The sequence below is a fragment of the Pseudomonas sp. NPDC087803 genome (assembly GCF_044742995.1).
Classification (GTDB): Bacteria; Pseudomonadota; Gammaproteobacteria; order Pseudomonadales; family Pseudomonadaceae; genus Aquipseudomonas.
Genome location: NZ_JBIUVO010000013.1, coordinates 57672 through 101380, shown reverse-complemented (window position 1 = coordinate 101380; position 43709 = coordinate 57672). Strand labels below are relative to the sequence as shown.

Below are 43709 nucleotides of genomic sequence, written 5' to 3'. Positions count from 1 at the left end.
ACCCCCAACAAGCGCGCCCCCGCCCCGCCCCTGCAGGCCTCCACCCACACCCACGGCCGCAGAGACCGGGCAGTCCACCACTAGCAACCCACAGAATGCATGCGTGCCTTAGCTGAGTTCATCATGCGCGGCCGCATGCAGGCCACTCTCGTAGTGGCCGGGTGTGCAACATTGCCGTTGTTGTATTGGTTGGGCGCTGCCGCCGGGAGCCTGGTGCTTCTGCGGCGCGGACTGAAGGACGCCCTTGGCGTCCTGTCCCTGGGGCTGCTGCCGGCTTTGATCTGGTGGCTGTATGCCGATGATCCACGGGCACTTCTGGTGCTGCTGGGGTCTTCGGGGCTGGCGTTGGTGTTGCGCGCCAGCGAATCCTGGGTCCGTACGCTGCTGGTCAGCGTAGTGATGGGGGTGGTGTTTTCAGTGGTGCTCGGGGCAGCGTTTGCGGCCCAGATCGAGATGCTCGCGCAGGCCTTGATAAAGGTCATGCCGGCGCTTCTTGGTGATACCTACAAGCAATTGTCGGTGGATGAGCAAGCGCGTTTCGCGTCCCTGATTGCACCAGTCCTGACCGGACTGATTGCGGCTTTGTTGCAGATCGTCAGCGTGCTGAGCCTGATTGTCGGGCGTCATTGGCAGGCGTTGTTGTACAACCCGGGTGGTTTTGGTCGCGAGTTTCGCGCCATCCGGATCCCGCTGGGGCCGGCGATGTTGCTGCTGGCGTTGATGCTTCTGGGCCCGAATCTCGGTGCACAGATGGCCATGTTGACGCCGTTGTGCAGTGTACCGCTGGTGTTCGCCGGACTCGCCCTGATTCACGGGCTGGTCGGGCAGAAGCGACTGGCCGGTTTCTGGCTGGTGGGGTTGTACGTGACGCTGTTGCTGTTCATGCAGCTGCTCTATCCGTTGCTCGTGGTTCTGGCCATTGTCGACAGCCTGATTGATTTTCGCGGTCGTCACGTGTCGAAAGACACCGATAACGCGAACGGTGAAGGTTAAAAGTTAAGAGGATTTCCACATGCAACTGATCCTTCTGGAAAAAATCGCCAACCTGGGCAACCTGGGCGACAAAGTAAACGTTAAGGCCGGTTACGGCCGTAACTACCTGCTGCCTTTCGGCAAAGCTACCGCTGCGACCGCTGCCAACCTGGCTGCGTTCGAAGAGCGTCGTGCTGAGCTGGAAAAAGCTGCCGCAGACCGTAAAGCATCGGCTGAAAGCCGTGCTGCCCAACTGGCCGAGCTGGAAGTGACCATCACTGCCACCGCTGGCGACGAAGGCAAGCTGTTCGGTTCGATCGGTACTCACGACATCGCTGACGCACTGACCGCTTCCGGCGTTGAAGTGCAGAAGAGCGAAGTTCGTCTGCCGAACGGCACCATCCGCAACGTGGGTGAATTCGACGTGGCTGTGCACCTGCACGCCGAAGTTGAAGCCACCGTACGCGTTGTCGTGGTAGCAGCTTAAGCAATACTTGTCGGCTGGCACCCTTGGGTGCTTGCCGGTAACATCGGGCACGATCCTGTTTACAGGTCGTGCCCTTTGTCTTTCTGGTAATCCCGTTTTCAAACCTGACTCCAAGTGGCCATGAACGAAATCACCGCTCCCGAGCAATACGATCTGCAAACCGCCGCGCTGAAAGTGCCGCCGCATTCCATCGAGGCCGAACAGGCCGTACTCGGTGGTCTGATGCTGGACAACAACGCCTGGGAACGCGTGCTCGATCAAGTCTCCGACGGCGATTTCTACCGACATGACCACCGTCTGATCTTCCGTGCGATCGCCAAACTGGCCGATCAGAACATGCCGATCGACGTCGTGACCCTTGCCGAGCAACTGGACAAGGAAGGTCAGACGTCCCAGGTCGGCGGCCTCGGTTACCTCGGCGAACTGGCGAAAAACACGCCGTCCGTCGCCAACATCAAGGCCTATGCGCAGATCGTTCGCCAGCGCGCGACGTTGCGCCAGCTGATCGGCATCAGTACCGAAATCGCCGACGCCGCGTTCAACCCCGAAGGCCGTACCGCCGAAGAGATCCTTGACGAGGCCGAACGGCAGATCTTCCAGATTGCCGAGGCGCGGCCGAAGACCGGCGGCCCGGTGGGGGTCAACGAACTGTTGACCAAGGCCATCGACCGCATCGACACCCTGTTCAACACCGCCGACGCGATCACCGGTCTGTCCACCGGTTATACCGACCTCGACGAGAAGACCAGCGGGCTGCAGCCGTCCGACCTGATCATCGTCGCCGGCCGTCCGTCGATGGGTAAGACCACCTTCGCGATGAACCTGGTGGAAAACGCCGTATTGCGCAGCGACAAGGCGGTGCTGGTGTACTCCCTCGAGATGCCAGGCGAATCGCTGATCATGCGTATGCTCTCGTCTCTGGGCCGTATCGACCAGACCAAGGTGCGTTCCGGCCAGCTCGAAGACGACGACTGGCCGCGCCTGACCTCGGCGGTCAATCTGCTCAATGACCGCAAACTGTTCATCGACGATACCGCCGGCATCAGCCCGTCGGAAATGCGTGCGCGGACCCGGCGTCTGGTGCGCGAGCACGGCGACGTCGGCCTGATCATGATCGACTACCTGCAGCTGATGCAGATCCCGGGTTCCAGCGGTGACAACCGGACCAACGAGATTTCCGAGATTTCCCGATCCCTGAAAGCCCTGGCCAAGGAATTCAACTGCCCGGTGGTGGCGCTGTCGCAGCTCAACCGTTCCCTGGAACAACGCCCCAACAAGCGTCCGGTGAACTCCGACTTGCGGGAATCCGGAGCGATCGAGCAGGACGCCGACGTCATCATGTTCGTGTACCGGGACGAGGTGTATCACCCGGAAACCGAGCACAAGGGCATCGCCGAAATCATCATCGGCAAGCAGCGGAACGGCCCGATCGGCTTTATCCGCCTGGCCTTTATCGGTAAGTACACCCGCTTCGAAAACCTCGCGCCGGGCAGTTACAACTTCGACGACGACGAGTAAATGCTTCATCGTTTGAACTGACGCCTTCGCGAGCAAGCCCGCTCCCACACTTGGAATGCATTCAAATGTGGGAGCGGGCTTGCTCGCGAATGGGCATGGCACAATTTCCGACCACAGCCGTCGGAATTGGTCAAAATTTGTGCTATATTCCGCGCCCGCGAAATTCAATGAAAGCCAACACCGGTTATCGACATGCAAGCAGCCAAGCCGTTATTTGACTATCCGAAGTACTGGGCTGAATGTTTCGGGCCAGCGCCATTCCTGCCGATGAGCAGGGAGGAGATGGATCAGCTCGGCTGGGATTCGTGCGACATCATCATCGTCACCGGTGATGCCTACGTCGATCACCCCTCGTTCGGCATGGCGATCATCGGCCGGCTGCTGGAGTCCCAGGGCTTCCGCGTCGGGATCATTGCCCAGCCGAACTGGCAGTCCAAAGACGACTTCATGAAGCTCGGCGAGCCGAACCTGTTCTTCGGCGTCGCGGCCGGCAACATGGACTCGATGATCAACCGCTACACCGCGGACAAGAAAATCCGTTCCGACGACGCCTACACCCCGGGTGGCATGGCGGGCAAACGTCCGGATCGCGCGAGCCTGGTCTACAGCCAGCGCTGCAAGGAAGCCTACAAGCATGTGCCGATCGTCCTCGGCGGCATCGAAGCTTCGCTGCGCCGCATCGCCCACTACGATTACTGGCAGGATCGTGTACGCAACTCGATCCTGATCGACGCCAGCGCCGACATTCTGCTGTACGGCAACGCCGAGCGCGCCATCGTCGAAGTGGCCCAGCGTCTGTCCTACGGGCACAAGATCGAAGACATCACCGACGTGCGCGGCACCGCGTTCATCCGTCGTGACACGCCGCAGGGCTGGTACGAAGTCGATTCCACGCGCATCGACCGTCCGGGCAAGGTCGACAAGATCATCAACCCGTACGTCAACACCCAGGACACCCAGGCTTGCGCCATCGAGCAAGAGAAGGGGCCGGTGGATGATCCCGAGGAAGCCAAGGTCGTACAGATTCTGGCCAGCCCGCGCATGACCCGCGACAAGACCGTGATCCGCCTGCCGTCGATGGAAAAGGTGCGTAACGACCCGGTCCTGTACGCCCACGCCAACCGCGTGCTGCACCTGGAAACCAACCCGGGCAACGCCCGTGCGCTGGTGCAGAAGCATGGCGAGATCGACGTCTGGTTCAACCCGCCGCCGATTCCGATGACCACCGAAGAAATGGACTACGTGTTCGGCATGCCTTACGCACGGGTTCCGCACCCGGCGTACGGCAAGGAGAAGATCCCGGCCTACGACATGATCCGTTTCTCGGTGAACATCATGCGTGGCTGCTTCGGCGGCTGCACCTTCTGCTCGATCACCGAGCACGAAGGGCGGATCATCCAGAACCGTTCCGAAGAGTCGATCATTCGCGAAATCGAAGAGATCCGCGACAAGGTTCCGGGTTTCACCGGCGTCATCTCCGACCTCGGCGGCCCGACCGCGAACATGTACCGCATCGCCTGCAAGAGCCCGGAAATCGAATCCGCATGCCGCAAGCCGTCCTGCGTGTTCCCCGGCATCTGCCCGAACCTGAACACCGACCACTCGTCGCTGATTCAGCTGTACCGCAGCGCCCGTGCCTTGCCGGGTGTGAAGAAGATTTTGATCGCCTCCGGCCTGCGTTACGACCTTGCGGTCGAGTCGCCGGAGTACGTCAAAGAGCTGGTGACCCACCACGTCGGTGGCTACCTGAAGATCGCCCCGGAGCACACCGAGGAAGGTCCGCTCAACCAGATGATGAAACCGGGCATTGGCAGCTATGACAAGTTCAAGCGCATGTTCGAGAAGTACACCAAGGAAGCAGGCAAAGAGCAGTACCTGATCCCGTACTTCATCGCCGCGCACCCGGGTACCACTGACGAAGACATGATGAACCTGGCGCTGTGGCTCAAGGGCAATGGTTTCCGTGCCGACCAGGTGCAGGCGTTCTACCCGTCGCCGATGGCCACCGCTACCGCGATGTACCACTCGGGCAAGAACCCGCTGCGCAAGGTCACCTACAAGAGCGACGGTGTGACCATCGTCAAGAGCGAAGAGCAGCGTCGTCTGCACAAGGCGTTCTTGCGTTATCACGACCCGAAAGGCTGGCCGATGCTGCGTGAGGCGCTGATCCGCATGGGCCGTGGTGATCTCATCGGTCCGGGCAAGGATCAGTTGATTCCGCTGCATCAACCGGCCACCGACAGCTACCAGAGCGCCCGTCGCAAGAACTCGACGCCGGCCGGTAGCCACAAGGTCGCGAAAGAGAAAACCACCAAGATTCTCACCCAGCACAACGGCCTGCCGCCGCGTGCCAGCGACGGTGGCAATCCTTGGGACAAGCGTGAACAGGCCAAGGCTGCGGCATTCGCCCGCAACCAGCAGGCGGCCAAGGAACGCAAGGAAGCGGCCAAGGGCAAGGGACCGAAGCCGGCTCGCAAGCCAGTCGTACCGCGCTAAATCGCTTTTTGCTTCAACAGAACGCCAACCTTCGGGTTGGCGTTTTGCATTTCAGGTGTCAGGAAATTTGCTGAAGTCACTGCCCTCATCGCTGGCAAGCCAGCTCCCACAGGTTTATCTGTCGCTCACAAAACTGTGGCCACCGAGGAACCTTGTGGGAGCTGGCTTGCCAGCGATGGGGCCAGATCAATCACCTCATCAATCACTGCCCGCCACATTTAGGCGCAACTTCCTCGATCCATTTCCCCGCATCGCCCGATTTTGGTGCTGTACTGCCCTGAGCATTCCGGGAAAGCGCCCAAGCCCCTGCATGGCATAAGTCTTGCGCGCTTTCGAATACGCTTAGGCTCGCAGGAGGCACGCCGTGTCGATTCATGTCGCATTGCATCACGTCACGCATTACCGCTACGACCGCGCTGTCGAACTCGGCCCGCAGATCGTTCGCCTGCGCCCGGCCGCTCACAGCCGCACGCGGATTCTCTCGTATGCGCTGAAGGTCTCGCCCGAGCAGCATTTCATCAACTGGCAGCAAGACCCGCAGGGCAACTACCTCGCGCGTCTGGTGTTCCCGGAGAAAACCGACGAGTTGCGCATCGAAGTTGACCTGCTGGCCGAGATGGCGGTGTTCAACCCGTTCGACTTCTTCCTCGAACCCTACGCCGAGAAAATTCCCTTCACTTACGCCGCCGATGAGCGCAAGGAGCTGGCGCCGTACCTCGAAACCCTGCCGCTGACCCCGGCGTTCAAAGCCTATCTGGACGCCATCGACCGCACGCCGCAGCCCGCCGTGGATTTCCTGGTGATGCTCAACCAGCGTCTGAGCGAAGACATCCGCTATCTGATACGCATGGAACCGGGTGTGCAAACCCCGGAACACACCCTCGAACATGCCTCCGGCTCCTGTCGCGACTCGGCGTGGCTGCTGGTGCAACTGCTGCGCAATCTCGGGCTGGCCGCGCGGTTCGTTTCCGGTTATCTGATTCAACTGACCGCCGACGTGAAGAGCCTCGACGGTCCGTCCGGTACCGAAGTGGACTTCACCGACCTGCACGCCTGGTGCGAGGTGTACTTGCCCGGCGCTGGCTGGATCGGTCTGGATGCCACGTCCGGGCTGTTCGCCGGTGAAGGGCATATCCCGCTGGCCTGCAGTCCCGATCCGTCCTCGGCGGCGCCGATCAGTGGCCTGGTCGAGCCGTGCGAATGCCAGTTCAGCCACGAAATGTCGGTGGAGCGGGTCTGGGAAGCGCCTCGGGTGACCAAGCCCTACACCGATGAGCAGTGGCTGGCGATTCAGGCGCTGGGCCGGCAGATCGACGCCGATCTGTTGGCCGCAGATGTGCGCCTGACCATGGGCGGCGAGCCGACCTTCGTCTCCATCGACGATCCGGACGGCGCCGAGTGGAACACCGCCGCGCTGGGCCCGGACAAGCGCCGCCTGTCCGCCGAACTGTTCCAGCGCATGCGCCAGCACTATGCGCCGAAAGGCCTGGTGCATTTCGGTCAGGGCAAGTGGTATCCCGGCGAGCCATTGCCGCGCTGGTCGCTCAACTGCTATTGGCGCCGCGACGGCGTGCCGATCTGGCACAACAACGCGCTGATCGCCGATGAGCAACAGGACTACGGCGCCAATGGCGAACTGGCCGGGCGTTTTCTGGCGAGTGTTGCCGAACGCCTGAAACTGCCCGCACGCTTCGTGTTTCCGGCCTACGAAGACCATTTCCATTACCTCTGGCGTGAGGGCGCATTGCCGAGCAACGTCAGCGCTGAAGACTCGCGTCTTGAAGAACCGCTGGAGCGTGCGCGTCTGCGCAAAGTCTTCGCTCAGGGCCTGGATAAAGTGATCGGCCAAGTGCTGCCGCTGGCTCGCACTGCCAAGGGGGATCAATGGCAGAGCGGGCGCTGGTATCTACGCGACGAGCATTGCCGACTGGTGCCAGGGGATTCGCCGCTGGGTTATCGCCTGCCGCTCGCCTCGCAGCCGTGGGTGAAAGCCGCCGAGTACCCGTTCATTCATCCCAACGATCCGAATCAGGATTTCCCCGAGCTGCCGGATACCACGCAGCTCAACAGCCATGCCGAACCCGCAGCAGCCGTCGAACGTGCGCCGAAAATCGACGAGTCCGCCGACTGGCTGACCCGCACCGCATTCTGTGCCGAGGCGCGCGAAGGGCGTCTGTATCTGTTCATGCCGCCGCTGGAGCGGGTCGAGGACTATCTGGAGCTGGTGGCGGCCATCGAAGCCACCGCCGAAGAGCTGCATTGCCCGGTGCTGCTGGAAGGTTACGAGCCGCCGAGTGATCCGCGCCTGAGCAATTTCCGCATCACCCCGGATCCGGGCGTGATCGAGGTCAACGTGCAACCATCGGCGACCTGGGACGAACTGGTCGAGCGCACCGAGTTTCTTTATGAACAGGCGCGACAGACGCGGCTGACCACCGAGAAATTCATGATCGACGGGCGCCACACCGGCACTGGCGGCGGCAACCATTTCGTCCTCGGTGGCGCGACCCCGGCGGACTCACCGTTCCTGCGTCGCCCGGATCTGCTACGCAGCCTGATCAGCTACTGGCACAACCATCCGTCGCTGTCCTACCTGTTTTCCGGCTTGTTCATCGGCCCGACCTCGCAGGCGCCGCGTGTCGATGAAGCGCGCAATGACGCCCTGTACGAATTGGAAATCGCCTTCGCGCAGATGCCTGAACCGGGCGAAGCGTGTGCGCCGTGGCTGGTGGATCGCCTGCTGCGCAATCTGCTGATCGACGTCACCGGCAACACTCACCGCGCCGAGTTCTGCATCGACAAACTGTATTCGCCGGATGGCGCCACCGGACGTCTCGGCCTGCTGGAGCTGCGCGCCTTCGAGATGCCGCCGCATGCGCGGATGAGTCTGGCTCAGCAGTTGTTGCTGCGCGCGCTGGTTGCACGTTTCTGGCGTGAGCCGTATGCGCCGGCGAAGCTGGCGCGCTGGGGCACCGAGCTGCACGACCGCTTCATGCTGCCGCATTTTATCGAGCAGGATTTTGCCGACGTCATCGTCGAACTGAACAACGCCGGTTATCCATTGCGCGCCGAGTGGTTCGCTGCGCATCTGCAGTTCCGTTTTCCCAAGGTCGGTGATTACGCGGTCAGTGGCATCGAGATGGAACTGCGTCAGGCGCTGGAGCCTTGGCATGTGCTGGGCGAGGAGGGCACGGCGGGCGGCACGGTGCGTTATGTCGACTCGTCGCTGGAGCGTTTGCAGATCAAACTCAGCGGTCTGCCCCCGCAGCGTTATCTGCTGACCTGCAACGGCATTCCGCTGCCGCTGCAACCGACCGGGCGTATTGGTGAGTTCGTCGCCGGCGTGCGCTTTCGGGCCTGGCAACCGGCCAATTGTCTGCACCCGACCATTCCGGTGCACGCGCCGTTGGTGTTCGATTTACTCGATACCTGGATGCAGCGTTCGCTGGGCGGTTGTCAGTACCACGTGGCGCATCCGGGCGGGCGCAATTACGAGACCTTGCCGGTCAATGCCAATGAGGCGGAGAGCCGGCGCATGGCGCGGTTTTTCCGCATCGGACACACACCGGGGAAACTTCCGATACCGAACCTGACAATCTATGACGAGCTGCCGATGACACTCGATTTACGACGTTTCTAAGTCCTGCACGACATGCGGATTTTTCGTATATCCGCACGTCATGTGCCTGCGTTAGTCTGACCGTTCCCTGCTGTCTGCCGAGCTTTCCATGCCTGACCTGCTAGACCGCTACCCGCTGACCGCGGGCACTTATCACGAACTGCTGAATGACAGCGGGGAAGTGCGCCCGCACTGGCGGCGGCTGTTCGATCAATTGCAGCGCAGCACCCCGGCGCAACTGCTGCAGCGGCAGGCGTTGCTGGCCCGGCAGATTCAGGAAAACGGCGTGACCTACAACGTCTATGCCGATCCCAAGGGCGCTGACCGCCCGTGGGAGCTGGACCTGCTGCCGCACGTGATTGCTGCTGATGAGTGGCAGCAACTGTCGGCGGGGATTGCCCAGCGTGCCCGCCTGCTCAACGCGGTACTGGCCGATCTGTACGGGCCGCAGCGGCTGATCAGCGAAGGACTGTTACCCGCGGAGCTGGTGTTCGGCCACAACAATTTTCTCTGGCCCTGTCAGGGCATCGCGCTACAGGAAGATGCCTTTCTGCATCTGTACGCCGTGGACCTGGCGCGCACGCCGGACGGGCGCTGGTGGGTCACCGCTGATCGTACCCAGGCACCCTCGGGCGCGGGTTATGCGTTGGAAAACCGCACCATCGTTTCGCGGGCGTTTCCCGAGTTGTACCGCGATCTGAAAGTGCAGCACCTGGCCGGATTCTTCCGCACCCTGCAGGAAACCCTCGCGCGTCAGGCGCCGTGTGCCGACGACGCGCCGCTGGTGGTGCTGCTGACGCCGGGGCGCTTCAACGAAAGCTACTTCGAACACCTTTATCTGGCGCGCCAGCTCGGTTACCCGCTGGTGGAGGGCGGCGACCTCACCGTGCGCGATGCCACGGTGTACCTGAAAACCCTCAGCGGTCTGCGCCGGGTGCACGCGATCATGCGCCGGCTCGACGATGACTTCTGCGATCCGCTGGAGCTGCGCACCGATTCGGCACTCGGTGTGCCCGGCTTGCTGGAAGCGGTGCGTCAGGGCCGGGTGCTGGTGGCCAACGCGTTGGGCAGCGGCGTGCTGGAGTCGCCGGGATTGCTCGGATTTTTGCCGAAGATCAATCAGTACCTGTTCGGCGAAGAACTGCTGCTGCCGTCCATCGCCACCTGGTGGTGCGGCGAGGCGCCGGTGCTGGCGCAGGCGTTGGAAAAGCTTCCCGAGCTGCTGATCAAACCGGCATTCCCCTCGCAAAGCTTCGCGCCGGTATTCGGCCGCGATCTGAGTGAACAACAGCGCCAGGCACTCGCCGAGCGCATGCAGGCGCGGCCTTACGCGTATGTCGCGCAAGAGTTGGCGCAGCTGTCCCAGGCGCCGATCTGGCAGGCCGAAGACGGCCACCTGCAACCGCGAGCGATCGGCATGCGCGTGTACGCGGTGGCCAGTGGCGACGGTTATCGCGTATTGCCCGGGGGGCTGACCCGGGTCGCCGCCGAGGCCGATGCCGAAGTGGTGTCGATGCAGCGCGGTGGCGCGAGCAAGGACACCTGGGTGCTGGGCGAGCGTGCGCCGAGTGGCGAACAATGGAAAACCCAGCGCAACGTCGGCGTGCACGATCTGGTGCGCCGCGATCCTTATCTGCCGTCGCGGGTGGTGGAGAACCTGTTCTGGTTCGGCCGTTACTGCGAGCGCTGCGACGACAGTGCGCGACTGCTGCGGATCATGCTCGCGCGGTATGTCGATGGCGATGATCCGCAAGCGTTGCAGGCCGCTGTGGAGCTGGGCGAGCGTCTGATGTTGCTGCCGGAGGAGGGTGAGTTGCCGGAGCGGCTGCTGGCGGCGCTGCTCGGCGAGGACTGGTCGTTCAGTCTGCGCTCCAACCTGCAGCGCTTGCAGTGGGCGGCCTCGCAGGTGCGCGGCAAGCTTTCGCGGGAGAACTGGCAGGCCTTGGTCGAGTTGCAGCGCGAGGCAATGGAGCTGGACACCGAGGAGCCGGACTTCGGCGAGTTGCTGGATTTCCTCAACCGACTGGTGATGTCGCTGGCGGCGCTCTCGGGTTTCGCGCTCGACGACATGACCCGCGACGAAGGCTGGCGCTTTCTGATGATCGGCCGGCGGATCGAACGCTTGCAGTTTCTCAGCCGCAGTCTGGCCGCATTTCTGCGCGGCGCCGGGGCGTTCGATCAGGCCGGGCTGGAATGGCTGCTGGAACTGGGCAACAGCAGCATCACCTACCGTTCGCGGTACCTGGCGGTGGCGCAGTTGATTCCGGTGCTCGACCTGTTGCTGCTGGATGAGCAGAACCCGCACGCGGTGCTGTTCCAGTTGAAACTGGTGACCCGTACGCTCAAACGCCTGAATGATGATTTCGGTGTGCCTCGCGAGACCGGGTTGCCGCAATTGGTCGAGCGTCTGGCGCGGTTCGATCTGGGGTGTCTGGAAAACCCGCTGTTCGGGGAGAACAGCGTGCGTGCCGCGCTCGATGGACTGGCGGATCTGCTGCAAGAGATTGCCGAGGCCAGCGGGCAAGTATCGGATCGTCTGGCGCTGCGCCACTTTGCCCATGTCGACGATGTCAGCCAGCGTACGGTGTCCGTCTGATGAGCGCGCACTACCAGATCTTTCACGACACCTGTTACCACTACGACAGCCCGGTTTCGCTGGCACAGCAACTGGCGCACCTGTGGCCGCGTGAGTGCACATGGCAGCGCTGCACCGCACAGCAATTGCTGATCAGCCCGCAGCCGACCACGCGGCGGGATGAACTGGATGTGTTCGGCAATCCGCTGACCCGGCTGGCGTTCGAGCGTCCGCATGATGAGTTGCAGGTCAACGCGCGGCTCACGGTTGAGGTGCTGGCGCGGCCGCGAGCGGATTTCAATCTGTCCCCGGCGTGGGAGCAGACGCGCAACGCGCTGAGCTACAGCAGCCAGCCGTTGTCCGCCGAGACGCTGGAGGCGTGTCGCTATCGGTTTCAGTCACCCTACGTGCATTTGAAACGCAGCTTCGTCGAATTTTCCGAAAGCTGTTTTCCGCCGGGCAAGCCCTTGTTGTTGGGCGTGCAGGCCTTGATGCAGAAAATTTTCAGCGAATTCACCTTCGATGCCGAGGCCACGCAAGTGGCGACGCCGCTGGTCGAGGTGCTGGAGCGCCGACGCGGCGTGTGTCAGGACTTCGCCCACCTGATGCTTGCCTGCGTGCGTTCACGGGGGCTGGCGGCGCGTTACATCAGTGGTTATCTGTTGACCCAGCCACCGCCGGGGCAGCCACGGCTGATCGGCGCCGACGCGTCGCATGCGTGGGTCTCGGTGTTTTGTCCGGTGCTGGGCTGGGTGGATTTCGATCCGACCAACAACGTGCAGCCGGCGCTGGAGCACATCACCCTGGCGTGGGGCCGGGATTTTTCCGATGTGTCGCCGTTGCGCGGGGTGATTCTGGGGGGCGGTTCACATGATCCGGAAGTGCGGGTCACGGTGATGCCATTGGAATAAGGAAAATCGAGTGTGGGGAGCTTTTGTGGCGAGGGGATTCATCCCCGATCGGCTGCGAAGCAGTCGCAAAACAATTTGGGGCCGCTTCGCGACCCATCGGGGATGAATCCCCTCACCACAGATCGCTCCCGCAGGGAGCGAATCAGCAATCAGCTCAGGCGTCAGGCGCCTGGTCTTTCGGTGCATCAACAACATCATCATCGTTGTCGGTCGCCACTTCACCGTCAGGGTTCTGTGCCGCTTCTTCAGCCAACTGTTTCTTGCGCTGAAGCTTTTCCTCTTTCTTCTTTTCCTTTTCCAGGTCTCGTTGACGTTTGGCGAAGGAGTAATTGGGTTTGGCCATGGGCGATCCTCTGGGGTCGAAGGTGAGGTTGAGCGGCGCGTATTCTGCCCTGTATCGGTGCCCGGCGGTTAGCCGGGTTTTTGGTCGACCCACTTGGGCGTGACGGTCGGCTTCCAGTTATCCAGGGCGTCGAGCAGCGTTTGGGCTGATTCGCTCACTTGCAGCATGTCACGGTGTGGGGCGCGAACGAAGCCTTCGCCGACGATATGGTCAAGAAAAGCGGTGAGTTTGCTGTAAAAACCGTTCACCTCAAGCAGCCCCAGCGGCTTGCCGTGGTAGCCGAGCTGGCCCCAGGTCCAGACTTCGAACAGCTCTTCCAGCGTGCCGAGACCGCCGGGCAATGCAATGAACGCATCGCTCAGCTCGGCCATGCGGGCCTTGCGCGCGTGCATGCCATCGACGACTTCGAGGCGGGTCAGGCTTTTGTGGCCGATCTCCTTGTCCATCAGGCTTTGCGGAATGATCCCGATCACTTCGCCGCCGGCAGCCAGTGCGGCGTCCGCCACCAGGCCCATCAGGCCCACGGCGCCACCGCCATACACCAGCGTCAGCTGGCGCTCGGCGAGAGCCCGGCCAAGGGCTTGGGCGGCTTCGGTGTAAGCCGGATCGGTGCCGGCGTTGGCACCGCAAAAAACACAAACGGATTTGAGAGACATGCCTTCCTCCTGGGTCAATCCGTCACAGGGTAATGGCTGGCACGCCTCGATCCAAGGGCTAAGCTTCGCGTTCTGGCGATTCAAAGGTACCGCTGGCGCCACAGGCGTAGGCGGCGAGCAAACTGCACAACAGACCGTTAAAGAACATGACAGGCACTCCGTTTCAGTAGATGCGCCGATCATAGGCCCGGCCATGGATTCTGGCCGGTAGATTGTTTCGATGAGTGTCATAGCCTGAAAGTTGTATACAATTTTTGACTCAAGTCATAGGAACTTGCGAAGATTTCAGGCAGTCTTTCCACCATTAGTGTTTTTGTTAACCCTGCCTTGGAGATTCACCATGTTTTCCAAAGTTGTTGCGGTATCCCTGCTGGCGCTGGCCAGCAGCCAATTGATGGCTGCCGAGTGCAAAACCACCGTTGATTCCACCGACCAGATGTCCTTCAACACCAAGGAGATCGTGATCGACAAGAGCTGCAAGACCTTCACCGTCGAACTGACTCACTCCGGCAGCCTGCCGAAGAACGTCATGGGCCATAACCTGGTGGTCAGCAAAACCGCTGACATGCAGCCGATCGCCACCGACGGCCTGGCCGCTGGCATCGACAAGAACTACCTGAAAGACGGCGACGAGCGCGTTATCGCTCACACCAAGATCATCGGCGCCGGCGAGAAAGACACGCTGACCATTGATGTATCGAAGCTGACTGCCGGTACCGATTACGGCTTCTTCTGCTCGTTCCCGGGCCACATCTCGATGATGAAAGGCACCATTGCTGTGAAGTAAGCAGGCTCACCGCGTTATCGTTCTTCGCGAGCAAGCCCGCTCCCACAGGGTTTGTGTCGGTCACACATTTTGTGAACAACCGGGACACTGTGGGAGCGGGCTTGCCCGCGAAGAGGCCATCAGCATCGACAGATGAACTGGCCAAAGAAAAGCCCGCTGAGGATCGCTCCTCAGCGGGCTTTTTCATTGAGTCGCTGATCAAGGCGCAAACGGCATCACACGCTTGTGATGGGTCTTGTTATAGGTGCTGACGATGATGTCGAACGCTTCCTGACGCACAGGCTCGCCGTGCAGGAAGGCGTCGATCTCGGCGTAGGTCACGCCGTGGGAGGCTTCGTCCGGTTTGCCCGGCGACAGGTCTTCCAGATCCGCGGTCGGCACTTTTTCCACCAGCGATTCCGGTGCGCCGAAGCTGCGGGCAATCGCCCGGACCTGGTTTTTCACCAGGCCGCTGAGCGGGGCCAGGTCGCAGGCGCCGTCACCGAACTTGGTGAAGAAACCCATCACCGCTTCCGCCGCATGGTCGGTGCCGATCACCAGCCCGTGCGCCGCGCCGGCGATGGTGTACTGGGCGACCATGCGCATCCGCGCCTTGGTGTTGCCGAGCACGAAATCCACCGACACCGCGTGTTTGCCTTCGAACGCCGCGACTTCACTGGCCAGCGATTTGACCGCCGGGCCGATGTTCACGGTGTGGCGTTCGTCCGGGGCGATGAAATCCACCGAAGCCTGGGCGTCGTGTTCATCGAACTGGGTTTCGTACGGCAGGCGCACGGCGATGAACTTGTAGGCGTCGTCGCCGGTGCGCTCGCGCAGTTCACGCATGGCGCGCTGAGCCAGCAGGCCGGCGGTCAGCGAGTCGACGCCGCCACTGATGCCCAACACCAGGGTCTTGAGGCCGGAATTGACCAGGCAATCCTGGATAAAGGTGATGCGCCGGGCGACTTCCGCTTCGAGGGCCTGATGCCCGGCGAATGGCGGTTGCACCTTGAGCTGTTCAGCAATCTCACGCTGTACGGCTTGCATGAATTCACTCCTTGCTAGATAGACTGGAATCGGCAGGAACCTGGAACACATGTCGCAAATAGGCGACGAAATTCGGGTCTTTGCAGTGGGTCTTGCCGGGCTCGTCGGAGATCTTCGCCACCGGCTGGCCGTTGCAGGCGGTCATTTTAAGCACGATGCTCATCGGTTCGACACCCGGAATATCACACGTCAGGTTGGTGCCGATGCCAAAGCTGACGTTGATCCGCCCGTGCAGCGCGCGGAAGATCTCCAGCGACTTCGGCAGGGTCAGGCTGTCGGAGAACACCAGGGTCTTGCTCATCGGGTCGATGCCGAGCTTGTGGTAGTGGGCGATGCATTTTTCGCCCCACTGCACCGGATCCCCTGAATCGTGGCGCAGACCGTCGAAGAGCTTGGCGAAGAACAGGTCAAAGTCGCCGAGGAAGGCGTCGGTGGTGATGCAATCGGTGAGCGCAATCCCCAGCAGGCCACGGTATTCGCGCACCCAGCAATCGAGGGCGGCGATCTGGCTGTCGATCAAGCGTGGGCCGAGTTGTTGGTGGGCCATGATCCATTCATGGGCCATGGTGCCCAGCGGTTTCATGTCCAGCTCGCGGGACAGGTGCACGTTGCTGGTGCCGACAAAGCGCCCGGGGAAATCGTGCTTGAGCACGTTGACCACTTCTTCCTGCACACGGTACGAAAAGCGCCGGCGGGTGCCGAAGTCGGCGACCTGCAATTGCGCCAGTTCGTCGGCCGAGGCGTTGGCGCTGAGCCAGTCGAACTTGCGATACAGCTGTTCCCGCGCCTGCACCAGTTCGATTTCCCGGTAGCGATAGCGGTTGCGCACTTCGCTGACGATCGCCAGCAGCGGCACTTCGTAGAGGATCACATGCAGCCACGGGCCGCGCAGACGAATGAACAACTCGCCGTTCTCGATGCCGGTGTGCAGGTAGCGCAGGTTGAAGCGGAACAGGCCGAGAAACCGCAGGAAGTCCGGTTTGAGGAAGCTGATGCGCTCAAGAAAGCTCAACTGGTCGGCACTCAGGCTCAGTTCAGCCAGACGCTCGATCTGGTAGCGAATCTCGGCCAGATACGGCCGCAGATCCTCGCTGTTACGGCAACGAAATTCCCATTCGACTTCGACGTTGGGGTAGTTGTGCAGCACCGCCTGCATCATCGTCAGTTTGTAGAAGTCGGTGTCGAGCAGGTTCTGCACGATGCGATCGGCAAACACACTCTCGCTCATAAACGGGGTCTCCAGGTGCACCGCGCGGTTGCGCGGGATCAATCAATGACGCTAGTGGCGCATATCAGGGACGAAGATTGCCAGCAATTTTTGGCAGGTGAAGATCATTTGTGGTGAGGGGATTACTCAGACCTTTTGAACCGCTGGGCTATCAATCTGCTCCAGCATCCACTTCACAAAATCCCGCACCTTCGGCACTTCCGCCGCATGCTCCGGGTAGGCCAGGTAGTAGGCGTCGGAACTGGGCATTGCATGCTGCCAAGGAATGACCAGTTTGCCGTCGGCCAATTCCTCTTCCACCAGAAACCGTGGCAACAACGCCACGCCGCAGCCGACCTGAGCGGCGCGGATGCACATATAAAAGGTTTCGAAACGCGGCCCGTGGTAGCTGTGTTCGGTGTGGTAACCCTGGCTGTCGAACCAGTCGTGCCAGGCCTGTGGGCGCGAGGCGTTTTGCAGCAACACCAGGTCGGTCAGTTGCGTCGGGTCGGTGAAGGGCGTATCGGGCAGGCTGCCGGGTGCGCAGACCGGCACCAGCTCTTCGCCGAACAGCTTCAGGCATTCGGTGCCGGGGCGTGAGCCCTGGCCGAAATAGAACGCCAGATCGCTGCGCCCCTGCAGCAGGTCATCGGCCTCCTGCTCGTTGCACAAGTCGAGATGGATCGACGGGTGGCGCAGGCGCCAGCCCTTCAGACGCGGCACCAGCCAGCGGGCGCCGAAGGTCGAAGGCGTAGAAACGCGCAGGACTTCGGTCTCACCGCCGTAGGAACGCAGGTAGTGCGTGGACATTTCCACCTGAGTGAGGATTTTTCGGACTTCCACCAGGTACAGATCCCCGGCCGGGGTCATCTGCAAACGCCGACGCACCCGGCGGAACAACAAGTGCTGCAACAATTCCTCAAGCTGCGCGACCTGTTTGCTGACGGCGCTCTGGGTCAGGTTCAGCTCTTCGGCGGCCCGGGTGAAGCTCAGGTGCCGGGTCACGGCTTCGAAGCACTGCAACGCGGTGATCGACGGCAAGTGGCGTTTGTTCAGCATGGGTGATCCCTTTTTTCTTGTCTTTCTATGCGCAGCATGAATAAACGGAATGATATCTCGCGTAAAGGTCGTTTGTTGCCTTGCCTTCGGGAAGCTACAACTAAAGGCCTGCCCGGTCGCGAAAATGCGGCCGCACACATTCAGTTTTTCGCTTGAGGAGTGACCCATGGTTGCCGCATTGCTTGATCGTCTTGGTGTGAACCCGGCCCTGTACCAGAACGGCAAAGTGCCGGTGCATTCGCCCATCGACGGCAGCCGCATCGCCGCCGTGAACTGGGAAGGCCCGGCCGAAGTCGAGCAGCACATCAGTCGCGCAGATCATGCGTTCGAACTGTGGCGCAAGGTGCCGGCCCCGCGTCGCGGCGAGCTGGTGCGTCAGTTCGGCGAAGTGCTGCGCGAATACAAGGCCGACCTCGGCGAACTGGTGTCGTGGGAAGCGGGCAAGATCACTCAGGAAGGCCTCGGTGAAGTGCAGGAGATGATCGACATCTGCGACTTCGCCGTCGGCCTGTCGCGTCAGCTGTACGGTTTGACCATCGCCTCCGAGCGTCCGGGCCACCACATGCGTGAAACCTGGCATCCGCTGGGCGTGGTCGGCGTGATCAGTGCGTTCAACTTCCCGGTCGCGGTGTGGGCGTGGAACACCACACTGGCGCTGGTCTGCGGCAACCCGGTGGTGTGGAAACCGTCGGAGAAAACCCCGCTGACCGCACTGGCCTGCCAGGCACTGTTCGAGCGCGTGGTGAAGAATTTCAGCGATGCGCCGGCGCACCTGTGCCAAGTGATCATCGGTGGCCGTGACGCCGGTGAAGCGCTGGTGGATGACCCGCGTGTGGCGCTGATCAGCGCCACCGGCAGCACCCGCATGGGCCGCGAAGTGGCGCCGAAAGTCGCCGCGCGTTTCGCCCGCAGCATCCTCGAACTGGGCGGCAACAACGCGATGATTCTCGGCCCGAGCGCCGATCTGGACATGGCCGTGCGCGCCATCCTGTTCAGTGCGGTCGGTACCGCCGGGCAGCGTTGCACCACCCTGCGGCGGCTGATCGCCCATGAATCGGTGAAGGAAGAAATCGTCACCCGCCTCAAAGCCGCGTACGCCAAAGTGCGCATCGGCCATCCGCTGGAAGGCAATCTGGTCGGCCCGCTGATCGACAAACACAGCTTCGAAAACATGCAGGACGCGCTGGAGCAGGCGTTGAGCGAGGGCGGTCGGGTGTTCGGCGGCAAGCGTCAGCTCGAAGAGCAATTCCCCAACGCCTACTACGTGTCGCCGGCCATTGTGGAAATGCCGGAGCAGAGTGATGTGGTCTGCAGCGAAACCTTTGCGCCGATCCTCTACGTGGTCGGCTACAGCGACTTCCAGGAAGCGCTGCGCCTGAACAATGCGGTGCCGCAAGGCCTGTCGTCGTGCATCTTCACCACCGACGTGCGTGAGGCCGAGCAGTTCATGTCGGCGGTCGGCAGCGACTGCGGCATCGCCAACGTCAACATCGGCCCGAGCGGCGCGGAAATCGGCGGCGCGTTTGGTGGCGAGAAGGAGACCGGTGGCGGTCGTGAGTCCGGCTCTGACGCCTGGCGCGCGTACATGCGCCGCCAGACCAATACCGTGAACTACTCGCTGGAGTTGCCGCTGGCGCAGGGCATCACCTTCGACTGAAATTGAGCAAAAGCTGAAAAGATCGCAGCCTTCGGCAGCTCCTACAGGGCTGCGGTTGGCTGCGGTTTTGTAGGAGCTGCCGAAGGCTGCGATCTTTTTAGTGCCCACAACGCAATTGGTTAGGTTTCTGTTGGAGTCTGGCAATGCCGTTACGCGAAGAATGTCTGTGGGAAAAACTCACGCCGCAACGCCCGGATAACACCGCGCTGCGGGGTGAGGTCAAAGTCGATGTCTGCGTGATCGGCGCCGGGTTTACCGGGTTGTCGGCGGCGCTGCATCTGTTGGAAAAAGGCAAAAGCGTTTGCGTGCTCGAAGCGCATCGTGCCGGGCATGGCGGCTCCGGACGCAACGTCGGGCTGGTCAACGCCGGCATGTGGATCCCGCCGGACGAGATCGAAGCCGGATTCGGCGAAGCGGTCGGCAGTCAGCTCAACCGCATGCTCGGGGCGGCGCCGGCGCTGGTGTTCAGCCTTGTGGATAAATACAACATTGATTGCCAGTTGCGCCGCGAAGGCACTCTGCACATGGCGCACAACGCCAAGGGCGAGGCGGATCTGCGCAGTCGCGAGCAGCAATGGAAGCGCCGTGGAGCACCGGTTGAACTGCTCACCGGCAAGGCCTGCGAACAAGCCACCGGTACGCAGAAGATCGCCGCCGCACTGCTTGACCGCCGCGCCGGCACGCTCAACCCGATGGCCTATGTCACTGGCCTCGCCAACGCGGTAAAGGGCCTGGGCGGACAGATGTTCGATCACTCGCCGGTTACCCGTCTCGAACGCGTGGGCCAGCAATGGTCAGTGCAGACCGAAAACGGTTCGGTGCTTGCCGAGCAAGTGGTGATCGCCTCCAACGCCTACACCGAAGGCGACTGGACCGAACTCAAACGCAATTTCTTCCCCGGTTACTACTATCAGGTCGCTTCGGTGCCGCTGACCGAAGACGCCGCCCATGACATCCTCCCCGGCGGGCAGGGCTCGTGGGACACGCGGCAGGTGCTGAGCAGCATCCGTCGTGACAAGGACGGCCGGTTGTTGCTCGGCAGTCTGGGCAATGGCAATCAGAAACCGACGTGGTTCCTCAAGGCCTGGGCCGATCGCGTGCAGCAGCATTATTTCCCCCATCTGAAACCGGTGGAATGGGAATGCACCTGGACCGGGCGCATCGCCTTCACCCCCGATCACTTGATGCGGCTGTTCGAGCCGGCACCCGGACTGGTGGCCGTCACCGGTTACAACGGTCGCGGCGTGACCACTGGCACCGTGGTCGGCAAAGCCTTCGCCGACTACCTGTGTAACGGAAATCCTCAAGCCCTGCCGATCCCCTTCGCACCGATGCAGCCCCTGGCCGGTGTCGGCCTGCGCAGTTGTCTGTACGAGGCCGGATTCTCGCTGTATCACGCGGGCCAGTGCCTGCGCATTGTCATCTGAGTGTTGAAATTTGTTGCTTGGCGCGGCGCTTTTCGATGCAGCGACTAGCCTGTAATGGTGCGGGTTGTAGCAGTCCCGCACCAGCAGTGTGCAGTTCGGTGACGCGAGCTGTTACAGGCTGGTTGCACGTCGTTTGGTGCCGCGGTTGCAATGATGGCGCAAGCGGGTTGCGCCTCAGATTTAAAAAGGTTTCACCTTCCGCGGTTTAGACGGTTGCACGCCCAATGAAAATGGGAACGAAACAGTCGAAATAACAAGAAAGCAGCGACTTTTTGAAGAATAAAAAACCGATGGCACGGCGCTTGCTCAGAGCATTCAGTGAAGTGAAGTCGCAGTGCCAACTAAAAAAAACCTTGGAGCACCACCTCATGTCCCAGACGTTTTACAAGAAAGGCTTTCTGGCCCTCGCAGTGGCTACTGCGTTGGGTGTTTCTGCGTTTGCTCAAGCTGATGTGAAAATCGGTGTAGCGGGTCCAATGACTGGCGCCAACGCGGCATTTGGCGAGCAGTACATGAAGGGTGCACAGGCAGCGGCGGACGCGGTCAACGCGGCGGGCGGCGTCAACGGCGAGAAAATCGTACTGGTCAAGGGCGATGACGCCTGCGAACCGAAACAGGCGGTGACGGTTGCCAAGGACCTGGTCAACCAGAAGGTTGCCGGTGTGGTCGGTCACTTCTGCTCCTCTTCCACCATTCCAGCCTCGGAAATCTACGACGAAGCCGGCGTTATCGCGATCACCCCGGGTTCCACCAACCCGCAAGTGACCGAGCGCGGTCTGAGCGCGATGTTCCGTATGTGTGGGCGTGACGACCAGCAAGGCATCGTGGCTGGCGACTACATCGTCGACGTGCTCAAGGGCAAGAAAGTCGCGGTGATCCACGACAAGGACACCTACGGTCAAGGCCTGGCCGATGCGACCAAAGCCCAGTTGATCAAGCGTGGCGTGACCCCGGTGATCTACGAAGGTCTGACCCGTGGCGAGAAAGACTTCAGCGCCCTGGTCACCAAGATCCGCGCTGCAGGCGCCGACGTCGTGTACTTCGGCGGTCTGCACCCGGAAGCCGGCCCACTGGTCAAGCAACTGCGCACCGAAGGCCTGAAAGACGTGAAGTTCATGTCTGACGACGGCATCGTTACCGACGAACTGGTGACCACCGCTGGCGGCCCGCAATACGTCGACGGCGTGCTGATGACCTTCGGCGCCGACCCGCGCCTGCTGCCGGAAAGCAAGGCGGTGGTCGAGCAGTTCCGCAAGGCCGGTACCGAGCCTGAGGGCTACACCCTGTACGCCTACGCTTCGATCCAGACCCTGGCGGCCGGTTTCAATGGCGCCAAGTCCAACAGTGGCGAAAAAGCCGCCGAGTGGCTGAAGGCCAACCCGGTGAAAACCGTCATGGGCGAGAAAGCCTGGGACAAGAAGGGCGACCTGAAAGTGTCCGACTACGTGGTTTACCAGTGGGACGCGAGCGGTAAATACCATCAGCTGGAAAAACAGAAGTAAGGGCTGACGCGATCATCCGAACACCATGAACCCCTGTGGGAGCGGGGTCGCTCGCGAATGCGGGATGTCAGTCGCCATCAACGGTAGCTGATACACCGCTTTCGCGAGCAAGCCCGCTCCCACAGGAGGCGATGGTGTTCCGGGGGAACGTGTCTGCATTGCTCCGACGTAAATCTGTATTTTTCCTAGAAGAACCGCCCGCTCCGGTGGGCAGGTTCTCATTGCGTGAGATTGCGTTATGGATGGTATTTTCCTGCAGCAACTGGTCAACGGCCTGACCCTCGGGTCGGTCTATGGCCTGATCGCCATCGGCTACACAATGGTCTACGGCATCATCGGCATGATCAACTTCGCCCACGGCGAGGTTTACATGATTTCCGCGTACCTCGCGGCAATCAGTCTGGCTCTGCTGGCTTACTTCGGTATCGAATCCTTCCCGCTGTTGATGCTCGGCACGCTGGTCTTCACCATCGTTGTCACCGGCGTCTATGGCTGGGTAATCGAACGCGTCGCCTACAAACCTCTGCGCAACTCCACCCGACTGGCACCGCTGATCAGCGCCATCGGTATCTCCCTGATCCTGCAAAACTATGCCCAGATCAGCCAGGGCGCCCGTCAACAGGGTGTTCCGACGCTGCTCACCGGTGCCTGGCGCATCGACGTCGGCACAGGGTTCGTCCAGCTCACCTACACCAAGGTGTTCATTCTGGTCGCCGCGTTCGTCGGCATGGGGCTGCTGACCTACGTGATCAAGTACACCAAGCTCGGCCGCATGTGCCGCGCCACCCAGCAAGACCGCAAGATGGCTTCGATCCTTGGGATCAACACCGACCGGGTGATTTCCTACGTGTTCATCATTGGTGCAGCAATGGCGGCGCTGGCCGGCGTGCTGATCACCATGAACTACGGCACGTTCGACTTCTACGCCGGCTTCGTCATCGGCATCAAGGCGTTTACCGCCGCCGTGCTTGGCGGGATCGGCTCACTGCCCGGCGCGATGCTCGGCGGGATCATTCTCGGGATCTCCGAGTCGCTGTTCTCGGGCCTGGTCAACTCCGACTACAAAGACGTGTTCAGCTTCTCGCTGCTCGTACTTGTTCTGGTCTTCCGGCCTCAGGGCCTGTTGGGCCGTCCTCTTGTGTCGAAGGTGTAAGCGATGTCTTCAACCACCCAAAAATCCATCGATATCAAAAAAAGTCTGGTTGAGGCGATTCTGGCCGGCCTCATTGCCCTGATCGTGTTTGGCCCGATTGTCGGCGTCGTGCTCGAAGGCTACAGCTTCAATCTTGAGCCGACCCGCGTTGCGTGGCTTATCGGCATTGTGATGATCGGCCGCTTTGCCTTGAGCCTGTTTCTGCAGACGCCCAGGGGCCTGAAGATTCTCGACGGCTTCGAGAGCACCGGTTCCGGTGTGCACGTGCTGCCTGCCGACCATAAATCCTCGCTGCGCTGGATCATCCCGCTGCTGATTGTGCTCGCGGTCATCGTGCCGTTTGTCTCCAACTCGTACCTGCTGGGCGTGGTCATCCTCGGGTTGATCTACGTGCTGCTGGGGCTGGGGCTGAACATCGTGGTCGGTCTGGCCGGCCTGCTCGACCTCGGTTACGTGGCGTTCTACGCCATCGGCGCCTACGGTCTGGCGCTCGGTTATCAATACCTCGGGCTGGGCTTCTGGACCGTACTGCCATTGGCGGCGATCACCGCTGGCCTGGCCGGCTGCATCCTCGGTTTCCCGGTACTGCGTCTGCACGGCGACTATCTGGCGATCGTGACCCTGGGCTTCGGTGAAATCATCCGCCTGATCCTCAACAACTGGCTGTCGCTGACCGGCGGTCCGAACGGGATGCCGGCGCCACTGCCGACGTTCTTCGGCCTGGAATTCGGCAAGCGCGCCAAGGATGGCGGGGTGCCGTTCCATGAGTTCTTCGGCATCGCCTACAACCCGGACGTGAAGTATTACTTCATCTACGCGGTGTTGTTCCTGGTGGTGCTGGCCGTGCTGTACATCAAGCATCGTCTGGTGAAAATGCCGGTGGGTCGCGCCTGGGAAGCCCTGCGCGAAGATGAAATCGCTTGCCGCTCGATGGGCCTGAACCACGTGTTGGTCAAGCTCTCGGCGTTTACCATCGGTGCATCGACCGCGGGCCTGGCCGGGGTGTTTTTCGCCACCTACCAGGGCTTCGTCAACCCGACCTCGTTCACCTTCTTCGAATCGGCACTGATCCTCGCTATCGTCGTGCTCGGCGGCATGGGTTCGACCATCGGCGTGGTGATCGCGGCATTCGTGTTGACGGTTGCTCCGGAACTGTTGCGCGGCTTCGCTGAATACCGCGTGCTGCTGTTCGGCATCCTGATGGTGTTGATGATGATCTGGCGACCACGCGGGCTGATCCGCATCAGCCGTACCGGGGTTACTCCACGCAAAGGTGCCATTCACTATGAGAGGACTGCGCCATGAGTGAAGTCGTACTCTCTGTGGAAAAACTGATGATGCACTTCGGTGGCATCAAGGCTTTGAGCGATGTCAGCCTCAAGGTCAAACGCAACTCGATCTTCGCCCTGATCGGGCCGAACGGCGCTGGCAAGACCACGGTGTTCAACTGCCTGACCGGGTTCTACAAGGCATCCGGCGGCAAGATCGAACTCAACGTGCGCGGCAAGCAGACCAATGTCATCCAACTGCTGGGTGAGTCGTTCAAACCGACCGACTTCGTCTCGCCGAAAAGCTTCCTCAGTCGCCTGTACTACAAGATGTTCGGCGGCACGCACCTGGTGAACCGCGCCGGGCTGGCCCGGACGTTCCAGAACATTCGCCTGTTCAAGGAAATGTCGGTGCTGGAAAACCTGCTGGTGGCGCAGCACATGTGGGTCAACCGCAACATGCTCGCTGGCGTCCTCAACACCAAGGGTTATCGCAAGGCCGAAAGTGATGCGCTGGACTGCGCGTTCTACTGGCTCGAAGTGGTCGATCTGGTGGACTGCGCCAACCGCCTGGCCGGTGAACTGTCCTACGGTCAGCAACGCCGTCTGGAGATCGCCCGGGCCATGTGCACGCGGCCGCAGATCATCTGCCTCGACGAACCGGCCGCCGGCCTCAACCCTCAGGAAACCGAAGCGCTGAGCGCGATGATCCGGCTGCTGCGCGACGAGCATGATCTGACCGTAGTGCTGATCGAACACGACATGGGCATGGTAATGAGCATTTCCGACCACATCGTGGTGCTGGATCACGGCGTGGTCATCGCCGAAGGCGGGCCGGACGCGATCCGCAACGATCCGAAAGTGATTGCCGCCTACCTGGGCGCAGACGAAGAGGAGCTGGTATGAGCAAACCGATCCTCGAACTGAAAGATCTGGACGTGTTCTACGGCCCGATCCAGGCCCTCAAAGGTGTATCGCTGCAGATCAACGAAGGCGAGACCGTCAGCCTGATCGGCTCCAACGGCGCGGGTAAATCGACGCTGCTGATGTCGATCTTCGGCCAGCCGCGCGCGGCGGGCGGGCAGATCCTCTATCAAGGCGTCGACATCACCCACAAGTCCTCGCACTACATCGCCTCCAACGGCATCGCGCAGTCGCCGGAAGGGCGGCGGGTGTTCCCCGACATGACCGTCGAGGAGAACCTGCTGATGGGCACCATCCCGATTGGCGACAAGTACGCCAAGGAGGACATGCAGCGCATGTTCGAGCTGTTCCCGCGGCTCGAAGAACGCCGCACTCAGCGGGCGATGACCATGTCCGGCGGCGAGCAGCAAATGCTTGCCATTGCCCGCGCCCTGATGAGCCGGCCGAAGCTGTTGTTGCTCGATGAGCCGAGCCTGGGGTTGGCGCCGATTGTGGTGAAGCAGATCTTCGCCACCCTGCGGGAACTGGCGAAAACCGGCATGACCATCTTCCTCGTCGAGCAGAACGCCAACCATGCGCTGAAGCTGTCGGATCGGGCGTATGTGATGGTCAACGGCGAGATTCGCCTGACTGGTACCGGTAAGGAGTTGTTGGTGAATGAGGAGGTGCGTAACGCTTATCTGGGCGGGCACTGATTCAATCGTTGTCATGCACAGCCCCGGCGACGCGAGTCCCGGGGCTTTTTACATCTCAAGTCCACACAGATCCCCCTGTAGGAGCTGCCGAAGGCTGCGATCTTTTGATGTCGTTGTGAAGATCAAAAGATCGCAGCCTTCGGCAGCTCCTACATGGAATCAAGCCAGGACATCAAGCACATTCTGAAATTGTGGAAAACAAATTCCCACACCTGCCAAAGCGCGACATATAGACGCTGCAAATGGCTGTTTTTCCACAGTTTCGACTTGTCCCCGTTTGCTGTGGAGCTGGCTGTGAATAACGTGGGAGTAGCTGGCTGCAGCCCTTGTGAACCGTGGCTTGCGGGCTGGTGATTGATTTTTGAGCAGGCTTTTTTGCGGAAGCTGAAGACGCTGTTGTCAACCTTTTTCTAGGCTGCGCTGTAGAGGCAATTCCATGTGAACAAGCCTGTGGATAAGTCTGTGATTAAACTCTGGAAAGACCGCGCTGAGGGCCGTAATTACTGGCCTCGCGCAATCATCGGGCTGACCGACCGGTCGTGCAAAATGCCATCTCCGGCACAACAGCCGCTTCAGGGTCAAGCAAAAAACTTTCTATTTCCCGCGCAAAGCCTTGTGCGACGCGGCTTTGCGCGTTTCCACTTGCCCCCGGAAACTGTGGAAGGGACTGTGGATAACGTGCGTGCACATGGCTACAGGCCACGCCCCACACGGCTTAGCAGCGGTTGATCAAATTTTGATCTGAAATGCGTTTGTGTAGGAGCTGCCGCAGGCTGCGATCTTTCGATTTTGCAGAGCAAGATCAAAAGATCGTCCGAACGCGGCCCGAACCTGCGGCAGCTCCTACATGGGTTGATGTTGCTCGCCCGTGCCGGGCCGGGCATGCTGGCTGCTGATTTTCTATTCCAATGGCTGCGCTGGCGGCCGACGCAAGGAGAACACGATGTCCAACACCCTGTTTATTACCGGCGCAACCTCCGGTTTTGGTGAAGCCTGTGCCCGTCGTTTTGCTGAGGCTGGCTGGAAACTGGTGTTGACCGGTCGTCGTGCAGAACGTCTCGACGCGCTGTGCGCCGAACTGTCGAAGCACACCGAAGTGCATGGCCTGGTGCTCGACGTACGTGACCGCAAGGCGATGGAAGAGGCAATTGCCAATCTGCCGCCGTCGTTCGCCAAGCTGCGCGGCCTGATCAACAACGCCGGGCTGGCGCTGGGCGTCGATCCGGCACCGAAATGCGACCTCGACGACTGGGACACCATGGTCGATACCAACGTCAAAGGCCTGATGTACAGCACCCGTCTGCTGTTGCCACGGTTGATCGCCCACGGCCGTGGCGCCGGCATCGTCAATCTTGGCTCCATCGCTGGCAACTACCCGTACCCGGGCAGCCACGTGTATGGCGCGACCAAGGCGTTCGTCAAACAATTCTCGCTGAACCTGCGCTGCGACCTGCAGGGCACTGGCGTGCGGGTCAGCAACATCGAGCCCGGCCTGTGCGAAAGCGAGTTCTCGCTGGTGCGCTTTGCCGGTGATCAGGAACGCTACAACGCCACCTACGCCGGGGCCGAGCCGATCCAGCCGCAGGACATCGCCGAGACCATCTTCTGGGTCCTCAACGCGCCGGCACACATCAACATCAACAGTCTGGAGCTGATGCCGGTGAGCCAGACCTGGGCCGGGTTAGCCATCGAGCGTAACAAGGCGTAAGACCGCATAATGGCCATCGCTGGCAAGCCAGCTCCCACAGGATCGTCGGTATACATAAATCTTGTAATCGACTCGGTACCTGTGGGAGCTGGCTTGCCAGCGATGAGGCCGTAACAGGCAAAACATGGCAATAAGTTAAACTCTCTCCTCAACAACCCCACCGCATCCTGCGGTTTTCAAGGTTTTCGAGGAGTTAAAGTGAGTAACCGAGGTGAGCAGTCGCTGCTCAAACAATCGACCATCCTGATGTTCGCGGTGTCGATTGCCGGGATCGTTACCGGTTTTGTTTCAGGTTCCCAATCCATCCTTTTCGATGGTTTTTTCTCGCTGATCGCAACTTTTATCAAAGTGCTGATGCTGATCACCGCCCGGCTGATCGCCAAGGAAAGCAACCACCGCTTCCAGTTTGGTTTCTGGCATCTGGAGCCGATGGTGCTGCTGATCGAAGGCAGCTTCCTGCTGTTGATCGCGATCTATGCGTTTCTCAACGGTGTGTTCGGCATCATCAACGGTGGTCGCGAGATCGAGCTGGGGCTGGTGATCATTTACGCGGCGGTTTTCACCGTGGTCGAATTCGCCTACTTCTTCTACGTCCGTCGGCGCAATCGCAAGCTCAAGTCGAGCCTGATCCAGTTCGACAACATCAGCTGGCTGGTGGACGCGATGCTCTCGGTCGGCCTGTTGATCAGTTTTCTCGCCGCGTTGCTGCTCAAGGCCCAGGGCTTCGACGAGTGGGCGAAGTTTGTCGACCCGCTGATCCTGATCGTACTGGCCCTGACCATGTTGCCACCGGCGTTCAAGATCCTCGGCCCGGCGTTGCGCGATGTATTGGGTATTGCCCCGGATACGCTGGATGATCAGGTGCGCCAGGTAATGGAAGCGGCAAAGGTCGAGCATGGTTTCGACGATTTCGTGACCTACGTGCAGAAGCACGGTCGGGCGCGATTCATCGAGATTCATGTGGTGTTGCCGGCGGATTATGCGCTGAGCAATGTGGGTCAGCTGGATGCGTTGCGCGAGGAGATCTCGGCGCAGCTCGGCGAGCCGGATGCGGCGCGCTGGTTGACCATCAGCTTTACCGGCGACAAGAAGTGGATTGCCTGATTCAGAACTGTTGAATCTTCTGTGGCGAGCGAGCTTGCTCGCGCTGGGCTGCGAAGCGGCCCTAGATTTTTGTGAGTGCTGCGCACTCAAGCGGGAGCAAGCTCCCTCGCCACAGGATAAGTTCAGTCAGTTAGTTCAGATATTCAGCCAGCCCGCTGTAGCACGTCGCCAAGTGATAAGGCGTCGTCGAAGGCATGTCCTTGCGGCTGACTTCTCCCTGTTCATCCCGGCATTCATGCCACCCGCCCGCATGCAGAAAACGCTGTTGCAGCGCCTGCAACTGGCGCAGCACTGCAGCTTCGCTGTCCGCACGCAAGGTCAGCGCGCGCAGGTATTCAGCCTGAGCCCAGATCCGCTGAGTCGAATCTTTCGGGCGACCGTCCAGTTGCAGATCGAGCATCGCCCGCACCGCACCTGAAGGTTGTTCCACGCCAAATTGCTCGGTGAAAGCGAATGCCCGATCCAGCGCTGCATGCAGTTTCGATCCGCGCAGCAGTGGCGACGAGTCAAGCAGGAAATACCACTCGAACTGATGTCCCGGCTCGTACCAGTTATCCACAGCCCCCAGCGGTTTCTCCATCAACACGCCGTGTTGCGGGTCGACGAACTGCTTGTGCATGGCTGTGCATAACTCGACCAGCGCTTGCTGCGTCGCCGCGTCTTCACGCACCGCGAGGGCGGCGAGGAACGCTTCGGCCAGGTGCATCAGCGGGTTTTGCAGCGGGCCGGTTTGCAGGGTGCTCCAGTCGCGTTCCAGACACGCTTCGTACAGGCCGTCACCGGTGGCGAAGCGGCGGCCGATCACTTCCAGCGCGGCGTTGAGCGTTGATTCCACCAGCGGCTCGCGGGACTTGGCCCAGTAATGGGCGCAGGCGAACAGGATGAAGGCGTGGGTGTAGAGGTCTTTGCGCTGATCCAGCGGCTTGCCCTGTGCGTCGATGCTGTAGAACCAGCCACCGTGCTCGGCATCGTGGAAATGCCGTTGCAGCGAGCGGAACAGCGCGGCGGCGCGCACCTCGGCGTTATCCACAACCCCGATCAGGCTGGAAAACAGGTACAGCTGCCGTGCGCAGGCCATCGCCCGATAGCGTTGCGCTGGCAAAGGTTGATGCGCTGCGTCGAGTGCCTCGTAGGGCAGCGCCATGTCGGCGTTCCAGCCCGGGCCTTGCCAGAGCGGCACGATCACGTTCAGAAAGTGCTGTTGCACGTCGCTGAACAGGGCGGTCAATTCGGGCAGGGAGGTGGAGCGGGAAGCATGGGGCATTGGCGGACGTCGTCACGGCTGGGGCGATTGCGCGACATGGTAGCAGAGCGACGGCCTGATGAGACGCGGTGTCTGTCAGTCCGCCTTCGCGAGCAAGCCCGCTCCCACAATTGAATCGGGTTCGCAGCATGACTCTTCCACCATTGAACTGAATTCGCGACCTGATTCTGTAGGAGCTGCCGCAGGCTGCGATCTTTTGATCTGGCTTGTAATCGCAAAAGTCAAAAGATCGCAGCCTGCGGCAGCTCCTACAGGAGGATGCATTCCAATTGTGGGAGCGGGCTTGCTCGCGAAGAGGTTGGTTCAGGCGATAGAGATCAACCGGCCAGCAACCAGGCGCCAGTCACCGCCGAAGCAGCACCCGCCACTCGCACCAAGGGTGCAGCAGCCTGAGGCAGGACGCGAACCAGCGCATAACCCGCCGCGTGCAGCGCCGCAGTCGCAACCACGAAACCGGCGGCATACGCCCAAGGGCTGCTCATGTCCGGCAGTTCCAGACCATGCGCCACGCCATGGAACAGCGCAAACAGTGCCGTCGCCGCCACCGCCATCACCAGCGGCGGACGCACCGCCAGCGCCACCGCCAGGCCCAGCGCCAGCACCGAAGCCGCAATCCCGCTTTCCAGCGCCGGCAGTTGCAGCCCTTCAAAGCCGAGCATGCCGCCGATCAGCATGGTGCCGACGAACGTGCACGGCAGCGCCCAACGCGCCGCGCCTTGTTGCTGCGCGGCCCACAGGCCGACCGCGACCATCGCCAGCAAGTGGTCGAGGCCGCCGATCGGGTGGCTGATACCGGCGACCAGACCGCTGTCGCCGTGGCCCGGGTGGGCGAAGGCGAGGGCCGGGGTCAGCAGCAGCGCCACGGTGCCGAGAATGCGTTTGAGTGTCATGGATAAGCTTCCTTGTTGGTCGATGAATCAGGCCGCGTTCAGCAGGCCCTGGCGTTCGATGAAGGCGATGATCTCTTCCAGACCCTGGCCGGTTTTCTGGTTGCTGAAAACGAAGGGCTTGCCGTTGCGCATGCGCTGGGTGTCGCTATCCATCATTTCCAGCGAAGCACCGACCAGCGGCGCCAGGTCGATTTTGTTGATCACCAGCAGGTCGGACTTGCAGATCCCCGGCCCGCCCTTGCGCGGCAGCTTGTCGCCAGCCGAGACGTCGATCACGTAGATGGTCAGGTCCGACAGCTCCGGGCTGAAGGTCGCCGACAGGTTGTCGCCACCGGACTCCACCAGAATCAGGTCGAGCCCCGGAAAGCGTCGGTTCAGTTGATCGACCGCTTCGAGGTTGATCGACGCGTCCTCACGAATCGCCGTGTGCGGGCAGCCACCGGTTTCCACGCCGATGATCCGCTCCGGCGCCAGCGCTTGGTTGCGCACCAGAAAGTCGGCGTCTTCGCGGGTGTAGATGTCGTTGGTGACGACGGCCAGGTTGTAGCGATCGCGCAGTGCAAGGCACAGGGCCAGGGTCAATGCGGTTTTGCCGGAACCGACCGGGCCGCCGATGCCGACGCGCAGAGGTTGTGTGTTCATGGTTGTTCTCCTAAGAGCGAAACAGTCGGCTGTACTGGCGCTCATGCGCCATGCACGCCAGGGACAGGCCGAAGGCGGCGCTGCCGATGTGTTCGGGATGGATGCGGGTGGCGTCCTGCTGCGCCTGTTGCAGCAACGGCAGCAGTTCGCTGGTCAGGCGCTGGGCGGCTTGCTGGCCCAGCGGCAGGGTTTTCATCAGTACCGCGAGTTGGTTTTCCAGCCAGCTCCACAGCCACGCGGCGAGCGCATCCTGCGGGCTGATGTGCCAGGCGCGGGCGGCCAGTGCCCAGCCGAGGGCCAGGTGTGGTTCGGCACATTGCTCAAGAAAACTGCGGGCCGGCACGTCGAGTTCCGGCAGACCGTTGAGCAACTGCTGCAGCGAGTAACCCATCTGCCGGCTCTCCAGATGCAGTTCGCGGGTCTCGCGGCTGGCCCGGTGGGTTTCGCAGATGCGCGCCAACTCGGGCCAGTTTTCCTCGGCAGCGGCCTGACAATGGGCGAGCAGCAGCGGCGCTTCGAAACGCGCGAGGTTGAGCAGCAACTGATCGCTGATCCAGCGCCGGGCGCTGTCCGGGTTGTGCACGCGGCCGTTATCCACCGCCATTTCCAGACCTTGCGAATAGCTGTAGCCGCCAATCGGCAATTGCGGACTGGCCAGGCGCAACAGCGCCCAGGCTGGGTTCATAAACGAACGCCGAACTGGTGCAGTTTCGGCGCGTAGTTGAAGTCCTCGTCGCCATGCCGCGAATGATGATGGCCGCCGCCGTAGGCACCGTGTTCCGGCTGGAACGGCGCTTCAATCGCTTCGACTTGCGCGCCGAGCTGTTCGAGCATGGCCTTGAGCACGTAATCGTCGAGCAGGCGCAGCCAGCCGTCGCCGACTTGCAAGGCGACATGGCGGTTGCCCAAGTGATAGGCGGCGCGGGTCAGTTCGAAGGCATTGGCGCAGGTGACGTGCAGCAGTTGCTCGGGGCGGGCGCAGACGCGGACGATGCGCCCGTCTTCAGCCTGCAGGCATTCGCCGTCATATAACGGCGCCTGACCGCGCTCCAGAAACAACCCGACGTCCTCGCCATCGGCACTGAAACAGCGCAGACGGCTCTTGCTCCGCGCTTCGAAGGTCAGGTGCAACTCGGCGGACCAGACAGGTTGAGGGTCGATTCTGCGATGAATCACCAGCATCGGAAAGCTTCCAGCAGTGGACTTGTAGAGAGGGCTAGAGCAAGGGGCTTGCCAACCGGACGAGATGTAGGAAATCCCTGTCGGAGCGTAGTGGATGTTTCAAGATGTTGCAGAATTTTGGAAGGTTTTGGTGCGTGAAGATTTTTACATGCACCAATTTGTGGCCAATAAAAAAGATCGCAGCCTTCGGCAGCTCCTACAGGGGATGGGTGTAGGAGCTGCCGAAGGCTGCGATCTTTTGATTTTTACTCGGTACTGCCCAGCCCTTGCCAGTGCTTGAGGCCGATAAAGATGAAGCGCAGTTGCTGGGTGATCTTTGCCTGTGGCGTCAGATGTTCCGGCAGCGCTTCGGCAGGCGGGTCAATGATGTCCGGCAGGGTGGCGAACACCGATTTGACGATCAGGTCGGCGATCACGCTCAAACCGGCGGCGTCCAGATGCTGCAGCTTGGGCATCAGCGTCAGGTCGGTGGCAAGGTCGGCGCTGATGTTTTCGCGCAGGCGGCCAATCGCCTGACGCACCGGCTGCGAGCCGCCGTACTGCTCGCGGGCGAGAAACAGGAATTGCGATCGGTTGGCGCTGACCACGTCGAGGAAGATCCGCACCGACGCATCGATGATGCCGCCCATGACGAATTCGTTGTGGCGCACCAGGCGGATGGTTTCGCGGAAGGTCTGACCGACTTCACTGACCAGCACCAGACCCAGTTCGTCCATGTCGGCAAAATGCCGATAGAAACCGGTGGGCACGATGCCGGCGGTCTTGGTCACTTCGCGCAGGCTCAGGCTGCCGAATCCTCGGCCGCTTTCCATCAAATGGCGGGCAGCGTCCATCAGGGCGTTGCGGGTCTGTTGTTTCTGTTCGGCGCGGGGCAGCATCGCAAGGGCGTTTTCTTGAGCGGGACAAGCGCCGCACTCTAGCAAATCGGCTTTGCTGGCGTCGAACGGCAGGGGAGGTAGGTCATCGAGGGAAATACGGTTTTGCGCTTGGCCAGGCTGAAAAAGTCAAAAGCCCGATCGGCTGATCGGGCTTTTTTTCCAGGCCGCCATGGGCTTAGCTCAAAGCGCTGTTGCGTTCGATCACACGGTCACCACCGCCTTCGGCGAGGGTCTGGCCTTGTGGGGTACGGTCACCACCACCTTCAGCGAGGGTTTGGCCTTGTGGAGTGCGGTCGCCGCCATCGGATGCCAGAGTCTGACCCTGTGGAGTCTTGTCATAGCCGTCTTGCACCAGACCTTTCTCTTCCAGGCGTTCACGGCCGCCTTCTGCTACAGCTTGACCTTGTGGAGTCTTGTCGTAGCCATCTTGTACCAGGCCTTTTTCTTCCAGACGATTACGGCCGTTTTCAGCCAGGGTCTGACCCTGTGGAGTACGGTCGCCGCCGTCGGCAGCAACAGTCTGGCTGAACACCGAGTGGCTGGATTTCACTTGTGGGGTAGCCTGATCGGCAGCGGGCAGGGCGAAAGCAGTGCTGGCTAGCATCGACAGGGTAAGGCTGAGCAGTAATTGGCGTTTCATGATGGGTTGCTCCTTGGGAGGGCGATAAAGTGGGTACGAAGCCAATGCTACTCTCGATAAGTCGATATAAAAGTTCATAAACGCAATGGTAATAATCAACAGAATTGATTGTTCTGCCGAGGCGCTCTAGCTCGGGCGTTTGCGGGCGGTGGTTTTGCACCGTGGTGGGTATTTTCGACTCACTCGCGCCTCGCAAATGGGCGCGTCGCGGTAACGCTGTTCGACCAATCGGTCAGCATTCGGGCGAATTTTTGTCGCGGAATCTATATTCCGATTAAACCTGCGCACTGTTTGCCAGTCGTAGATTTCATGAGGGCCGCTTTGGCCCGCCGTTTCAGCTGTGCGTCGCGACGTCGGCGTGCGGTCGTCATCAGGAGTTTTGTGCATGACGCGCACCGGAAAAATCTTCAGTTGGACCTTCGCCATCCTCGTACTGCTGCTGGCGGTACTGGTTCTGATCATCGTGTTCTTCGATTGGAACCGGATCAAACCGCCGCTCAATGCCAAAGTTTCGGAAGAACTGCATCGACCGTTCGCCATCAATGGCAACCTGGCGGTGATCTGGCAACGCGAGCCGGACGAGGGCGGCTGGCGGGCCTGGGTGCCATGGCCGCACGTAGTGGCTGAGGACCTGACGCTGGGTAACCCGGACTGGTCGAAGCAGCCGCAGATGGTCACGCTCAAGCGCGTGGAATTGCGCATCTCGCCACTGGCGCTGTTGGCGCAACGGGTGACCATCCCGCGCATCGACCTGACCGAACCCAACGCGCAACTGCAACGGCTGGCCGATGGTCGTGCCAACTGGACGTTCAAGTTCGATCCGAAGGACCCGAATGCCGAACCGTCGAACTGGGTGGTGGACATTGGTGCCATCGGTTTCGACAAGGGCCACGTGACTCTGGATGACCAGACCCTGAAAACCAACCTCGACGTGGTGATCGATCCTTTGGGCAAGCCGATTCCGTTCAGCGAGATCGTCGGCGACAAAGCCGCGAAGACCGCGCAGGACAAGGGCGCAGCCCCCCAGGACTATGCGTTCGCGCTGAAGGTCAAAGGCCAATACCACGGCCAGAATCTCACCGGCCAGGGCAAGATTGGCGGGTTGTTGGCGTTGCAGGACGCGAACAAACCGTTCCCGCTGCAGGCCCAGGCGAAGATCGGCGCCACCAGCATCGAACTGGCCGGCACCCTGACTGACCCGCTGAACCTCGGCGCCCTCGATCTGCGCCTGAAACTGGCCGGTGCCAGCCTCGGCAACCTTTATCCACTGACCGGCGTGACCCTGCCGGATACCCCGCCGTATTCCACCGACGGTCACTTGATCGCCAAGTTGCATGACGCCGCCGGGGCGAAATTCACCTACGAGCAGTTCAACGGCAAGATCGGCAGCAGCGACATTCACGGCGATCTGACCTACGTCGCCAGCCAGCCACGGCCAAAACTCAGCGGCGCGTTGCTGTCCAATCAACTGTTGTTCGCCGATCTCGCGCCGCTGATCGGCGCCGACTCCAATGACAAACAGAAGGCCCGCGGCGGCGAGAGTAAACAGCCGACCGACAAAGTGCTGCCGGTGGAAGAGTTCAAGACCGACCGCTGGCGCGCGATGGACGCCGATGTCGAATTCACCGGCAAGCGCATCGTCCACAGCGAAAAACTGCCGTTCACCGACCTGTATACCCACCTGAAACTCAACGACGGCGAACTCAGCCTCGAACCGCTGCGCTTCGGCGTGGCCGGCGGCAATCTGGATGCGCAGATCCGCCTCAACGGTCGCACTGAACCGCTGGAAGGCCGGGCCAAACTGACTGCCCGTGGCTTCAAGCTCAAGCAGTTGTTCCCGACCTTCGAGCCGATGAAAACGAGTTTCGGCGAACTCAATGGCGATGCCGACATCAGCGGGCGCGGCAACTCCGTAGCCAAACTGCTGGGCGGGGCCAACGGCAACCTGAAGATGCTGATCAACGACGGCGCAATCAGCCGTGAACTGATGGAACTGGCGGGGCTCAACGTCGGCAACTATGTGGTCGGCAAGATCTTTGGCGACAAGGAAGTGAAGATCAACTGCGCCGCAGCCGACTTCGACATCAAGACTGGCCTGGCAAGTACGCGGCTGTTTGTGTTCGATACCGAGAACGCGATCATCTACATCGACGGCACGGCGAACATGGCCACCGAGCAACTGGACCTGACGGTGACGCCGGAATCCAAGGGCTGGCGTTTGATCTCGCTGCGTTCACCCCTGTACGTGCGCGGCAAGTTCATCAAGCCGGATGCCGGGGTCAAGGCTGTGCCGTTGATGTTGCGCGGAGCGGGGATGGTTGCGCTGGGCGTAATTGCTGCTCCGGCGGCGGGGCTGCTGGCACTGGTCGCACCGAGCGGTGGTGAGCCGAATCAATGTGCGCCGCTGCTTGAGCAGATGAGGGCGGGCAAGGCGCCCGTGACCGTCAAGCCGACCAAATAAGGCAAGAGCAAAAGATCGCAGCCTGCGGCAGCTCCTACAGTGAATGTAGGAGCTGCCGCAGGCTGCGATCTTTTTGCATCTGTTGCGGCCCCTTCGCGAGCAGGCTCGCTCCCACATTTGAAATGGATTCCAGTGTGGGAGCGGGCTTGCTCGCGAAGGCGGTTCGGAAGGCTTACAGGTCTTTCAGAATGTCGGCCATGTCATCCGCATGCTCTTCTTCCTGCGCGAGGATGTCTTCGAAGATGCGCCGGGTGGTCGGGTCTTTCTCGCCGATGTACTGAATGATCTCGCGGTAGCTGTCGATGGCGATCCGTTCGGCCACCAGGTCTTCGTAGACCATTTCCTTCAAGGTGTTCCCGGCCACATATTGGGCGTGGGACATTTTCGACAGCAGGTCCGGATTGAACTCCGGCTCGCCACCCAGTTGCACGATACGCTCGGCCAGACGGTCGGCGTGTTGTGCTTCCTGGGTCGCGTGTTCAAGGAATTCTTCGGCGGCCACGTGGGCTTTCACACCGTTGGCCATGAAGTAGTGACGCTTGTAGCGCAGCACGCAGACCAGCTCGGTGGCCAGCGACTCGTTGAGCAAGCGCAGCACCTCGTCACGGTTAGCGCTGTAGCTCTCGGTTACCGCGCCGTTCTCGACATGTTGCCGCGCACGTTCGCGCAGGGTTTTGACATCTGACAAGTGCAGGTCGTCGCTCATATTGATCTCCAGGAGGCTAATCCAATGGGCGCCACGCTCTACAGGCGTGATCGCATACCCTGGTTGTGAGTCCTGCGTGATCGAAAAAGTTTTATGAGATTTGCGCCGTTGCCCCTGCAGGCGCTGCCGAAGGCTGCGATCTTGGCGTGAGCCCAGACAACACGGCCTCCTCCTGCAACCAGGCAAAAAATGCCCGCACCGGCGGATGCCGTTCCCGTCCCGGCACACACAGCGCGCTGTACCCGGCACCATCAACCTGCACCTGCCCCTTGTACGGCACCAGCAAGCCGCTGGCGACGCTTTGCGACACCAGAATATTGCTCGCCAGCACCAGACCTTGCCCGGCAATTGCCGCTTGCAGGGCGTAGTGTTCCTCGTCGTATTCACGGATCGCCGGATACTGGTTCAGCCACGACTCGCCGGAGCGGGCGCACCAGGCTTCCCAGCCATGGGCATACAGCTTCGAGTTGTGCCAGCGCACGCTGATCAGCGCCGGCGTGCGCCGGGCGGCCAGCGCCACCTGCTCCGGCGAGCCATACACACCGAAGGACTCATCGAACAGGCACAGACCGTAGAGATTGGGGTAATCGTCGAGGCTGTAGCGCAGCACCAGATCGACGCTGGCGTCCTGATGCAGGTCGATGACTTCGCAGTGGGTATCGAGGCGCACGTTGATGTTCGGGTGCTGCGCATAAAAACGCCCGAGGCGCGGCACCAGCCACAGCGCAGCGAAGGCGGCCGTGGTCGACAGCGTCAGGCTGCTGCCGCTGCGTTGCGGACGCAGGGTGTCGACGCTTTGCGCCACTTCCAGCAGTGCGCCGTGCAGGCTGCGAAACAGTCGTTCGCCGCCCTCGGTCAGGCGCACCTGACGCGGCAAGCGTTCGAACAGCGCCACGCCGAGCCAGTCTTCCAGCGTACGAATCTGATGAGAGATTGCCGTCGGCGTGACCGACAGTTCTTCGGCGGCGGCCTTGAAACTCAGTAGGCGCGAAGCCGATTCGAAGGCGCGCAGGGCGGTCAGCGGCAACGAGGCGAACATTGAAAACTCCATAGATGAAATGAATTCATCCCGACTGATTTTTGCTCATTTGAATGGACGCGGCCACGCGCTTAAAACTGCAAGCCACATGCCGTTTGATTCTAGTTCGGAGCAAATACAGATGAGCAAAATTCTTGCAATTCATGCCAGTCCACGGGGTGACCGTTCGCATTCACGGCGCCTGGCGGAAAGCTTTCTCAGCGCCTGGCAATTGCGCCATCCGCAGGCGCAGGTCACCCGCCGCGAAGTCGGGCGCGCGTTGATCCCGCCAGTCAACGAAGCTTTTGTCGCGGCCGCGTTTCATCCTGAACCCGAGGCGCGCCCCCTGTCGATGCAGGCTGATCTGGCGCTTAGCGATCAGTTGGTCGGCGAGTTGTTCGAACACGATCTGCTGCTGATTTCCACGCCGATGTACAACTTCAGCGTGCCCAGCGGCCTCAAGGCCTGGGTCGATCAGATTGTGCGTCTGGGCCTGACATTCGACCACACCCTGGACAACGGCGTGGCCCAATACACCCCGCTGCTGCAAGGCAAGAAAGCGCTGATCGTCACCAGTCGCGGCGGTTTCGGCTTCGGTCCGGGAGGTGAGCTGGAGGCCCTGAACCACGCCGATCCATGGCTGCGTACGGCGTTGGGGTTCATCGGCATCAACGACGTCACCGTGGTCGCGGCCGAGGGCGAAGAGTCTGCCGAGCGCACCTTTGCAGTGTCGGTGGCCGAGGCTGAGCAGCGTTTGCTCGACCTCGCCCGTGCGTTCTAGATGGCCTGGCTGTTCCTGCTGATCGCCGCCGGGTTCGAGGTGACCTTCGCCATGGGCATGAAGTACGCCGAAGGCTTCACCCGCCTGTGGCCGTCGCTGATCACGGTGCTCGCGGCGATTGGCGGGATCTACTTTCTGACGTTGGCGATGCGTGAATTACCGGTGAGCATCGCCTATCCGATCTGGACGGCCATCGGCTCGCTGGGCACGGTGTTTCTCGGCTTTGCCCTGCTCGGCGAGAGCCTGACCGTGATGAAACTGCTGTCGGTGGGGCTGATTGTGGCGGGGGTGGTGGGCCTGAAGTAGGCTGATGGTGCAGTTGTCATCATCAAGGAGGAGGCTTGGCGAGCGTTTTGCACGTCCGGCATCCACTCACGAACACAAGGATGTTTGCCCATGTCACAAGGTACGGCGACACGTTATCCACTGGTGCTGGTGCCGGGCATGCTCGGGTTTATCCGGCTGCTGCTGTATCCGTACTGGTACGGGATCATCAAGGCGTTGCGCCGTGGCGGGGCGACAGTGATTGCGGTGCAGGTGTCGCCGCTCAATTCCACCGAAGTGCGTGGCGAGCAGTTGCTGGCGCGCATCGACGAGATTTTGCGCGAGACCGGCGCTGTCAGGGTCAATCTGTTCGGTCACAGTCAGGGTTCATTGACCGCACGTTATGCCGCTGCCAAACGGCCGGATCTGGTCGCTTCGGTAACGTCGGTGGCCGGCCCCAATCATGGTTCGGAACTGGCCGACTATCTGCAGAAACACTACCCGGCGAACACTGCCAAGGGTCGTCTGCTTGAAGCGTTGCTGCGTGTTGTCGGCTGGCTGATGGCGTTGCTGGAAACCGGTTACCACGGGCCGAAACTGCCGGTGGACATCCACGCGTCGCATCAATCGCTGACCAGTGACGGCGTGGCGCTGTTCAATCAGCGTTATCCACAGGGCCTGCCCGAAACCTGGGGCGGGCAGGGGCCGGAAGAGGTCAACGGCGTGCGTTATTACTCGTGGTCAGGGACGTTGCAGCCGGGCAAGACCGATCGTGGCGGCAACCTGTTTGATGGAACCAATCGCAGCTGTCGGCTGTTTGCGAAAACCTTCGTGCGCGAGCCAGGGCAGTGTGACGGGATGGTCGGGCGCTACAGCTCGCACCTGGGCACGGTGATTGGCGACGACTATCCGCTGGATCACTTCGACATCGTCAACCAGTCGCTGGGGCTGGTGGGCAAGGGCGCGGATCCGGTGCGGTTGTTTGTCGAGCATGCGGCGCGGCTCAAGGCTGCCGGGGTTTAGCAGTCAAACCGAGTTATCGTTCTTCGCGAGCAAGCCCGCTCCCACATTCGACCGATTTCCAACAGGTGGAATGCGGACAACTGTGGGAGCGGGCTTGCTCGCGAAGAGGCCAGATCAGGCAACGCTGATTCTGCGGCCCAACACGGTGGTCCAACGCTCGGAAAGAATCACCCCCCCCAATGTCAACACCCCACCCACCAGGTGATACATCGCCAACTGCTCCTTCAACACCACCGCCGCAATCAGCGCGGTAATCAGCGGCAGCAAGTTAAAGAACAAGGTCGTGCGGCTCGGCCCCAGACGCTGCACCGCCTGCATCCACGCCAGCGGCGCGAGCATCGAGGCCAGCAGGCACGCGTACAGCACCAGCGGAATGTTCTGCGCGGTGAAACCGGTTTTCGGCGAGGCGGCGTACAGCGGAAACAGCACCACAATCGCCACCAGCACCTGCAGGTACAACAACACCAGCGGTGGCAGACGCAGCTGCCATTTTTTCAGCAGGGTGCTGTAAATCGCATAGGCCAGGGTGGCGATCAGCATCATCGCGTCACCCAGGTTGACTCCGTGTTGCAGCAAGGCGCCGAGGCTGCCGGACGACACCACCACCAGCACCCCGGCGAACGACAGCACTGCGCCGAACAGTGCGCCAGCGGTCAGGCGCTGGCCGAGGCTGATGATTGCCATGGCCAGCGACATCAGCGGCATCAGCGACAGGATGATGCCCATGTTGGTTGCGGTGGTCAGGGTCGCGGCGAAGTAGGCCAGGCTTTGATAGACCGCCATCCCGAGCACGCCGAGGATGAAGATCTTGCCCAGGTTCGGGCGGATCTGCGGCCAGTGCGCGATCACCGCTTTGAGCATGAACGGGGTGAACAGCAGACCGGCGAGCAGCCAGCGGTAGAAACCGATCTCGGCGGGGAAGATCGCCCCGACCGCCAGTTTGTTGATCACGGTATTGCCGGCCCAGATGAAAATCGCCAGCAGCGGAAACGCGTATTGCATGGGGTTAAAACCAGTACGTTGATGAACGCTGATTATCCCCTGTCTGGATGCAGGCCTATACTGCGAACCGGACAACCTGCCTCTGTAACCGGACAGCATGAACAGTAAACACATTGATCTGTTGGATTTCAGCGAGCTGCCGTCGGCGGTGTACTTCCGCTACGCCGATTTCAACGCCCACGAATACGCCGCGCCGCACCGCCATCCGTGGGGCACGCTGGAGTACGCGGCGCACGGCGTGCTGCACATGGACGTCGACGGCAGCCGCTTCATGTCGCCGCCGCAATACGCGGTGTGGGTGCCGCCGCAGGTCGAGCACAGTTTCTACAGCCACCAACCGGTCAACTATCGCGCGGTGTGCCTCGCCCCCAAGGTCTGCGCCGATCTGCCGCCGCGCGCCTGCACTTTGGCGATCAGCGACATCCTCAAGGCGATTCTCAAGGACTTCGCCGCCCGCGACGTGAAGATCCCCGAACTCGACGCTGACCAGCGTCTGGCCCAGGTGCTGGTCGATCAACTGCAACAGGCGCCGGTGCATGAGTGTTATCTGCCGTACGCGAGCAACCCCGGGTTGCTGGCGATTCTCGATGCCTTGCAGGCTGATCCGGGGAATAACCAGCCGCTGGCGCACTGGGCGGCGCAGGTGCACATCAGCGAGCGGACGCTGGCCCGGCAGTTCGTGCGCGAACTGGGGATGAGTTTCGGCGAATGGCGTCAGCGTCTGCGATATCTTGCGGCTATCGAAGCGCTGGAAAGTACCCGCAGCGTGCAGGAGATCGCCTTCGATCTCGGCTACAGCGGCGGCTCGGCCTTCATTGCCATGTTTGCCCGTCAGGCCGGCTGTACGCCGGAGCAATACCGCCGCAGCCATCTGGAGGGCAGGAAGGTGTAACAAGATTTGGCTACACTTCAGCGCAGGCTGCCCCCGTCGGTGCGGCGACAAGGAGAAAACTCCATGAAGATGTTGCGTGTCCCTTTGTTGATGATCGGTCTGCTCCTGTGTTCCCAGGGTTTCGCCGCCACGGCGCAACAGAACAAAATGACCACCTGCAATGCTGACGCTACCGCCAAGAGCCTCAAGGGCGACGAGCGCAAGACTTTCATGAGCACCTGCCTCAAGGCCGCTCCGGCTGCCAACGACGCCAAAGTGCTGACCCCGCAGCAGGAAAAAATGAAAACCTGCAACGCCGACGCGAAAACCAAGGCCCTTACCGGCGATGCGCGCAAGACCTTCATGAGTGATTGCCTGAAGAAAAAATAAGGTCAAAAGATCGCAGCCTGCGGCAGCTCCTACATAAGACCGCGATCCTGTAGGAGCTGCCGCAGGCTGCGATCTTTTCGGCGCGACGAGGATGCTGGGCATCTACTCGCTTCGGCGCCGGATCGCTGGCAGACTGCCAATCCTTTTACGCCGTTCGTTTTGAGGCTGTATGCCAACGTTTTCTGAGCGTCATGTTGTGTTTTGGGTCAGTTGCATCATCATCTGCGGCGGTTTGCTGCTGGCATTGCCGCTGCGCTTGTTGCCGAGTCTGCTCGCCGGGTTGCTGGTGTTCGAGCTGGTCAACATGCTCACCCCGCAACTGCAACGGTTGATCGAAGGTCGGCGTGCGCGCTGGCTGGCGGTGGCGCTGCTGGGCACCCTGGTGGTCAGTGTGCTGGCGCTGATTTTTGCCGGTGCCATCAGTTTCCTGCTGCACGAAGCGGAAAACCCGGGCGCCTCGCTCGACAAATTCATGGGTGTGGTTGATCGCGCGCGCGGGCAACTGCCGCCGTTTCTCGATGCCTACCTGCCGGCCAGTGCTGCGGAATTTCGCGTGGCCATCGGCGAATGGGCGAGCAAGCACCTGTCCGAGCTGCAACTGGT

General features: G+C 61.2%; 39 protein-coding genes (1 of these 39 only partly in view). 24 read left to right on the top strand and 15 right to left on the bottom strand.

Annotation, left to right across the window (positions count from 1 at the left end):
• Positions 1 to 99: 99 nt before the first annotated feature.
• The 7 genes from ACIOUG_RS10875 (at position 100) to ACIOUG_RS10845 (ending at position 12578) form a co-directional block, all read left to right on the top strand.
• Positions 100 to 993: a hypothetical protein gene (locus ACIOUG_RS10875; protein WP_401065156.1), complete on the top strand. Its 894-nt coding sequence runs from the start codon at positions 100 to 102 to the stop codon at positions 991 to 993.
• A gap of 19 nt (positions 994 to 1012) precedes the next feature.
• Positions 1013 to 1459, top strand: a complete 447-nt coding sequence (rplI, locus tag ACIOUG_RS10870) for a 50S ribosomal protein L9 (RefSeq protein WP_003221136.1) — start codon at positions 1013 to 1015, stop codon at positions 1457 to 1459.
• Positions 1460 to 1579: 120 nt separating this feature from the next.
• Positions 1580 to 2977, top strand: a complete 1398-nt coding sequence (dnaB, locus tag ACIOUG_RS10865) for a replicative DNA helicase (protein WP_047600693.1) — start codon at positions 1580 to 1582, stop codon at positions 2975 to 2977.
• A gap of 192 nt (positions 2978 to 3169) precedes the next feature.
• On the top strand, positions 3170 to 5473 hold the full coding sequence (locus ACIOUG_RS10860; RefSeq protein WP_007967456.1) for a YgiQ family radical SAM protein: 2304 nt from the start codon (positions 3170 to 3172) through the stop codon (positions 5471 to 5473).
• A 364-nt stretch (positions 5474 to 5837) separates the two neighbouring features.
• Positions 5838 to 9113 (top strand): DUF2126 domain-containing protein, encoded by a 3276-nt coding sequence (locus tag ACIOUG_RS10855; RefSeq protein WP_401065153.1) that lies wholly within the window; start codon positions 5838 to 5840, stop codon positions 9111 to 9113.
• Between the two features lie 88 nt (positions 9114 to 9201).
• Positions 9202 to 11688, top strand: coding sequence for a circularly permuted type 2 ATP-grasp protein (locus tag ACIOUG_RS10850; protein ID WP_401065150.1), 2487 nt, complete (start codon positions 9202 to 9204; stop codon positions 11686 to 11688).
• Positions 11688 to 12578: a transglutaminase N-terminal domain-containing protein gene (locus tag ACIOUG_RS10845; RefSeq protein ID WP_401065147.1), complete on the top strand. Its 891-nt coding sequence runs from the start codon at positions 11688 to 11690 to the stop codon at positions 12576 to 12578. Before ACIOUG_RS10850 ends, ACIOUG_RS10845 begins: the two co-directional genes overlap by 1 nt.
• A gap of 154 nt (positions 12579 to 12732) precedes the next feature.
• Here the strand turns inward: ACIOUG_RS10845 and ACIOUG_RS10840 are convergent, their stop codons facing one another.
• Both ACIOUG_RS10840 and ACIOUG_RS10835 read right to left on the bottom strand, forming a co-directional pair.
• The gene (locus tag ACIOUG_RS10840) at positions 12733 to 12921 is read right to left on the bottom strand and encodes a hypothetical protein (protein WP_226499909.1); all 189 of its coding nucleotides are present in this window, start codon (positions 12919 to 12921) and stop codon (positions 12733 to 12735) included.
• A 68-nt stretch (positions 12922 to 12989) separates the two neighbouring features.
• Positions 12990 to 13577: a TIGR00730 family Rossman fold protein gene (locus ACIOUG_RS10835; protein ID WP_003221147.1), complete on the bottom strand. Its 588-nt coding sequence runs from the start codon at positions 13575 to 13577 to the stop codon at positions 12990 to 12992.
• Positions 13578 to 13917: 340 nt separating this feature from the next.
• Between ACIOUG_RS10835 and azu the strand changes: the two genes are divergently transcribed.
• Entirely contained in the window at positions 13918 to 14364 is a 447-nt protein-coding gene (gene azu / locus ACIOUG_RS10830) for an azurin (protein ID WP_098966950.1), read from the top strand.
• 198 nt (positions 14365 to 14562) lie between these two features.
• Here azu and nadE read toward each other — a convergent pair whose 3' ends face one another.
• The 3 genes from nadE to ACIOUG_RS10815 all read right to left on the bottom strand — a co-directional run bounded on the left by nadE (position 14563) and on the right by ACIOUG_RS10815 (position 17656).
• A complete protein-coding gene (gene nadE, locus ACIOUG_RS10825; RefSeq protein WP_103485073.1) occupies positions 14563 to 15390 on the bottom strand; it encodes an ammonia-dependent NAD(+) synthetase in 828 nt (275 codons plus the stop codon).
• A gap of 4 nt (positions 15391 to 15394) precedes the next feature.
• Positions 15395 to 16618 (bottom strand): nicotinate phosphoribosyltransferase, encoded by a 1224-nt coding sequence (pncB, locus tag ACIOUG_RS10820; RefSeq protein ID WP_064585723.1) that lies wholly within the window; start codon positions 16616 to 16618, stop codon positions 15395 to 15397.
• Between the two features lie 126 nt (positions 16619 to 16744).
• A complete protein-coding gene (locus ACIOUG_RS10815; protein WP_401065142.1) occupies positions 16745 to 17656 on the bottom strand; it encodes a LysR family transcriptional regulator in 912 nt (303 codons plus the stop codon).
• 166 nt (positions 17657 to 17822) lie between these two features.
• Here ACIOUG_RS10815 and ACIOUG_RS10810 point away from each other — a divergent pair, with 166 nt between their 5' ends.
• The 9 genes from ACIOUG_RS10810 (at position 17823) to ACIOUG_RS10770 (ending at position 29094) form a co-directional block, all read left to right on the top strand.
• On the top strand, positions 17823 to 19313 hold the full coding sequence (locus ACIOUG_RS10810) for an aldehyde dehydrogenase family protein (protein WP_401065140.1): 1491 nt from the start codon (positions 17823 to 17825) through the stop codon (positions 19311 to 19313).
• Positions 19314 to 19456: 143 nt separating this feature from the next.
• Positions 19457 to 20740, top strand: a complete 1284-nt coding sequence (locus ACIOUG_RS10805; RefSeq protein ID WP_401065137.1) for an NAD(P)/FAD-dependent oxidoreductase — start codon at positions 19457 to 19459, stop codon at positions 20738 to 20740.
• A 368-nt stretch (positions 20741 to 21108) separates the two neighbouring features.
• The gene (locus tag ACIOUG_RS10800) at positions 21109 to 22242 is read left to right on the top strand and encodes an ABC transporter substrate-binding protein (protein ID WP_025111828.1); all 1134 of its coding nucleotides are present in this window, start codon (positions 21109 to 21111) and stop codon (positions 22240 to 22242) included.
• 238 nt (positions 22243 to 22480) lie between these two features.
• Positions 22481 to 23395, top strand: a complete 915-nt coding sequence (locus ACIOUG_RS10795) for an ABC transporter permease subunit (RefSeq protein ID WP_003221160.1) — start codon at positions 22481 to 22483, stop codon at positions 23393 to 23395.
• 3 nt (positions 23396 to 23398) lie between these two features.
• Entirely contained in the window at positions 23399 to 24700 is a 1302-nt protein-coding gene (gene livM, locus ACIOUG_RS10790; protein WP_003221162.1) for a high-affinity branched-chain amino acid ABC transporter permease LivM, read from the top strand.
• Entirely contained in the window at positions 24697 to 25569 is an 873-nt protein-coding gene (locus ACIOUG_RS10785; RefSeq protein ID WP_401065133.1) for an ABC transporter ATP-binding protein, read from the top strand. The genes livM and ACIOUG_RS10785 overlap by 4 nt, the downstream gene beginning before the upstream one ends.
• Complete coding sequence (locus ACIOUG_RS10780; RefSeq protein WP_047600666.1) at positions 25566 to 26282, top strand: ABC transporter ATP-binding protein; 717 nt, start codon at positions 25566 to 25568, stop codon at positions 26280 to 26282. Before ACIOUG_RS10785 ends, ACIOUG_RS10780 begins: the two co-directional genes overlap by 4 nt.
• A 943-nt stretch (positions 26283 to 27225) precedes the next feature.
• Positions 27226 to 27990, top strand: a complete 765-nt coding sequence (locus ACIOUG_RS10775; protein WP_401065130.1) for an SDR family oxidoreductase — start codon at positions 27226 to 27228, stop codon at positions 27988 to 27990.
• 198 nt (positions 27991 to 28188) lie between these two features.
• Positions 28189 to 29094, top strand: a complete 906-nt coding sequence (locus ACIOUG_RS10770; protein WP_401065127.1) for a cation diffusion facilitator family transporter — start codon at positions 28189 to 28191, stop codon at positions 29092 to 29094.
• Between the two features lie 130 nt (positions 29095 to 29224).
• On the opposite strand, the gene ACIOUG_RS10765 is transcribed toward ACIOUG_RS10770, so the two are convergent.
• From ACIOUG_RS10765 to ACIOUG_RS10735, 7 genes are all read right to left on the bottom strand, one after another.
• The gene (locus tag ACIOUG_RS10765) at positions 29225 to 30358 is read right to left on the bottom strand and encodes an AGE family epimerase/isomerase (protein WP_401065124.1); all 1134 of its coding nucleotides are present in this window, start codon (positions 30356 to 30358) and stop codon (positions 29225 to 29227) included.
• Between the two features lie 317 nt (positions 30359 to 30675).
• Complete coding sequence (locus tag ACIOUG_RS10760; protein WP_401065121.1) at positions 30676 to 31248, bottom strand: HupE/UreJ family protein; 573 nt, start codon at positions 31246 to 31248, stop codon at positions 30676 to 30678.
• 27 nt (positions 31249 to 31275) lie between these two features.
• On the bottom strand, positions 31276 to 31890 hold the full coding sequence (gene ureG, locus ACIOUG_RS10755; RefSeq protein ID WP_103368037.1) for an urease accessory protein UreG: 615 nt from the start codon (positions 31888 to 31890) through the stop codon (positions 31276 to 31278).
• 10 nt (positions 31891 to 31900) lie between these two features.
• Entirely contained in the window at positions 31901 to 32575 is a 675-nt protein-coding gene (locus ACIOUG_RS10750; protein WP_401065118.1) for an urease accessory protein UreF, read from the bottom strand.
• Positions 32572 to 33072: an urease accessory protein UreE gene (gene ureE, locus ACIOUG_RS10745; RefSeq protein ID WP_003221180.1), complete on the bottom strand. Its 501-nt coding sequence runs from the start codon at positions 33070 to 33072 to the stop codon at positions 32572 to 32574. The genes ACIOUG_RS10750 and ureE overlap by 4 nt, the downstream gene beginning before the upstream one ends.
• Positions 33073 to 33317: 245 nt before the next feature.
• Positions 33318 to 33950 (bottom strand): TetR family transcriptional regulator, encoded by a 633-nt coding sequence (locus tag ACIOUG_RS10740; RefSeq protein WP_401065116.1) that lies wholly within the window; start codon positions 33948 to 33950, stop codon positions 33318 to 33320.
• A 175-nt stretch (positions 33951 to 34125) separates the two neighbouring features.
• On the bottom strand, positions 34126 to 34590 hold the full coding sequence (locus tag ACIOUG_RS10735) for a hypothetical protein (RefSeq protein ID WP_401065113.1): 465 nt from the start codon (positions 34588 to 34590) through the stop codon (positions 34126 to 34128).
• Between the two features lie 385 nt (positions 34591 to 34975).
• Between ACIOUG_RS10735 and ACIOUG_RS10730 the strand changes: the two genes are divergently transcribed.
• Positions 34976 to 37051 (top strand): AsmA family protein, encoded by a 2076-nt coding sequence (locus ACIOUG_RS10730; RefSeq protein WP_401065110.1) that lies wholly within the window; start codon positions 34976 to 34978, stop codon positions 37049 to 37051.
• A gap of 172 nt (positions 37052 to 37223) precedes the next feature.
• On the opposite strand, the gene ACIOUG_RS10725 is transcribed toward ACIOUG_RS10730, so the two are convergent.
• Positions 37224 to 37757 carry a bacterioferritin gene (locus tag ACIOUG_RS10725; protein WP_401065107.1) on the bottom strand — a complete coding sequence of 178 codons (534 nt, stop codon included), beginning with the start codon at positions 37755 to 37757 and terminating at the stop codon, positions 37224 to 37226.
• 91 nt (positions 37758 to 37848) lie between these two features.
• Positions 37849 to 38808, bottom strand: a complete 960-nt coding sequence (locus tag ACIOUG_RS10720) for a LysR substrate-binding domain-containing protein (protein ID WP_401065105.1) — start codon at positions 38806 to 38808, stop codon at positions 37849 to 37851.
• A 109-nt stretch (positions 38809 to 38917) separates the two neighbouring features.
• Here ACIOUG_RS10720 and ACIOUG_RS10715 point away from each other — a divergent pair, with 109 nt between their 5' ends.
• The 3 genes from ACIOUG_RS10715 (at position 38918) to ACIOUG_RS10705 (ending at position 40843) form a co-directional block, all read left to right on the top strand.
• Positions 38918 to 39556: an FMN-dependent NADH-azoreductase gene (locus ACIOUG_RS10715; protein ID WP_401065102.1), complete on the top strand. Its 639-nt coding sequence runs from the start codon at positions 38918 to 38920 to the stop codon at positions 39554 to 39556.
• Complete coding sequence (locus ACIOUG_RS10710; protein WP_401065100.1) at positions 39557 to 39862, top strand: DMT family transporter; 306 nt, start codon at positions 39557 to 39559, stop codon at positions 39860 to 39862.
• A gap of 90 nt (positions 39863 to 39952) precedes the next feature.
• Positions 39953 to 40843, top strand: coding sequence for an esterase/lipase family protein (locus ACIOUG_RS10705; RefSeq protein ID WP_401065097.1), 891 nt, complete (start codon positions 39953 to 39955; stop codon positions 40841 to 40843).
• Between the two features lie 114 nt (positions 40844 to 40957).
• Here the strand turns inward: ACIOUG_RS10705 and ACIOUG_RS10700 are convergent, their stop codons facing one another.
• Complete coding sequence (locus ACIOUG_RS10700; protein WP_003221189.1) at positions 40958 to 41845, bottom strand: DMT family transporter; 888 nt, start codon at positions 41843 to 41845, stop codon at positions 40958 to 40960.
• 97 nt (positions 41846 to 41942) lie between these two features.
• Between ACIOUG_RS10700 and ACIOUG_RS10695 the strand changes: the two genes are divergently transcribed.
• From ACIOUG_RS10695 to ACIOUG_RS10685, 3 genes are all read left to right on the top strand, one after another.
• Entirely contained in the window at positions 41943 to 42737 is a 795-nt protein-coding gene (locus ACIOUG_RS10695; RefSeq protein ID WP_401065094.1) for an AraC family transcriptional regulator, read from the top strand.
• A 63-nt stretch (positions 42738 to 42800) separates the two neighbouring features.
• Positions 42801 to 43106, top strand: a complete 306-nt coding sequence (locus ACIOUG_RS10690) for a PsiF family protein (RefSeq protein ID WP_003221193.1) — start codon at positions 42801 to 42803, stop codon at positions 43104 to 43106.
• 169 nt (positions 43107 to 43275) lie between these two features.
• On the top strand, positions 43276 to 43709 hold the beginning of the coding sequence (locus tag ACIOUG_RS10685; protein ID WP_401065090.1) for an AI-2E family transporter. The gene runs 580 nt beyond the window's last position; 434 of the gene's 1014 nt are visible here — the first part of the coding sequence; the start codon lies at positions 43276 to 43278; its stop codon lies beyond the right edge, outside the window.

Excerpts from the sequence above, each read along its gene's own strand:
- ACIOUG_RS10735 (WP_401065113.1), bottom strand. The coding sequence starts at position 34,590 with ATGAAACGCCAATTACTGCTCAGCCTTACCCTGTCGATGCTAGCCAGC.
- ACIOUG_RS10845 (WP_401065147.1), top strand. The coding sequence starts at position 11,688 with ATGAGCGCGCACTACCAGATCTTTCACGACACCTGTTACCACTACGAC.
- azu (WP_098966950.1), top strand. The coding sequence starts at position 13,918 with ATGTTTTCCAAAGTTGTTGCGGTATCCCTGCTGGCGCTGGCCAGCAGC.
- ACIOUG_RS10720 (WP_401065105.1), bottom strand. The coding sequence starts at position 38,808 with ATGGAGTTTTCAATGTTCGCCTCGTTGCCGCTGACCGCCCTGCGCGCC.
- pncB (WP_064585723.1), bottom strand. The coding sequence starts at position 16,618 with ATGAGCGAGAGTGTGTTTGCCGATCGCATCGTGCAGAACCTGCTCGAC.
- ACIOUG_RS10690 (WP_003221193.1), top strand. The coding sequence starts at position 42,801 with ATGAAGATGTTGCGTGTCCCTTTGTTGATGATCGGTCTGCTCCTGTGT.
- ACIOUG_RS10700 (WP_003221189.1), bottom strand. The coding sequence starts at position 41,845 with ATGCAATACGCGTTTCCGCTGCTGGCGATTTTCATCTGGGCCGGCAAT.
- ACIOUG_RS10715 (WP_401065102.1), top strand. The coding sequence starts at position 38,918 with ATGAGCAAAATTCTTGCAATTCATGCCAGTCCACGGGGTGACCGTTCG.
- ACIOUG_RS10835 (WP_003221147.1), bottom strand. The coding sequence starts at position 13,577 with ATGTCTCTCAAATCCGTTTGTGTTTTTTGCGGTGCCAACGCCGGCACC.
- ACIOUG_RS10810 (WP_401065140.1), top strand. The coding sequence starts at position 17,823 with ATGGTTGCCGCATTGCTTGATCGTCTTGGTGTGAACCCGGCCCTGTAC.
- ureG (WP_103368037.1), bottom strand. The coding sequence starts at position 31,890 with ATGAACACACAACCTCTGCGCGTCGGCATCGGCGGCCCGGTCGGTTCC.
- livM (WP_003221162.1), top strand. The coding sequence starts at position 23,399 with ATGTCTTCAACCACCCAAAAATCCATCGATATCAAAAAAAGTCTGGTT.
- ACIOUG_RS10765 (WP_401065124.1), bottom strand. The coding sequence starts at position 30,358 with ATGCCCCATGCTTCCCGCTCCACCTCCCTGCCCGAATTGACCGCCCTG.
- ACIOUG_RS10695 (WP_401065094.1), top strand. The coding sequence starts at position 41,943 with ATGAACAGTAAACACATTGATCTGTTGGATTTCAGCGAGCTGCCGTCG.
- ACIOUG_RS10775 (WP_401065130.1), top strand. The coding sequence starts at position 27,226 with ATGTCCAACACCCTGTTTATTACCGGCGCAACCTCCGGTTTTGGTGAA.
- dnaB (WP_047600693.1), top strand. The coding sequence starts at position 1,580 with ATGAACGAAATCACCGCTCCCGAGCAATACGATCTGCAAACCGCCGCG.
- ACIOUG_RS10850 (WP_401065150.1), top strand. The coding sequence starts at position 9,202 with ATGCCTGACCTGCTAGACCGCTACCCGCTGACCGCGGGCACTTATCAC.
- ACIOUG_RS10800 (WP_025111828.1), top strand. The coding sequence starts at position 21,109 with ATGTCCCAGACGTTTTACAAGAAAGGCTTTCTGGCCCTCGCAGTGGCT.
- ACIOUG_RS10760 (WP_401065121.1), bottom strand. The coding sequence starts at position 31,248 with ATGACACTCAAACGCATTCTCGGCACCGTGGCGCTGCTGCTGACCCCG.
- nadE (WP_103485073.1), bottom strand. The coding sequence starts at position 15,390 with ATGCAAGCCGTACAGCGTGAGATTGCTGAACAGCTCAAGGTGCAACCG.
- ACIOUG_RS10815 (WP_401065142.1), bottom strand. The coding sequence starts at position 17,656 with ATGCTGAACAAACGCCACTTGCCGTCGATCACCGCGTTGCAGTGCTTC.
- ACIOUG_RS10795 (WP_003221160.1), top strand. The coding sequence starts at position 22,481 with ATGGATGGTATTTTCCTGCAGCAACTGGTCAACGGCCTGACCCTCGGG.
- ACIOUG_RS10725 (WP_401065107.1), bottom strand. The coding sequence starts at position 37,757 with ATGAGCGACGACCTGCACTTGTCAGATGTCAAAACCCTGCGCGAACGT.
- ACIOUG_RS10705 (WP_401065097.1), top strand. The coding sequence starts at position 39,953 with ATGTCACAAGGTACGGCGACACGTTATCCACTGGTGCTGGTGCCGGGC.
- ACIOUG_RS10740 (WP_401065116.1), bottom strand. The coding sequence starts at position 33,950 with ATGCTGCCCCGCGCCGAACAGAAACAACAGACCCGCAACGCCCTGATG.
- ACIOUG_RS10730 (WP_401065110.1), top strand. The coding sequence starts at position 34,976 with ATGACGCGCACCGGAAAAATCTTCAGTTGGACCTTCGCCATCCTCGTA.
- ureE (WP_003221180.1), bottom strand. The coding sequence starts at position 33,072 with ATGCTGGTGATTCATCGCAGAATCGACCCTCAACCTGTCTGGTCCGCC.
- rplI (WP_003221136.1), top strand. The coding sequence starts at position 1,013 with ATGCAACTGATCCTTCTGGAAAAAATCGCCAACCTGGGCAACCTGGGC.
- ACIOUG_RS10875 (WP_401065156.1), top strand. The coding sequence starts at position 100 with ATGCGTGCCTTAGCTGAGTTCATCATGCGCGGCCGCATGCAGGCCACT.
- ACIOUG_RS10785 (WP_401065133.1), top strand. The coding sequence starts at position 24,697 with ATGAGTGAAGTCGTACTCTCTGTGGAAAAACTGATGATGCACTTCGGT.
- ACIOUG_RS10805 (WP_401065137.1), top strand. The coding sequence starts at position 19,457 with ATGCCGTTACGCGAAGAATGTCTGTGGGAAAAACTCACGCCGCAACGC.
- ACIOUG_RS10860 (WP_007967456.1), top strand. The coding sequence starts at position 3,170 with ATGCAAGCAGCCAAGCCGTTATTTGACTATCCGAAGTACTGGGCTGAA.
- ACIOUG_RS10840 (WP_226499909.1), bottom strand. The coding sequence starts at position 12,921 with ATGGCCAAACCCAATTACTCCTTCGCCAAACGTCAACGAGACCTGGAA.
- ACIOUG_RS10710 (WP_401065100.1), top strand. The coding sequence starts at position 39,557 with ATGGCCTGGCTGTTCCTGCTGATCGCCGCCGGGTTCGAGGTGACCTTC.
- ACIOUG_RS10780 (WP_047600666.1), top strand. The coding sequence starts at position 25,566 with ATGAGCAAACCGATCCTCGAACTGAAAGATCTGGACGTGTTCTACGGC.
- ACIOUG_RS10750 (WP_401065118.1), bottom strand. The coding sequence starts at position 32,575 with ATGAACCCAGCCTGGGCGCTGTTGCGCCTGGCCAGTCCGCAATTGCCG.